51 protein-coding genes are annotated in these 56,207 nt (G+C 64.7%); 19 read left to right on the top strand and 32 right to left on the bottom strand.

The annotated features are described in order from the left end of the window. Positions 1-153: 153 nt before the first annotated feature. The 6 genes from purF to DB032_RS08410 all read right to left on the bottom strand — a co-directional run bounded on the left by purF (position 154) and on the right by DB032_RS08410 (position 5,196). A complete protein-coding gene (gene purF, locus DB032_RS08435) occupies positions 154-1,689 on the bottom strand; it encodes an amidophosphoribosyltransferase (protein ID WP_107799083.1) in 1,536 nt (511 codons plus the stop codon). A 106-nt stretch (positions 1,690-1,795) separates the two neighbouring features. Further along, positions 1,796-2,290, bottom strand: coding sequence for a CvpA family protein (locus DB032_RS08430; RefSeq protein WP_048415279.1), 495 nt, complete (start codon positions 2,288-2,290; stop codon positions 1,796-1,798). A 5-nt stretch (positions 2,291-2,295) separates the two neighbouring features. Beyond that, positions 2,296-3,123: an SPOR domain-containing protein gene (locus DB032_RS08425; RefSeq protein ID WP_107799082.1), complete on the bottom strand. Its 828-nt coding sequence runs from the start codon at positions 3,121-3,123 to the stop codon at positions 2,296-2,298. Positions 3,124-3,130: 7 nt separating this feature from the next. Then, a complete protein-coding gene (gene folC, locus DB032_RS08420) occupies positions 3,131-4,399 on the bottom strand; it encodes a bifunctional tetrahydrofolate synthase/dihydrofolate synthase (protein WP_107799081.1) in 1,269 nt (422 codons plus the stop codon). Beyond that, a complete protein-coding gene (locus DB032_RS08415) occupies positions 4,396-4,839 on the bottom strand; it encodes a hypothetical protein (protein ID WP_107799080.1) in 444 nt (147 codons plus the stop codon). The genes folC and DB032_RS08415 overlap by 4 nt, the downstream gene beginning before the upstream one ends. Before the next feature lie 3 nt (positions 4,840-4,842). Then, positions 4,843-5,196, bottom strand: a complete 354-nt coding sequence (locus DB032_RS08410) for a hypothetical protein (RefSeq protein ID WP_107799079.1) — start codon at positions 5,194-5,196, stop codon at positions 4,843-4,845. 123 nt (positions 5,197-5,319) lie between these two features. On the opposite strand from DB032_RS08410, the gene DB032_RS08405 reads away from it, so the two are divergent. Then, positions 5,320-7,230 carry an ATP-binding cassette domain-containing protein gene (locus DB032_RS08405; protein ID WP_107799078.1) on the top strand — a complete coding sequence of 637 codons (1,911 nt, stop codon included), beginning with the start codon at positions 5,320-5,322 and terminating at the stop codon, positions 7,228-7,230. After that, the gene (locus tag DB032_RS08400; RefSeq protein ID WP_081549764.1) at positions 7,227-7,787 is read left to right on the top strand and encodes a C40 family peptidase; all 561 of its coding nucleotides are present in this window, start codon (positions 7,227-7,229) and stop codon (positions 7,785-7,787) included. Before DB032_RS08405 ends, DB032_RS08400 begins: the two co-directional genes overlap by 4 nt. Positions 7,788-8,043: 256 nt before the next feature. Here the strand turns inward: DB032_RS08400 and DB032_RS08395 are convergent, their stop codons facing one another. The 8 genes from DB032_RS08395 to DB032_RS08360 all read right to left on the bottom strand — a co-directional run bounded on the left by DB032_RS08395 (position 8,044) and on the right by DB032_RS08360 (position 18,333). Then, positions 8,044-9,402, bottom strand: coding sequence for a nucleotide disphospho-sugar-binding domain-containing protein (locus tag DB032_RS08395; protein ID WP_107799077.1), 1,359 nt, complete (start codon positions 9,400-9,402; stop codon positions 8,044-8,046). 261 nt (positions 9,403-9,663) lie between these two features. Further along, complete coding sequence (locus DB032_RS08390) at positions 9,664-11,301, bottom strand: methyl-accepting chemotaxis protein (RefSeq protein ID WP_107799076.1); 1,638 nt, start codon at positions 11,299-11,301, stop codon at positions 9,664-9,666. A 461-nt stretch (positions 11,302-11,762) separates the two neighbouring features. Then, positions 11,763-12,833: a chemotaxis response regulator protein-glutamate methylesterase gene (locus DB032_RS08385; RefSeq protein ID WP_107799075.1), complete on the bottom strand. Its 1,071-nt coding sequence runs from the start codon at positions 12,831-12,833 to the stop codon at positions 11,763-11,765. Next, positions 12,808-13,689, bottom strand: a complete 882-nt coding sequence (locus DB032_RS08380) for a protein-glutamate O-methyltransferase CheR (RefSeq protein WP_107799074.1) — start codon at positions 13,687-13,689, stop codon at positions 12,808-12,810. The genes DB032_RS08385 and DB032_RS08380 overlap by 26 nt, the downstream gene beginning before the upstream one ends. Then, positions 13,690-14,232 carry a chemotaxis protein CheW gene (locus tag DB032_RS08375; protein WP_107799073.1) on the bottom strand — a complete coding sequence of 181 codons (543 nt, stop codon included), beginning with the start codon at positions 14,230-14,232 and terminating at the stop codon, positions 13,690-13,692. Positions 14,233-14,249: 17 nt separating this feature from the next. Beyond that, positions 14,250-15,914, bottom strand: a complete 1,665-nt coding sequence (locus DB032_RS08370) for a methyl-accepting chemotaxis protein (protein ID WP_107799072.1) — start codon at positions 15,912-15,914, stop codon at positions 14,250-14,252. Positions 15,915-15,941: 27 nt separating this feature from the next. After that, the gene (locus DB032_RS08365) at positions 15,942-18,041 is read right to left on the bottom strand and encodes a chemotaxis protein CheA (protein WP_107799071.1); all 2,100 of its coding nucleotides are present in this window, start codon (positions 18,039-18,041) and stop codon (positions 15,942-15,944) included. Next, entirely contained in the window at positions 18,028-18,333 is a 306-nt protein-coding gene (locus tag DB032_RS08360) for an STAS domain-containing protein (protein ID WP_107799070.1), read from the bottom strand. Before DB032_RS08360 ends, DB032_RS08365 begins: the two co-directional genes overlap by 14 nt. 158 nt (positions 18,334-18,491) lie before the next feature. On the opposite strand from DB032_RS08360, the gene DB032_RS08355 reads away from it, so the two are divergent. After that, the gene (locus DB032_RS08355; protein ID WP_107799069.1) at positions 18,492-20,183 is read left to right on the top strand and encodes a methyl-accepting chemotaxis protein; all 1,692 of its coding nucleotides are present in this window, start codon (positions 18,492-18,494) and stop codon (positions 20,181-20,183) included. A 46-nt stretch (positions 20,184-20,229) separates the two neighbouring features. Next, the gene (locus tag DB032_RS24105) at positions 20,230-21,975 is read left to right on the top strand and encodes a methyl-accepting chemotaxis protein (protein WP_158274266.1); all 1,746 of its coding nucleotides are present in this window, start codon (positions 20,230-20,232) and stop codon (positions 21,973-21,975) included. Between the two features lie 88 nt (positions 21,976-22,063). Here DB032_RS24105 and DB032_RS08345 read toward each other — a convergent pair whose 3' ends face one another. Beyond that, positions 22,064-22,813, bottom strand: a complete 750-nt coding sequence (locus tag DB032_RS08345; RefSeq protein WP_107799067.1) for an endonuclease/exonuclease/phosphatase family protein — start codon at positions 22,811-22,813, stop codon at positions 22,064-22,066. Positions 22,814-23,135: 322 nt separating this feature from the next. Here DB032_RS08345 and DB032_RS08340 point away from each other — a divergent pair, with 322 nt between their 5' ends. From DB032_RS08340 to DB032_RS08330, 3 genes are all read left to right on the top strand, one after another. Continuing rightward, positions 23,136-24,782 (top strand): methyl-accepting chemotaxis protein, encoded by a 1,647-nt coding sequence (locus DB032_RS08340; protein ID WP_107799066.1) that lies wholly within the window; start codon positions 23,136-23,138, stop codon positions 24,780-24,782. A gap of 477 nt (positions 24,783-25,259) precedes the next feature. Continuing rightward, positions 25,260-25,631: a hypothetical protein gene (locus DB032_RS08335; protein ID WP_107799065.1), complete on the top strand. Its 372-nt coding sequence runs from the start codon at positions 25,260-25,262 to the stop codon at positions 25,629-25,631. A gap of 340 nt (positions 25,632-25,971) precedes the next feature. After that, positions 25,972-26,163 (top strand): hypothetical protein, encoded by a 192-nt coding sequence (locus DB032_RS08330; RefSeq protein ID WP_107799064.1) that lies wholly within the window; start codon positions 25,972-25,974, stop codon positions 26,161-26,163. A gap of 74 nt (positions 26,164-26,237) precedes the next feature. On the opposite strand, the gene DB032_RS08325 is transcribed toward DB032_RS08330, so the two are convergent. Beyond that, positions 26,238-27,857 carry a methyl-accepting chemotaxis protein gene (locus DB032_RS08325; protein ID WP_158274265.1) on the bottom strand — a complete coding sequence of 540 codons (1,620 nt, stop codon included), beginning with the start codon at positions 27,855-27,857 and terminating at the stop codon, positions 26,238-26,240. A gap of 122 nt (positions 27,858-27,979) precedes the next feature. Beyond that, a complete protein-coding gene (locus DB032_RS08320; protein ID WP_107799062.1) occupies positions 27,980-29,599 on the bottom strand; it encodes a methyl-accepting chemotaxis protein in 1,620 nt (539 codons plus the stop codon). A gap of 171 nt (positions 29,600-29,770) precedes the next feature. Here DB032_RS08320 and ggt point away from each other — a divergent pair, with 171 nt between their 5' ends. The 6 genes from ggt (at position 29,771) to aac(6') (ending at position 34,260) form a co-directional block, all read left to right on the top strand. Beyond that, positions 29,771-31,528 carry a gamma-glutamyltransferase gene (ggt, locus tag DB032_RS08315; RefSeq protein ID WP_107799061.1) on the top strand — a complete coding sequence of 586 codons (1,758 nt, stop codon included), beginning with the start codon at positions 29,771-29,773 and terminating at the stop codon, positions 31,526-31,528. A gap of 189 nt (positions 31,529-31,717) precedes the next feature. Then, on the top strand, positions 31,718-32,479 hold the full coding sequence (locus DB032_RS08310; RefSeq protein ID WP_107799060.1) for an ABC transporter substrate-binding protein: 762 nt from the start codon (positions 31,718-31,720) through the stop codon (positions 32,477-32,479). A 274-nt stretch (positions 32,480-32,753) separates the two neighbouring features. Then, positions 32,754-33,128 (top strand): multidrug efflux SMR transporter, encoded by a 375-nt coding sequence (locus tag DB032_RS08305; RefSeq protein ID WP_107799059.1) that lies wholly within the window; start codon positions 32,754-32,756, stop codon positions 33,126-33,128. Further along, positions 33,125-33,445 (top strand): SMR family transporter, encoded by a 321-nt coding sequence (locus DB032_RS08300; RefSeq protein WP_107799058.1) that lies wholly within the window; start codon positions 33,125-33,127, stop codon positions 33,443-33,445. The genes DB032_RS08305 and DB032_RS08300 overlap by 4 nt, the downstream gene beginning before the upstream one ends. A 130-nt stretch (positions 33,446-33,575) precedes the next feature. Further along, entirely contained in the window at positions 33,576-33,734 is a 159-nt protein-coding gene (locus tag DB032_RS24100) for a hypothetical protein (RefSeq protein ID WP_158274264.1), read from the top strand. Positions 33,735-33,816: 82 nt separating this feature from the next. Then, complete coding sequence (gene aac(6'), locus DB032_RS08295; protein ID WP_107799057.1) at positions 33,817-34,260, top strand: aminoglycoside 6'-N-acetyltransferase; 444 nt, start codon at positions 33,817-33,819, stop codon at positions 34,258-34,260. Between the two features lie 118 nt (positions 34,261-34,378). On the opposite strand, the gene DB032_RS08290 is transcribed toward aac(6'), so the two are convergent. From DB032_RS08290 to acnB, 3 genes are all read right to left on the bottom strand, one after another. After that, positions 34,379-34,573: a hypothetical protein gene (locus DB032_RS08290; protein ID WP_146176615.1), complete on the bottom strand. Its 195-nt coding sequence runs from the start codon at positions 34,571-34,573 to the stop codon at positions 34,379-34,381. 14 nt (positions 34,574-34,587) lie between these two features. Next, positions 34,588-34,773 carry a hypothetical protein gene (locus DB032_RS08285; RefSeq protein WP_107799055.1) on the bottom strand — a complete coding sequence of 62 codons (186 nt, stop codon included), beginning with the start codon at positions 34,771-34,773 and terminating at the stop codon, positions 34,588-34,590. 224 nt (positions 34,774-34,997) lie between these two features. Beyond that, a complete protein-coding gene (gene acnB / locus DB032_RS08280) occupies positions 34,998-37,583 on the bottom strand; it encodes a bifunctional aconitate hydratase 2/2-methylisocitrate dehydratase (protein ID WP_107799054.1) in 2,586 nt (861 codons plus the stop codon). Positions 37,584-37,798: 215 nt separating this feature from the next. On the opposite strand from acnB, the gene gcvA reads away from it, so the two are divergent. Beyond that, positions 37,799-38,695, top strand: a complete 897-nt coding sequence (gene gcvA / locus DB032_RS08275) for a transcriptional regulator GcvA (RefSeq protein WP_107799053.1) — start codon at positions 37,799-37,801, stop codon at positions 38,693-38,695. Between the two features lies 1 nt (position 38,696). On the opposite strand, the gene DB032_RS08270 is transcribed toward gcvA, so the two are convergent. Beyond that, positions 38,697-39,470: an ABC transporter substrate-binding protein gene (locus tag DB032_RS08270; protein ID WP_107799052.1), complete on the bottom strand. Its 774-nt coding sequence runs from the start codon at positions 39,468-39,470 to the stop codon at positions 38,697-38,699. A 200-nt stretch (positions 39,471-39,670) separates the two neighbouring features. Between DB032_RS08270 and DB032_RS08265 the strand changes: the two genes are divergently transcribed. Continuing rightward, complete coding sequence (locus DB032_RS08265) at positions 39,671-40,678, top strand: class 1 fructose-bisphosphatase (protein WP_107799051.1); 1,008 nt, start codon at positions 39,671-39,673, stop codon at positions 40,676-40,678. A gap of 65 nt (positions 40,679-40,743) precedes the next feature. Here DB032_RS08265 and DB032_RS08260 read toward each other — a convergent pair whose 3' ends face one another. Beyond that, on the bottom strand, positions 40,744-41,292 hold the full coding sequence (locus DB032_RS08260; RefSeq protein WP_107799050.1) for an NADAR family protein: 549 nt from the start codon (positions 41,290-41,292) through the stop codon (positions 40,744-40,746). 430 nt (positions 41,293-41,722) lie between these two features. Between DB032_RS08260 and DB032_RS08255 the strand changes: the two genes are divergently transcribed. After that, positions 41,723-41,959: a helix-turn-helix transcriptional regulator gene (locus tag DB032_RS08255; protein ID WP_107799049.1), complete on the top strand. Its 237-nt coding sequence runs from the start codon at positions 41,723-41,725 to the stop codon at positions 41,957-41,959. 18 nt (positions 41,960-41,977) lie between these two features. On the opposite strand, the gene DB032_RS08250 is transcribed toward DB032_RS08255, so the two are convergent. The 4 genes from DB032_RS08250 to DB032_RS08235 are packed head-to-tail and all read right to left on the bottom strand — an operon-like array spanning position 41,978 to position 45,484. After that, complete coding sequence (locus tag DB032_RS08250; protein WP_107799048.1) at positions 41,978-43,126, bottom strand: betaine/proline/choline family ABC transporter ATP-binding protein; 1,149 nt, start codon at positions 43,124-43,126, stop codon at positions 41,978-41,980. Beyond that, on the bottom strand, positions 43,126-43,785 hold the full coding sequence (locus DB032_RS08245; protein ID WP_107799047.1) for an ABC transporter permease: 660 nt from the start codon (positions 43,783-43,785) through the stop codon (positions 43,126-43,128). The genes DB032_RS08250 and DB032_RS08245 overlap by 1 nt, the downstream gene beginning before the upstream one ends. Positions 43,786-43,795: 10 nt before the next feature. Then, entirely contained in the window at positions 43,796-44,716 is a 921-nt protein-coding gene (locus tag DB032_RS08240; RefSeq protein WP_107799046.1) for a glycine betaine ABC transporter substrate-binding protein, read from the bottom strand. Positions 44,717-44,767: 51 nt separating this feature from the next. Then, entirely contained in the window at positions 44,768-45,484 is a 717-nt protein-coding gene (locus tag DB032_RS08235; protein WP_107799045.1) for an ABC transporter permease, read from the bottom strand. 445 nt (positions 45,485-45,929) lie between these two features. Between DB032_RS08235 and DB032_RS08230 the strand changes: the two genes are divergently transcribed. Together DB032_RS08230 and fabG are read left to right on the top strand one after the other, a co-directional pair. Continuing rightward, entirely contained in the window at positions 45,930-46,829 is a 900-nt protein-coding gene (locus DB032_RS08230) for a LysR family transcriptional regulator (protein WP_107799044.1), read from the top strand. 38 nt (positions 46,830-46,867) lie between these two features. After that, positions 46,868-47,641, top strand: coding sequence for a 3-oxoacyl-ACP reductase FabG (gene fabG / locus DB032_RS08225; protein ID WP_107799043.1), 774 nt, complete (start codon positions 46,868-46,870; stop codon positions 47,639-47,641). Here fabG and DB032_RS08220 read toward each other — a convergent pair. The 6 genes from DB032_RS08220 to DB032_RS08195 are packed head-to-tail and all read right to left on the bottom strand — an operon-like array spanning position 47,638 to position 53,774. Then, positions 47,638-48,069, bottom strand: coding sequence for a GNAT family N-acetyltransferase (locus DB032_RS08220; RefSeq protein ID WP_107799042.1), 432 nt, complete (start codon positions 48,067-48,069; stop codon positions 47,638-47,640). The two genes, fabG and DB032_RS08220, sit on opposite strands and share 4 nt — an antisense overlap. Continuing rightward, positions 48,066-48,983 (bottom strand): EamA family transporter, encoded by a 918-nt coding sequence (locus DB032_RS08215; RefSeq protein ID WP_107799041.1) that lies wholly within the window; start codon positions 48,981-48,983, stop codon positions 48,066-48,068. Before DB032_RS08215 ends, DB032_RS08220 begins: the two co-directional genes overlap by 4 nt. Continuing rightward, positions 48,980-50,257: an aspartate aminotransferase family protein gene (locus tag DB032_RS08210; RefSeq protein WP_107799040.1), complete on the bottom strand. Its 1,278-nt coding sequence runs from the start codon at positions 50,255-50,257 to the stop codon at positions 48,980-48,982. Before DB032_RS08210 ends, DB032_RS08215 begins: the two co-directional genes overlap by 4 nt. Beyond that, positions 50,241-51,731 (bottom strand): hypothetical protein, encoded by a 1,491-nt coding sequence (locus tag DB032_RS08205; RefSeq protein ID WP_107799039.1) that lies wholly within the window; start codon positions 51,729-51,731, stop codon positions 50,241-50,243. Before DB032_RS08205 ends, DB032_RS08210 begins: the two co-directional genes overlap by 17 nt. Positions 51,732-51,773: 42 nt before the next feature. Beyond that, on the bottom strand, positions 51,774-52,775 hold the full coding sequence (locus tag DB032_RS08200; RefSeq protein WP_107799038.1) for a hypothetical protein: 1,002 nt from the start codon (positions 52,773-52,775) through the stop codon (positions 51,774-51,776). Between the two features lie 9 nt (positions 52,776-52,784). Continuing rightward, positions 52,785-53,774, bottom strand: a complete 990-nt coding sequence (locus DB032_RS08195; protein ID WP_199225850.1) for an iron-containing redox enzyme family protein — start codon at positions 53,772-53,774, stop codon at positions 52,785-52,787. A gap of 595 nt (positions 53,775-54,369) precedes the next feature. Here DB032_RS08195 and DB032_RS08190 point away from each other — a divergent pair. Further along, a complete protein-coding gene (locus tag DB032_RS08190) occupies positions 54,370-55,965 on the top strand; it encodes an ABC transporter substrate-binding protein (RefSeq protein WP_107799037.1) in 1,596 nt (531 codons plus the stop codon). Positions 55,966-56,207 lie beyond the last annotated feature (242 nt).

Here is a 56,207-nt window from a genome sequence, read left to right as displayed (position 1 = left end):
TGGCATTAAATATTCAATATGGGAAATGGGTTTGGCAAGCGAAATACCGCAGGATCCGGCTATCGCCGGCGCGGTTGTCGCCAAATTGCGTCGGGAAACGGATAAAAAAAGACGGCGGGCATTGCCCGCCGCCGTTTGGAAGCTAAATCACTATTACATTAGATTCTGTTCCGCCACGTTCAGGTTCAGATCTATCATATGTTCGCTGCCGCCCTGCTCCGCTCCGGCCTTGCCGTCCAGACGCTCGGCCTCGATCGCGTCCAGATAGGCCGGCGTGATGTCGCCGGTGATGTATTCGCCGTTGAAGCAGGAGGTTTCGTAGCAGCTCAGCTTGGGGTTGACGCTGCTGACCGCCTCTTCCAGCGCGGACAGGTCCTGATAGATCACCGCGTCGGCGCCGATCTCGCGCGCGATCTCGGCCTCGTCGCGGCCGGTGGCCAGCAGTTCCGCCCGCGTCGGCATGTCGATGCCGTAGACGTTGGGGAAGCGCACCGCCGGAGCGGCCGAGGCGAAATACACTTTCTTGGCGCCGGCGTCGCGCGCCATCTGCACGATTTCCTTGGACGTGGTGCCGCGCACGATGGAATCGTCCACCAGCAGCACATTGCGGCCCTTGAATTCGCAGGCCACCGGGTTCAGCTTCTGGCGCACCGATTTCTTGCGCACCGCCTGGCCCGGCATGATGAAGGTGCGGCCGATGTAGCGGTTCTTGATGAAGCCCTCGCGGTACGGCAGGCCCAGGTGGTTGGCCAGCTGCAGCGCGCTGGGGCGACTGGTGTCCGGGATGGGCATCACCACGTCGATGTCCAGCTCCGGCAAGGCGCGGCGGATTTTCTCGGCCAGCTTTTCGCCCATCACGATGCGCGCCTGGTAAACCGAAGCGCCGTCTATCACCGAATCCGGGCGCGCGAAGTACACGTATTCGAACAGGCAAGGCGCGTGGCGGGTGTCGCTGGCGCAGCTGCGGGCGTGGAATTCGCCGTCGAAGCTGACGAAGACGCCCTCGCCCGGCTGCACGTCGCGCAGCAGGCTGAAACCGGAACAGTCCAGCGCCACGGATTCCGACGCGAACATGTATTCGGTCTTGCCGCTGTTGACGCAAGTGCCTATCACCAGCGGGCGGATGCCGTTGGGGTCGCGGAAGGCCACCAGGCCGTAGCCGGCGATCATCGCCACCACCGCGTAAGCGCCGCGCACGCGGCGGTGCACCGCCTCGATGGCGCCGAACACCGCGTCCACGCTCAATTCGTTGGCGCTGAGGCGCTGGGTCAGCTCATGGGCGAACACGTTCAACAACACCTCGGAATCGGAATTGGTGTTGATGTGGCGCAGATCGTGGCGGAACATGTCCGCCTTGAGCTCTTCGGTATTGGTCAGGTTGCCGTTGTGCGCCAGCACGATGCCGAACGGCGAGTTGACGTAGAACGGCTGCGCCTCGGCCAGGCAGGAGGCGGAGCCGGCGGTGGGATAGCGCACATGGGCGATGCCGGCCGCGCCCAATAGGGAACGCATATTGCGCGTGCGGAACACGTCGCGCACCATGCCGCTGCCCTTGTGCATGTGAAAGGTCTTGCCATTGGCGGTCACGATGCCGGCGGCGTCCTGACCTCGATGTTGCAGCACCTGCAAACCGTCATACAGCAACTGGTTGACCGGAGCCTGACCGACCACGCCTAGAATTCCACACATCTTTTGCTCTCTTCCCTACTACTAAAGAAACGGACAAAAAAACAAGACAAAGAAAAAGGCGGAATCTTGAAGTGAAGATATCAAGATATTCCGCCTTGTTCACCAGCTACCCGGTGTAGTGGAGGTTATCGGCCAGCATCGCCGGTAACCAGGGCCTTAATGATAAGGCCACCGATTCAAATGGCGCCGAGAGCACGGCATTCCTCCACATGGGTTGTCGCGGCAGATCGCTCAAGCCGCCCACCAAAACCAGGGCCGTCACCAGCACCAGCCCGCGAGCCAGGCCGAACACCGCCCCGAACAATCGATTGACTCCGCCCAGCCCCACGCTGTCCAGCATGCCGGTCAGCGTGACCCGCAGCAAGGCCGTGGCCAGCCAGGCCAGGAAAAACACCGCCACGAAACCGGCCACCAGCCGCAAGCCTTCCGAACTCAATTCGCCGGGCAGGAACGCCGACACCACCGGCGAAAACTGCTTGGCGCACCAGAAGGCGATCAGCCAGGAGCCCAGCGACAGCACTTCGGCCACCAGGCCGCGCATCATCGCCACCAGGATGGAACCGGCGATGATGGCGATGGCAATATAGTCGAAGATGGTCATGACGGCTACTTGGTCACGATAATGCCGTTAACGCCGGCCTTGGCCAGCTTCTGCAAGGTGGCTTGCGCCTCGGCGCGGCTGTTGAACGGGCCCACCCGCACCCGGGTCACCTCGCCCTTGCTGGTCTGCACCTTGCTGAAATGAGCGGACACGCCTATCGACGACAGCTTGGACTTCAAGGCGTCGGCCTTGTCCGGGTCCGACAGCGCCGCCAGCTGGATCACCGATTTGCTCTCGCCCTTGGCCGCCGGCTCCTCTTTCTTCGCCGCCGGCTTGTCCAGCGAATCGAAGCGTCCTTCCAGGATAGCCGCCGGGTCCGGCTTGCGGGCCGGCTTTTCGTCCAGCTTGATTTCGGGCTTTTTATGCTCGGGCTTGGCCGGTTTCGGCTCCGGCTTGTGTTCGGGTTTGGGCTTGGCCTCCGGCTTGGGCTCCGGTTTGACTTCCGGCTTGGGCTCGGGTTTCGCCGCGGGGGCCGGCTGCGCGGCCGGCATCGCCGGCGTCATCGTGGATAGATTGGCCGCCAGTTCGGTGGCGCCGGGCTTGGCCGCGGGCGAGACTTCGGCCAGCGCGGCGGAGGCCGCGGACGGCGCCGAGGCCGGCTGGGCCGGCGGCGGCAAGGCGCCCGCCGGCGCTTCGGCGTGATTGGCGGCCGGCGCGGAAGCGCCCGCGCCCAGCACTTCTATGGACTCCGGCTTCATCTGCTGCTCGGGCAGGCGTCCCACCACGTTCCACAAAACGACGGTGGCGACGGTAACCAAGACGACAGCGCCCACCAGACGGCGTCTGGCGCGCTTGCGCAACAGGATCAACTCCTCGTGGGTGGATAAAGCCATGCTTTCCTCAAGCCGGGTGTTGCCGGGCTTCCATCACCTCGGCAACGGTGTGGAAGGAACCAAAAACGACAATTCTATCACTCTCCTCCGCCTGCGATAAGGCCGCCGACCAGGCTTGCGCCACGGTGGCGAAGGATTGCACCCTCTCAACGCCCATTTCCGCCAGCCTGGCGGCGATGCGTTCGCCGCTCTGGCCGCGGGGCATGTCGAGGCCGCCGACGAACCAGGCGTCGAACTCCTCACGCGCCAAGGCCGCCACCTGTTCCAGGTCCTTGTCTTCCAGCATGGAGAACACCGCCAGCCGGTTGCGGGCGAACGGCAGCTGTTTCAGGCTGGCCGTCATCGCCTTGACCGCGTGCGGATTGTGGCCCACGTCCAGCACCACCGCCGGACGGCCCGGCAGCACCTGGAAACGGCCCGGCCACTCCACTTCCAGCAGGCCGCGCTTGACCGCGCCCAAGTTCACCGGCAGCCGCGGCTTCAAGCACTCCAGCACGGCCAGCGCCGCCGAGGCGTTGACCATCTGATAGCCGCCGCGCAGCGCCGGCAAGGGCAAGGCGTGGCGATGGGCGTCGCCCATGTGGAAGGACCATTGATTGTCCATGCGCTGATAGCCGAAGTCCGGCCCGTACAGCTTCAGGTCCGCGCCGATGGCGCGCGCGTGCTCGATCAGCCTGGCCGGCGGATTCGGGTCCGCGCACAAGGCCGGCTTGCCGGCGCGGTAGACGCCGGCTTTCTCAAAGCCGATGTCCTCGCGGTTGTCGCCCAGGATGGCCTGGTGGTCTATGTCCACGCTGACCACCACCGACACGTCCGGCTCGAAGATGTTGACCGCGTCCAGGCGTCCGCCCAAGCCCACCTCCAGCACGATCACGTCCACTTTTTCGGCGACAAAGCTGTGCACCGCCGCCAGGGTGCCGAATTCGAAATACGTCAGCGAGGTGTCGCCGCGCGCGGCGTCTATCGCCTCGAAGCTGGCGACGATGCGCTCATCGCTGGCGGGCGCCAGATCGATGGCGATGCGCTCGTTGTAACGCAGGATGTGGGGAGAGGTGTAAGTGCCCACCTTGAAGCCGGCGCAATGCAGCATGGCGGACAGCATCGCGCAGACCGAGCCCTTGCCGTTGGTGCCGGCCACCATCACCACCGGGCAGGACGGTTGCAGTTTCATCGCGGCGCGCACCCGCTCCACGCGGGCCAGGCCCATATCGATGGCGGTGGCGTGCAGGCTTTCCTGCCAGCTCAGCCACTCGGCCAGAGTCTTGTGTCCAGTCATTTCGTCTCAGTGTCGTCCGCGGCGTGAAACCACAGCAAATAAGTCCGCAAGCGGCGGCGGCCGTCCGCCGGCGCCGAATCCGGCCACACCATCAAGGCGCGCCGGCGGCCGCCGATGCGCACATTCAATACCGTCAGCCAAGGGGTGACGAAGCAATCGTCCAAGGCCTGCGCCGGCAGCGCGGCTTCGCGCCACACGCTCAGCCGCCCCAGGCCGTCCACTTCCAGCCGCCGGAAACGGCCGGCGTCGCCCCAGCCGTCGGCGCGCAGCGCCCGCATAAGCAAGAAGGCCTCGGCCGGCAACAAGGCCAGCCAGATGGGCGGCAGATGGCGGATCACCGCCCAGGCCAGCAGCGCGGCGGCGGAAACCGCCAGCGCCAGCCAAAGACGCGAAGGCCTCAGCTCGAAGCCGAAGGGCTCCAGCCGGGGCCGCCGGTTCATGGTTTAGAGATCCAGCGCCGGGGTGTTGCTGATGTCGGCGTCCACGCTGTCTATCACCGTGGAGTGGATCTCCACGTCGAACCATTCCCAGAAGGCTTTCAAGGACAGATCCTTGGGCCATGTGTCTTCGTCCTCGTACCAGGACGCCAGTTCCATCTTGAACAATTGTTCGTAGATTTCGTCGATGTAGGCGACGCCCTCTTCCGGCTCGTCGAACTCCGGCAGCAGGATCACGGTGCAGTCGGTGCGCAGGCTGTCCAGCGCCAGATCCATGTCGTTGTCCGGGGCCTGGTTCAGCCAGTCCAGGAACGGTTGTTTCGGTTTGATCACGGCCACCGAGCGGTCAACGAAGTACATAGCATGCCTTTCATTCAAGTTTGGCCGGCATTGTAACAGCACAAACCGCGCGGCGCTAAGCGTGGAAAGGTGAAGCCCATGTTACAATCCGCCCAACTTTCCATACAGAAAACAACACGCACCATGGCTCTGATTACCGTCGAAAAAGCCTGCCTGGCTTTTGGTCACCACGCATTGCTGGATAACGTCGATTTCGCGCTGGAACCGGGCGAAGTGGTCGGCCTGATCGGCCGCAACGGCGCCGGCAAGTCCTCGCTGCTCAAGAGCGTGGCCGGCGCGGTGGCGCTGGACGACGGCCGCGTCAACATCAAGGGCGACGTCAAAGTGGCCTATGTGCCGCAAGAGCCTGAGCTGGCGCCGGAACACACGGTGTTCGAAGCCGTGGCCGAAGGCCTGGGCGAACTGAAAAGCCTGCTGACCGAATACCACCAAGTCACCCATCAGCTGACCCAGGCCGACGCCGACCACGAGCAGGCGCTGGCGCGGATGGAGCACATCCAGCACGAGCTGGAGGCCCGCGGCGGCTGGCAGTTCGACGCGCTGATCTCCTCCACCCTGTCCCATCTGGGCCTGAACCCGGACGCGCGGATCGAGGAGCTGTCCGGCGGCTGGAAAAAACGCGTGGCGCTGGCGCGCGCGCTGGCCGCCAGACCCGACGTGCTGCTGCTGGACGAACCCACCAACCACCTGGACGTGTCCGCCATCGAATGGCTGGAAACCCTGATCAAGAACTACGGCGGCAGCGTGCTCTTGATCACCCACGACCGCCGCTTCCTGGACAATGTGGCCACCCGCATCGTGGAACTGGACCGCGGCCTGCTGCGCAGCTACCCGGGCAGCTTCTCCAGCTACCATGTGCGCAAGGCGGAAGAACTGGCCGTCGAGGAAGAGCAAAACCGCATCTTCGACAAATTCCACGCCCAGGAAGAGGTGTGGATCCGCAAGGGCATCGAGGCGCGCCGCACCCGCAACGAGGGCCGGGTGCGCCGGCTGGAGGCCATCCGCCGCGAGCGCTCGGCGCGGCGCGAGCGCGTGGGCCAGGTCAACTTCCAACTGGACGCCGGCGAACGCTCCGGCAAGCTGGTGGCGGAGCTGGAGCACGTCGGCAAGGGCTTCGAGGGCAAGACCCTGATCCGCGACTTCACCACCCGCATCCTGCGCGGCGACAAGATCGGCCTGATCGGCCCCAACGGCGCCGGCAAGACCACGCTGCTCAAGCTGATTCTGGGCCAGCTGGACGCGGACAGCGGCAGCGTCAAGCAGGGCAGCAAGCTGGAGATCGCCTACTTCGACCAGTTCCGCGAACAGCTGGACGAGGAAACCAGCGTCGCCGACATCATCAGCCAGGGCAACGACTTCGTTGAAATCGGCGGCGTGAAGAAACACGTGATGAGCTATCTGGAAGACTTCCTGTTCTCGCCGCAGCGCGCGCGCAGCCCGGTGCGCTCGCTGTCCGGCGGCGAACGCAACCGCCTGCTGCTGGCCCGGCTGTTCACCCGGCCGGCCAATGTGCTGGTGCTGGACGAGCCCACCAACGATCTGGACATCGACACGCTGGAACTTCTGGAAGACGTGATCGCTCAATACTCGGGAACCGTGTTCCTGGTCAGCCACGACCGCGCCTTCCTGGACAACGTGGTCACCCAGGTGATCGCCTTCGAAGGCGACGGCCGGCTGGAAGAATATCCGGGCGGCTACCAGGACTGGATCGACACCAAGGCGCGCATGGCGGCGATGAAGCCGGCGGAGAAGCCGCGGGACGCTTCGGCCCCGCAGGAAAAACCCAAGGACAAGCCCAAGTCCGCGCGCAATAAACTGTCCTACAATGAGACGCGAGAGCTCGCCGCGCTGCCGGACGAGATCGCCGCGCTGGAAACCGAGCAAGCCAGCCTGAATCAGCAATTGCTGGACCCCAACTGCTACCGCGACACGCCCAAGGAGGCCATCGCCTGGCAGCGCCGGGTGGAGGAAATCGACGAATTGCTGATGGACAAGCTGGCGCGCTGGGAAGAACTGGAGTCAAAGCAACAATGAGCAAAACCCTGCCGCCTTCGCCCTCTTCGCCGTTGGACCGCCGCGCGCTGCTGCGCGGCGCCGCGCTGCTGTCGCTGGCCGGCCTGCTGGCCGCCTGCGGCACCACGCCCTCCAAGGTGGCCGGCGGCCGCAAGCCCCGCCCTTCCGGCGACCTCAGCCTGTCCGGACTGAAGGCCGACGGCGCCAGCCGGGAAATCCTGATCTATACGCTGGGCCTGCTGGGCCTGGACTACAAGTTCGGCGGCACCAACCCCGAGGCCGGCCTGGATTGCAGCGGCATGGTCGGCTACATCTACCAGAACGCCGTCGGCGTCACGCTGCCGCGCACCGCGGCCGAGATCGCCGGCGTGGCGCGGCCCATCCCGGACAGCCGGATGCGGGTCGGCGACCTGGTGTTCTTCAACACCATGAACCGCCCGTTCTCGCATATGGGCATCTTCATCGGCGACGGCAAGTTCGTGCACGCGCCGCGCACCAACAGCTCCATCCGCGTGGCGCGGCTGGACAATAGCTATTTCGCCGCCCGTTATGAGGGCGCGCGCACGCTGTTCAGCTAAGAAGCTGTTCAAAGTCTGCTGCGCTTCGGCGATACGGCGTTGAAAACCAGCTCAAAATGCTCATGTACCACTTGTACATTCCGCTTTTTCGCTAGTTTTCGCCTTGTCTCGCTCTAGCTCGCTAGACTTTGAAAACCACAAAAGTCTGCCGCGCTTCGGCGGGATTTTAGACAAAGGCGCTCAAACCCGCTTCGAAACGCTCATGCACCGCATGTGCATTCCGCTTCCTCGGCGGGTTTCGCCTTGTAGAGCCTCGTCACCCCTCCGCCAAGGCCGGCCTGGCGCCGGATTTTTCCGCCGCGCGTCCGGGTTTCCCCAACAAGGCCTCCTCCACGCCGTCCAACAGCGCCCGCGTCGCTTCCGCGCCGGCCGCCATGCGCAAGGCCAGCTCGCGGCAGGCCGGGCCCGGGCCCGGCTCGGCCAATAAGCGCGCCAACAAACGCTCCATTCTCCCCGCGGACACGCTCTGCGCGTGCAAGACCTCGGCCACGCCCAGGCGCTTGGCGCGCTGGCCGTTGTCGAACTGATCGTAGGCGTAAGGCACGATCAATTGCGGGATCCCGGCGCGCATCGCGTCCGCCATGGTGCTGACGCCGCCGTGATGCGTCAGCGCCGCCGCCCGCGGCAACAGCGCGGCGAAAGGCGCGTGCGCCTGCCACAGCACATCGGCCGGCAAAGCCGGCGGCAACTGCGCCGCATGCGGCGTGACGAAAATCCCGCGCCGGCCCAGCCGCCGCAAGGCCCGCAGCGCGGCGTCGAAGAAGGCCGCCGCGTGCCGATGGCCGGTGCCCGGCGTGAACACGACGGGCGCATCGCCGGCGGCCAGAAAGGCCTCCAGCTCGGCGGACAGCCCCGCGCCCCGCTGCGCGGCGGGCAGCAGGAAATCCCCTTCGAAGAACGGCCGCGGCCAATCCGGCTGCAAGGCGGCGAACCAGCGGGGAAACAGGCCTATCGAGGCGTTGGGGGCTCTCAGCATATGCTCGAAAAAATGCGGCTCCGCCGGCAGGCCGCGCTGTGCGCGCGCCGCGTTCAGACTGGGCAAGGTCTGGGCGTTGAACCAGTGATGCAGCGCCCACCACAGCAGGCCGGCTCCGGCCGGCGGCAGCCAGCCGGGAATCCGCAAGGAGCCCAGGGTGAGCAGGTCGTGGCGGCTGCACAGATTGGACGGCGCGAGATAGGCCGTCACAATGCGCAAATCCGGCCGCGCCGCTCGCGCCAGCGCCGCCATCGGCACCAGGACGGGGTGACACAAGACCACGCAGTCCTCATCCGCCGGCAGATCCCTCACCCGCTCCCGCAAGGCGTCCAGATCCGGCGCCAGGCTATCCCAGAGCACGCCCCAGCTCTTGCGCTCATGCCATAGATCGGGGTTGTCCAACGCCGCCTGTTCCCGCTCGACGCTGCCGAACAGCCAGTACGGCAGGCCGGCCGCCCGCGCCGCTTCCTCCTGCAAGGCCGGCGCCAGCATCCGCACCCGGTGGCCGCGCTCGCTCAAGCCGCGCGCCAGCGCGACAAAGGGCTGCATGTCCCCGCCGGTGCCGCTGGACGCCACGATGATCAAAGGACCGCGCGCCGGGTCCGCGCCGGCATGCGACAACGACAGCTCCCGCTCCATGACCCGCCTCCTTCCTTTAGGACGACAAGCCACTTTACGCCAATGTCATTTATCTGGCAAAAAGAAAACCGCCCGAGGGCGGTTGCGTGCGCATGGCGACCCTGCGCCGCGCCATGGCTTAGAGCCTGTTCAAAGTCTCGCGAGCAAGAGCGAGACAAGGCGAAAACAGCAGAGAAAGCGGAATGTACATACGGTACATGAGCATTTCGAAGTTGTTTTCAACGCCGTATCGCCGAAGCGCAGCAGACATTGAACAGGTTCTTAGAGCGTGAACTGCTGTACCACGCCGCGCAAAGACACCCCGCGCTCCAACAGATTGACCACGCCCTGCTGAGCCTCTTCCGCCGCCAGCCGGTTTTCCTCGGCCGAGCTGCTGACCGACTCCACGCTGCCGGCCAGATGCTGCGAAGCGTTGGCCTGCTCGCGCACCGCCGCCGAGATATCGCCCATGCCGCGCGACACGCCCTGGATCTGCACCGAGAAGCCCTGCAAGGTGTCCTGCGCCTCACCGGCGTGATTGACGCTGGCGTCCACGCGGTCCACCGCCGCGCGCATGCCGGAGATGGCGGAGGCGGAATCCTGCTGCACCGAAGCGATCATCGAGCCGATCTCCACCGTGGCGTTGGCGGTGCGTTCGGACAGCTTGCGCACCTCGTCCGCCACCACCGCGAAACCGCGGCCCTGCTCGCCGGCACGCGCCGCCTCGATCGCCGCGTTCAAGGCCAGCAGATTGGTCTGATCGGCGATGTCCTTGATCACCGCCACAATCATATTGATCTCATTGGTGCGCGAATCCAGCTGATCCAGCTTGCCGGCCAGCTGGGTCACTTCCTGCTGCACCGTCCGCATGCCTTCCACCGCGTTCTGGATGTATTGCACCGTGGTCTGGGTCTGGCCTTCGAACGAAGACATCAGCGTGGCCGCGTCCTCGGCGATTTCCGAGACATGGGCGATGCTCACCGCCAGCTCCTCCACCGCCGCCGCGCTGCCGCGCACGTCCTCGGCCTGCTGGCCGGAACGCGCGGCCACGCCGCCCACCAACTGATCGATGTGCTGGGATTCGCTCTGCACCGCGTCGGATTCGCCGCGGATCTCCAGCAAGCGCTGACGCAGGGCCGCCATGAAGGTGTTGAAGGATGACGCGATGCGGCCCACTTCGTCGCGGCTGCGCACCGGCATGCTGCGCACCAGGTTCCAGTCGCCGCCTGCCAGTTGCTGCAGGGCCACGTTCAACTCGTTCACCGGCTGCACCATGCGGTTGGCCAGCAACAGGGCCGCCAGCTGGGACATCAGCAGCAGGCCCAGGCCCACCGCGCCGCTTTGCCACAGCACCTGGGTGCGCAAGGCCTCCACTTTTTGCAAGGACGTGTCCACCCCCACCACATAGCGCATGCCGCTGGCCGAGGTGAAGGGCACGAACACCGAGCGGAACAGGCCGAACTCGCCCTGGTATTCCTCAAACTGGGTGGAGCCGCTGCGCAAGGCCGCGGCCAGGCCGGCCGGCACATCCTTGTATTCCGCCAGGAACCACTGCTGGTACTGGCCGGACTTCACCTCGTCGGGGCTGGCGGAAGAACTGGTGTACAACACGCGGCCGCCGCGCTGAATGGTGGAATAGGCGTAGGCCAGACCGCTGTCGCGCGCAAAATCGGTCAGCTGCTTGGTGGTGGCCTGGCTATTGGGGTTGCTGTCCGGCAATTGATCGTGGAAGTTCTCGCCCACCATCTGGCGCGCCGCGTAGGCGGCGGTCAGCAGGGTCTGATCCACGCCCTTCATTTCGGAGTCGACCGTGCTGCGATAAGCGTAGATCGAATAAACCGCCACGATCAGCAGGCTCACCAGAGTAAAAGCGGCGGATAGTTTGGCCCGCAAGCCCCAGTCCTTGTTCAAGACACTCATACGGATGCATTCCTTCGACATTCATTCCAAAAACGGCTCCCCGCCGCCGGCGGCGCATCCGGAGCGCGCCGGACCGGCGCCGCAGGTCCAGGCAGTGGATCAGGCAGTAATCGACAAGAGACGATGACGGCACCGCGAAGTGGTGCGGAGCGGGCGGGGAAAGATAGACAGGCGGCGGCGCGCCGGGACAAGCGGCCCAGTGCGGCGGCGAGCGCTGAATATGGAAAGTGATGATAACGCCAATTAAACGCGAATCAATGCGACTGGCTTTGGTAGTTTGCACATAGCAAGTGCATAATCGCTTTTTCTCGAGGTGAAGCGACCCGCGCCGGCTTTGTTTTTAAAAGGTTTTTTACAAATAGGCACCGGCAAGCATCGGTATTTACGTAAAAACACCTATCGCATCTGTATCTATCTTGAGGGCCACGTCCGCCGCCACGCGGCGGACCATGGACAGGTTCTCAGGCGCGCAGACCCTGCAACAGCCGCGCCAGGCGCTCCAGAGACATCACCTCGTCCACCCCGCCGCGGGCGATGGCCGCCTGCGGCATGCCGAACACCACGCAGGACGCCTCGTCCTGAGCCAGCGTGCGTGCGCCGGCGTCGTGCATCTCGCGCATGCCGCGCGCGCCGTCGTCCCCCATGCCGGTGAGAATCACGCCCACCGCGTTGGCCCCGGCGCTCACTGCCACCGAGCGGAACAACACGTCCACCGACGGCCGGTGCCGCGACACCGGCGGCCCGCCCTTGACCTCCGCGACGAACTGCTTCTGCCGGCGGTGCAAGAGCAGATGCTGGCCTCCCGGCGCAATCAGCACCGTGCCGGCGCTGAGCACGTCGCCGTTCTTCGCCTCCCTCACCTCCACCTGGGCCAGCTGGTTGAGCCGGCCGGCGAAAATGGTCGTAAAGCCCTCAGGCATATGCTGCACCACCACCATGCCCGGGCAGTGCGGCGGCAGGCTTTGCAGCAAAAACTCCAGCGCCTGGGTGCCGCCTGTGGACGCGCCCAGCGCGATCACGCGCTCCGCGCCCTGCGCCGGCCGCCGGCGCTCCGACGGCGCGTCCAAAATGGCGTCGGCGGTCAGCTTGGGCGCCGGATAGCCGGGCGGCGCCGCCTGCTTCAAGGCCTCCGCCCTCACCCCCGCCGCCGCGCGCACCTCCTCCACCAGCCGCTTGGCGTTCACGGCGAAATTCGTCCTCGCGTTGGCCAACGGCTTGAGCAGCACCGACACCGCGCCGGCGCTCATCGCCTCCAGAGACACCAGCGCACCCTCGGTGGTCAAGGCCGAGCAAATGATCACCGGCGTGGGTCGCTCCGCCATCACCTGACGCAGAAAGGTCAGGCCGTCCATCCGCGGCATGGCCAGATCCAGGATGATCACGTCCGGCCAGCGGATCTTCATCCGGCTCATCGCGTAAATGGGGTCCGGCGACGCGCCCAGCAGCTTGATGTCCGGCGCGGTGGCCAGCATCTGGCCCAGCATCTCCCGCGCCACCGCGGAGTCGTCAACAATCAGAACACTGATGCTCATCGATTCTTCCGCCCGCCAAGTGGGCATCCAGCCGGTAGCGCGACGGCGCCTCCTGCGCCAAGGGCAGCGCCAGGTGCCGGATGGATTCCGAATGCCCGATGATCAAATGCCCGCCCTGCCGCAGCTTGTCGCACAGCGACAGCAAGACCCGCAGCTTGGTGGCCTCGTCGAAATAAATCAGCACATTGCGCAGGAAAATCACATCGAAATGACTATGGTTGAAGTCCGTCGCGTGCAGCAGGTTCAAATTGGAAAAGCTCACCTTCTTCGCCAGCTCCGGCGCCACCTTGACCATGCCGGCGTATTCGTCGCGGCCGCGCAGGAAATAACGCCGCCACAGCTCCGGCGGCGTCCTGCGCGCGCGCTCCACCGAGTACACCCCGCGCCGGGCCAGATGCGTGACCCGGGTATTGATGTCGGTGGCGTACACCCGCCACTGGCCCAGCAGGCCTAGCGCCTCCGCCAGAATCATCGCCACCGTGTACGGCTCCTCGCCGGTGGAGCAGGCCGCCGACCACACCCGAAACTCGCCCTTGCCCTGCAGCCGCGCCGCCTCTTGCCGCAGCCAGGCGAAGTGTTCCGGCTCGCGGAAAAAATAGGTTTCATTGGTGGACAGCAGATTGATCGCGTACTGCCGCTCCGCCACATTGGCCGGGTCCGAGATCAGACGCCAGTAAGCCGCGTAGCTGTTCAGCCGCAAATGGCGGATGCGCTTGGCCAGGCGCGACTGGATCAGCGAACGCTTGCTCATCGGCATGGCGATGCCGGCGGTCTGGTAGATGAAGCGGCGCAGCTGGAAAAACTCCCCATCCGTCAACAAGGGCGCGGCGGCCAGCGTCTCTTCCAGGGCGAACATCTACAGCGCCTCGATGTCGTCGCTCAGAAACTGCTGGGTCACCGCCTCCGCCATCGCGCTGAGCTCGGACACCGACAGCGCCTGGCGCACATTCAGCAGGATGGCGAAGCGCTGATTGATGGTGGCGATGCCCTGGATGAAGTCGCTGCGGATATTGGAGCCGAAGCTGGGCGAGGGATCGATCTCGCTTTGCGGGATCTCCAGCACCTCGCACACCGAATCCAGCAGAATGCCGATGTCGGCGTAGCCGCCCTCCAGGCCCGGCAAGGACAGGATGGCCACGCAGGTGGACGACTTCAAGGCCGTCTGGCCGCGGCCGAAGCGCACCGACAAATCGATCACCGGCACCACCGCGCCGCGCAGATTGATGATGCCGCGCACGAAGTTGGGCATCATCGGCACCTCGGTGATGCCGTCGAACTCGATGATCTCCCGGATGAAGTTGATCTGAATGCCGAACAAATCCTCGCCCAGGATGAATGTGACGCAATGGAATTTCTGGTCGCCGCCGTCCTGGCCGGCCGGCTGGTCGCTGTTTCTCATCGCCGTCTTCCTCCCTCTCAATACTTGGAGAACTTGTCCTCGTCCACGGTCAGATCCATATCGTCATCGTCGTCCATCGGCGGCGGCGGCGCGGCCTTGCCGCCGTGCAAGTGGCCGATGTGCACCAGCCGGGACTTGCGGCCGCCGCGGGTGTTGCGCAGCTTGAACTGCTGCATCAAATCCTGCAGCTGCATCGCCGCGGAACTCAGTTCCTCGGAGGTGGAGCTCAGTTCCTCGGCCGACGTGGCCGAAGACTGCATGCCGCTGCTGATCTGCGTCACCGCACTGTTGATCTGATCAATGCCGGTGCGCTGCTCGCGCGAGGCCGCGGAAATCTCCTGCACCAGGCTGGCGGTCTGGTCTATGCCGGGCAACATCTCCTGCAGCAAGGTGCCGGCCTTCTCCGCCACGCTCACCGAGCGGCTGGCCAGATCGCCTATCTCCTTGGCCGCCACCTGGGAGCGCTCCGCCAGCTTCCTCACCTCCACCGCCACCGTGGCGAAGCCCTTGCCGTGCTCGCCTGCGCGCGCCGCCTCAATCGCCGCGTTGATGGCCAGCAGATCCGTCTTGTTGGCGATATCGTTGATCACCGTGATCCGCGACGCGATCTCCTTCATCGCGTGCACCATATCGCTGACCGCGCTGCCGCCCTGGGTGGCGCTGGACGCGGATTTGGACGCGATGCCCTCGGTCACCCGCGCATTGTCGGCGTTCTGCGTCACCGTGGCCGCCATCTCCTCCACCGAGGCGCTGGTCTGCTCGATGCTGGACGACAGCTCGGACGAAGTCTGCGCCAGGGAGTTGGCGGTGGACGACACCTCCTCGGACGCCGAACCTATCGCCTCCGACATCGCGCTGACCTCGGACAGCGTCTCGGACAGCCGGTGCGCCATGGATTTGATCGAATACAGCAGGCTGGAGGTGTCGTCCGGATGCAGCTTCACCGGCACCGACAAATCCCCGGCCGCCACCCGGCTCACCACTTGCACGGTGTAGGACGGGTCGCCGCCCAATTGCTTGAGCAGGCTGCGCGTCACCATCACCCCCAGCGCGATGCTCAGCAGCACCGCCAGCACCGCTATCGCCACCAGCACCCGCAAGGCGTCCGTGCTGATCACCTTGGTTTCCACCAGGGAGTTGTCGGCCAGCTTGGCGTTCAGATTGATCAGCTCGGTCAGCACCCCGTCCACCGCCTGGAAAGCCGGCCAGCCCTTGTCCGCCATCAGCTTCAGCGCCAGCTTGTTGTTCTCCCCGTCGCCGCGGTCGGTATAGGACAAGCGCTTCACCTCGGTGGCGTAGGGCTGGTAAATGGCCCAGGCGGCGTCGAAGCGGCGCAGCGCGTCCACCTCGGGCGGCGTCAGATCCGTCTTGCGGTAGGCGTCTATGCTGGCGTTCATGCTCTTCTCGAAGCCGACCATTTCCAGATCCACCGTATCCATGGCCTTGGTGTCGGTCTCGGCGATATAGCGGTACAGGGAGCGGTTGCTGGCCATCGCGTTGCGCGCCGCGCTGCCGATATCCTTGATCGGCGTCAGCTGGTTGTCGAACAGATTCACCATCACGCCGGTGATGCGCTCGGTGGCGGAGTAGCTGACAAAGCCCAGCGCCAGCAGGAAAGCCAGCACCACGCCAAACGACAGGCCCAGCTTGGTCTTGACCTGCGCATTGTGAAACCACTGCATGACTACCTCCCGGCGCGTATCGGCGCGCTAAATGACGTCGCTCGCCTGCGTCTCGCTGGACTGGCGAATCCGCCGCCGCTCACGGCGGCAGGCGTGGTGGATCAATTGCGGAATGTCCAGCACCAGTGCAGGCTTGCCGTTGCCCAGAATGGTGGAGCCGCTGATGCCGCGCAGCGATCGGAATATCTCGCCCAAGGGCTTGATCACCGCCTGCACCTCGCCCATCAGCCGGTCCACCACCACGCCGGCGCGGTTTTCCCCGTAATGCACAATCACCACGTACTCCGGCTGCGCGGCCGGCGGCAGATTGAACAGCTCCCGCAAGGACACGAAAGGCAGCCAATCGCCGCGCACATTGATCTGGCGCGCGTTCTGCCGCATCGTCTCCTCCGGCATGTCCACGCACTCGATCATCATGTCCAGCGGCATCACCAGCGAGGAATCGTTCACCTCCACCCGGAAGCCGTCGATGATGGCCAGCGTCAGCGGCAGCCGCAGCCGGAAGGTGGTCCCCTGGCCCGGCTGGGAAAAGATTTCGATCTCGCCGCGCAAGAGTTCGATATTGCGTTTCACCACGTCCAGGCCCATGCCGCGGCCGGACAGATCGCTGAGCGCGTGCGCGGTGGAAAAGCCGGGCAGGAAAATCAGCTGCAGGGTTTCCTGCTCGCTCAACTGCCGGCCCTCGCTCAGCAAACCGCGCTCCAGCGCCTTGGCCAACACCTTGTCGCGGTCTATGCCGCGGCCGTCGTCCTTGATTTCCACCACCACCGAGCCGGCGTCGTGAAAGGCGTTGAGCACCACCTTGCCGGTTTCCGGCTTGCCCGCCTCCCGCCGCTCCGCCGCCGTTTCCAGGCCGTGGTCCACCGCATTGCGCACCAGGTGCATCAGCGGGTCGGTCAAGCGCTCCACCATGGATTTGTCGATCTCGGTGTCCGCGCCCTGAATCGTCAGCTGTATGGATTTGCCCAGCTGCCGCGACACCTCGCGCACCATGCGCGGAAACCGGCAGAACACCTCGTCCACCGGCACCATGCGCAAGGTCAGCGCGTCGTCGCGTATGCTTTCCACCAGCGTGTTGATGATGGCCACCGACTCCAGCAGCTCCGCGTCGCAGCGGCTCTGCGCAATCAGCTTGGTGCCGGCGGACGCGATCACCAGCTCGCCCACCCGGTTGATCAGCCGGTCCAGCTTGCCGGCCTCCACCCGGATATAGTGACTGTCGCCGCGGGCCGGCCGGCCCGCCGCCGTTCCGGCCTCCCCGCTCCGCCCGTTCTCCGGCCGCGCCAACCAGCGCGCCTCCCGCACCCGCTCCGCCTCCGCCGCCGTCAAGGCACCGCGCGCCAGCCAGCGCGACAGCTGCGGCTCTATCGATTCGCCCAGCCGCTCCGCCAGCGAGCGGAAGGCCGCCAGCGGCGCGCGCGGCGGCAGAATGCCCAGCATGCTGTCTTCGGCGACGAACTCGAACACGTCGCGCACCTGCTCCAGGCTGGCCGCGGATTCCAGGCTCAGCTCCAGGCCAATGAAACAATCCGTCGGTTCCAAGTCGGCGAAGGCCGGCAGCGGCGGCCAGACCAGCTCCACCTCGCGCAGCGCGCCCAATTGGCTGAGGAAGCGCAGGCAGGACAGCGGATCGAAGCCGTCGCGGAACAAATCGGGATAAAAGCGCAGCGACAACTGCCACAGCGGCGTGGCGGCGACGTCCAGCGCTTCCTCGCCGGCCACCGCGCAGGGTGCCCCATCCAGCAGGAACAACTGCAAACGCTGCAACAGCGGCGCGCCGTCCGGCCAGGCCGGTTCCGCGTCCAGCGCGGAGGCCTCCACCGTCTCCAGCATCCGCCGCAGATGATCGTTGCAGGCCAGCAGCAGGCTGACCAGATCGTCGCCCAGCGCGATCTTGCCGCCGCGCAGCCGTTCCAGCACGCTCTCCATCGCATGGGCGAAGGCCACCAGCGCGTCGAAGCCGAAGGTGCCGGCGGAGCCCTTGATGGTGTGCGCGGTGCGCAGCAGCAAGTTGAACGTCTCGGCGTCGGCGGGAAAAGCCGCGGGGTCCAGCAGCGCGCCTTCCAGCGCGTCGCACAGCTCGCGGGACTCCTCCAGGAAAATCGCCCTGGCCTTACTCCAGTCCATCCTCGCCTCCCGACGCCGGCGCCGTCAGCGTCACGCCCAGCAACTGGAAGGCCTCGCTGACCAAGGGGTTGTCCGCCAGCAGCTCCAGCCGCCGCAGCTGCCGGCCAAAGGCCAGCAGCAACTGCAAGGCGCAGCCGTCCACCTCCGTCACCTCGGCGAAGCTCAACGACACCGACTCCTGCCCCAACAAGGGCAGGAGCTCGCTTTTCAGCCGCTCCACCGTGTAAACGCTCAACTCGCCGCTCAGGCTGGCCCTGGCCCAACCCTCGCCGGTTTCGACATGCAATGCCATTACGCCCCCAAACCAAACGCCAAGCGGGTGTTAACTCACTGTTTTTACTTAAGTGTCCACACTAAAAGTAGTCAAGAAACAGATTGTTTTATAAAAAACAGTAAGCAAGCCAACGTGCGACGGCGCGGACACGGCAACAGCAGCATGGCGGGAGGCCTATGAAACTGAGCATCAAATCCCTGCTGACGGCCGGCGCCGGCGTCTTCGCCCTACTCTTGCTGCTGCTCCTGCTGTGCACCCTGCGCCTGCGGCACGAGCTGGATCTGCAAGCCCAGGCCGAATCCCAGCGCAATCAAAGCTATCTGCTGGCCAACGAGCTGAGGCAAAGCTCGGACGACCTCACCCGCCTGGTCCGCACCTACGCGGAAACCGCGGACCCGCGCTACGAGCGGCAATACTGGGCGGTGCTGGCGATACGCAACGGCCAGCAGCCGCGCCCGCAGCACTACAACCGCATCTACTGGGACTTCATGGCGGCTAGCGACAACAAGCCGCAGCCGGACGGCCCCGCCGTGCCGCTGCAACAGCTGATGCGGCAGGCCGGCTTCACTCAACAGGAATTCGACCAGCTCGGGCTGGCCCAGGCCAACTCGGACCGGCTGGTCAATACCGAAACCGTGGCGATGAACGCAATGAAGGGACGCTTCGCCGACGGCCAGGGCGGCTTCAGCCGCCAAGGCCCGCCGGACCCGGAACTGGCCCGGCGCATTCTGCACGACCGCCAATACCACCTGGACAAGGCCGCCATCATGCAGCCGGTGGACGCGTTTTATCAGTTGATGGAAGAACGCACCAACCAGGCCGTCGTCCAGTCCCGCGCCCAGGCCGAGCTATGGCTAGCCATCGTCATCGGTCTGATGCTGGGCTGCTGCGCGCTGGGCTTGCTGATGTTCTGGACCATTTACCGGCGCCTGTTCGCCATGCTGGGCGACGAGCCCTTGCGCGTCACCCGGCTGATGCGGGCGGTGGCGGCCGGCGATCTGGCCGCCGCGGCCCCGCCCGGCGGCTACCCCAGGGACAGCCTGGCGGAAGCCATGCTCCAGACCGTGACCACGCTCAGCCGCGCGATAGCGGACTCCCAGCGCGGCGCCGGCCATCTGTCCATGATGTCGGCCCAGATCAACCACAGCTCCCAGCAGCTGTCCCTCAACACCAACGGCCAGGCGGCCAGCCTGTCCGAGGCCGCCTGCTCGCTGGAGCAGATCTCCTCCGCCATCAACCAGAGCAGCGACAACGCCAAGCTCACCGAAACCATGGCCGTCCAGGCGGCGGACGACGCGCGCCAGGGCGGCGAAATCGTCGAACACACCGTGCGCAGCATGCGGCGCATCGCGGAACACATCTCGGTGATAGACGACATCGCCTATCAGACCAATCTGCTGGCGCTCAACGCCGCCATCGAAGCCGCCCGCGCCGGCGCCCAGGGCAACGGTTTCTCCATCGTGGCCCAGGAAGTGCGCAAACTGGCGGAACGCAGCCAGCTGGCCGCCAGGGAGATCAGCGGCATGGCCGCCAGCGGCGTTCAACTCGCCGGCCAGGCCGGCGCGCAACTGGCCGCCATCGTCTCCTCCAGCGGCAAGACCGCCAGCCTGATTCAGCAAATCGCCGTGGCCGCCAACGAACAGGCGCAAGGCGTGGGACAAATCAACGCCACCATTCAGCAACTGAGCGCCGCCACCCGGCAAAACGCCAGCCTGGTGGAAGAACTCGCCGCCATCTCGGCGGACAGCCGCGGCCATGCGGACCAAGTGCAAGCCCAGATGCAGCGCTTCCACGCCGCCGCCCCCGCTCCTCCAGGAGAAACCAGCGCCGCCGGCCGCGTCACCGCGGGCCATGGACCCCGATATTGACCGGCCACCACAACATCGTTCAGCCGCACTGCGAGGACCTCTCCACATGAAAAATTTTCGCGCCAACCAGGCCATCACCGGCCTGCTGATTCTCATCGCGCTCACCTTTATCGGCGTGATCTACACCTTCATTTCCATGCGCCAGGCGGTGGACGTAATGAGCGCCGCCAGCGAAAGCCGTTATCACTCCTACCTGCTGGCCTCGGAGCTGCGGCAAAGCTCGGACGATCTGACCCGGCTGGGCCGCACCTACGTCGTCACCGGCGACCCCGGTTATGAGCAGCAATACAACCGCGTGCTGGACATCCGCAACGGCAAGGCGCCACGTCCGCAGGAATACAACCGCATCTATTGGGACTTCGTCGCCGCCGGCCAGGAAAAACCCCGGCCGGACAGCGAAACCGTGCCGCTGCAAACCCTGATGCAGCAAGCCGGCTTCACCGATGGCGAGTTCGCCAAGCTCAAGGAGGCGCAAGCCAACTCCGACGGCCTGGTCAAGCTGGAAGTGCGGGCGATGAACGCGGTCAAGGGCAAGTTCGCCGACGCCCAGGGGCAGTACAGCGTCAGCGGCCAGCCGGACATGGAACTGGCGCGCAAGCTGGTGCACAGCAAGGAATACCACCAGTTCAAAGCCCAGATCATGAAGCCCATCGACGACTTCTTCGTGCTGCTGGACCAGCGCACCAACGCCGCGCTGGCCCAGGCCAAGGACAGGCTGTCCAGCGCCCAGCTGCAATTCCTCACCGCCATCGTGCTGCTGGTGGGCGAAATCCTGCTGCTGATCCTGCTGGGCCGCCGCCAGATCCATACCCAGCTGGGCGGATCGGTCACCGACATCGAAGGCGTGTTGCAGGAAATCGCCTCCGGCAACCTGGCCGTGGACGTGCCCAAGGCGCCGGAAGCCAGCGCGCTGGGCCAGATCGGCGTGATGAATCAGCGGCTGCGCCGCTTGATAGGCGAAGTCAACAACAACGCCGGCCAGCTGGTCAGCGCCGTCGGCTCGCTGCACCAGACCACCAACCGCATCAGCGAGGACGCGGACCAGGTCAACCAGGCCATCAGCTCCAGCGCCGCCACCATTGAGCAGATCACCGTCAGCGTCACCCATGTGGCCGACACCACCGCCGACGCCAACGCCATCATCTCCCAGGCCAACAGCAGCGCGGAGCGCGGCCGCCACGCCATGCATCAGGTTTCGGCCGAGGTGGGCAAACTGTCCCAGGCCATGTCCACCCTCAGCGACACGCTGAACTCGCTGGGCACCCGCTCCGAGGAAATCAGCTCCATCGTCAACGTGATCAAGGACATCGCCGACCAGACCAACCTCTTGGCGCTCAACGCCGCCATCGAAGCCGCGCGCGCCGGCGAAATGGGCCGCGGCTTCGCCGTGGTGGCGGACGAAGTGCGCAAACTGGCCGAGCGCACCGCCCAGGCCACCACCGAAATCACCCAGATGACCCAGGGCATGCGCCAGCAAACCGCCGGCACCGTGGCCAGCATGCAGCAGGCCCGCTCCACCGTGGATCAAAGCGTGGGCCTGGCTCAGGGCGCGGCCAGCGAGATTGAAAACATCGGCGGCCTGATGCGGCAAGTGGTGGACACCTTCACCCAGATCACCCACGCCACCCGCGAGCAATCCACCGCCGTCGGCAACATCGCCCACAACACCGAGCACATCAACGGCATGACCCGCAGCACCTCCGAGGTGGCGCAAGGCGCCAGCGCCACCCTGAGCGAGCTGAACGGCCACGCCAGCAAGCTGAAGAACGTGGTGGAGCGCTTCCACCTCTAAACCGGTCCGCGACAAAGCGACAGGGCTCCGCAATGCGGAGCCCTGTTTTCCTTCATTGGACTCTCAGAACCGGTTCAAAGTCTACCCCTCAAATCGGCGCCAAACTGGCGGACAGCGGCAAATGATCGGACAAGCGCGACCACGGCGCGCCCTTCAGCACCTCCGCCCCCAAGGGCTTCAGCCCGCGCACATAGATCCGGTCCAGCGGCAGCATGGGCATGCGCGCCGGAAAGCTGCGCGCATGGCGGCCGAACAACTGATCGAACACCTCCACCATGCCCAGGCTGTCCATCAGGTGATCCGTCGCCTCTTCCCGCCAGTCGTTGAAATCGCCGGCCAGAATCAGCGGCGCGTCCGCCGGCACGTTCTCGCGCACATAGCGCGCCAGGTCCAGATACTGCTTGCGCCGGTCTCGCGCCAACAGATTGAAATGGCCGCACAAGGTCACCACCGGCCGCTTCCAGCCCGCCGGCGTCAGCTGACAGTGCAGCAGGCCGCGGTTCTCGAAGCGGTTGACCGAGATATCGCGGTTGCACCAGGTATTGATGGGAAAGCGCGTCAGCAAGGCGTTGCCGTGATGGCCGTGCTCATAGGCCGCGTTCAGGCCGTAAGCCGCCTTGTGGTCCAGCCGGCGCGCCAGGAAATGGTGCTGCGGCAGCTTGGGCCAGCTGGCGTGTTGCAAGGCGCGCTCTATGTTCTTGCCCTGCACCTCCTGCAAGAACAACACGTCGGCGTCTATGGATTCCAGCGCGGAGGCCATATCGCCCAGCCGCACATGACGGTTCAGCGGCGACATGCCCTTGTGGATGTTGTAAGTGGCTACGGTAATGGCTTTCATGCAATACGCTTCTTTATCGGGCGGACATACCCTCCGCCGCTTCTAACTGCCCCGTGAACAAGCTAAGTCAGACCGCCGGCCGCCGGCCCCGTTCCCCGCGCCCATTGTCCGCCGCCTCAGTTTCAAAGATAAGCGCTGGCCGCGCAATTTCAATCTCCACTCCCAGGCGGACATGAAACTGAAAATCATTCACCTAGAACGAACTGCCCGTCTGCAAAATTTCCTACATCAAGCATTGCAAGATGAATACAGCTGCACTACACACTTATAACAGTAGCTAGAAAACAATGCGTGGTTATCGGCGGAAGTTAGGGAGCGAGCGATGGGAAACTTTCTTGCGCAGTTCAGCATCAAGGTCAAGATCTTTGGGCTGATCGTGCTGGGCGTGCTGGCCAGCGTGGCCATTGGGGTGGTGGGCGTCAGCAGCACCTCGGAGATGAATCAGCTGACCGCAAGCATGCACGCCAATCAGCTGATGCCGGTCAACTGGGTGGCGGTGGCCAATCAATACGCCATCTACGCCAGCCGTTCCGATTACCGCTTCATCGCCGAAACCGAAAAAAAGCAGATGGACCAAGTCACCATCAATCGCGCCAAATACGTGACGGAAATGAACCGGCTGCTGGAGCTCTACCGCAAAACCGAACTCTCCCCGCAGGAAGTGGACGCGCTCAAACGCTTTGACGCCGCCTGGCCGGCGATGGAGGAAGCCTGCAAGAAAGTACGCGACCTCAGCTACAGCGATACCGGCGACGGCGTCAACAATAAGAAAGCGCTGGAACTGATGGCCAAGGACTGCCGGCCCAAGTTCCAGGCCGTGGACGACATCATGAGTCAGATCGTCGATATCAACGTCAAGCTGGCCGACCAAGCGCTGAAAGACGCCACGGCCAAATACGAGCATGCGCGCAACACCGTCGTCGCCGTGCTGGTGGCGGCCGTGATCGTGCTGCTGGCGCTGGGCGTGATGATACAGAACGGCATCGTCGGCAGCCTGAAAAAAGGCATGGAAGCGCTGTTCCTGCTGGGCAACGGCGACCTCACCGGCACCATAGAAGTTCAGGGCCGGGACGAAGTGGCCCAGATGATGCAATCGCTGTCCGACACCCAGAAAAAACTGCGCGTCACCGTGGGCGACATCATCAACTCCGCGTCCAGCGTGGCCGCCACCGCCGAGGAGCTGGCCGCCTCCACCGAGCAAGTCAGCGCCAGCATCGGCCAGCAGGTCAATGCCACCTCCAGCGCCGCCGCCTCGATCGAAGAGCTGACCGTCAGCATCGACCAATGCTCCAACAACGCCTCGCTGGCGGACTCCCAGGCCAGCGAAGCCGGCAGTCAGGCCAAGATAGGCAATAAGGAAGTGCAGGACTCCACCCAGCAAGTGCGCAAGGTCAACGACAGCGTGGCCGCCTCCGCCAACAACCTGGAATCGCTGTCCGAACAGGCGCAGATGATCAGCAGCATCGCCACCGTGATCAAGGAAGTGGCGGATCAGACCAACCTCTTGGCGCTCAACGCCGCCATCGAGGCCGCGCGCGCCGGCGAACAGGGCCGCGGCTTCGCCGTGGTGGCCGACGAAGTGCGCAAGCTGGCCGAGCGCACCACCGGCTCCGCCACCGAAATCACCCAGATGATCGCCAAGATCCAGGCCGGGGCGAAGGAGGCGGTGGACAGCATGCGCAGCAGCCGCCACATCGTCAGCCAGGTGGTGGAATCGTCGGAACATGTGTCCACCACCATCAGTTCAGTGGAAGAAAGCGCGGAAGGCGTGGTGGGCGCCATCAGCGACATCGCGCTGGCGATGCAGGAGCAGCGTCAGGCCAGCACCGATCTGGCCGGCCGCGTGGAGGCCATCGCCCAGATGTCCAAGGAAAACGGCGTGGCCGTGGACGTGTTCTCGCAAGCCACCCGCGAACTGGCGGTGGTGGCGGAGAGGTTGCAGCAGACCACGCTGGCCTTCAAACTTTAAGAACCGGTTTACGATCCGCTGCGCGTCGGCGATACGGCAACAGCTTCTACAATCAAACGGCTTCATATCCCCGCCCCGCCGGCCTGATCCGCGGGGCGGTTTTTTCGCGGATGCCGTCCCTTCATTGACAGCAAAGCCCCGCCTCGCCAACAATAGCCCCGCGCCGCTGCAATTGCGGCGCTCGGGCTTGGACTCCCGATATACGGTATCCCGGCAGACCGCGGCCTCCCCGCGCTCTGTCTCGCTATTGCTTTGCCCATTCGGGCGGGCCGTGGCGAGGGCACCTCGCGGTGCGCCGGTTTTGGGAAATCGTCCGGTAGTCCAACCTTGTCATGCGCCCGCCTAGCCGTGCCCCGCGGCCAGGCCGGCATCCGCTTGAGGAGGTAGCAATGTCGAAATCCATTAGGCGCTTACCCCGCCCCGCGTCCCCGTTTTCCCCCGCATCCGCGCTTGCCTGCTTCAACCAGGAGGCCCGCCATGAGTAAAACCAAGGAAGAACTGCGCGCCTTCTACCGCTTGTTGGAAGCCCGCGAAGCCAAGCTGCCCTTTGTCGGCCCCTCGCCCGCGCGCAGCCGGCCGCATTACTGGCGTGTGCCTCTGTGCCGGGATTTCCCGGAGGCCTACGCGCTGGGAGAGCGTCACGGCCGCGCGCTGGTTGAACTGCTTCGTCAGCACCCGGAGCACGCCGGCCACGGCCTGCTCAGCCGCATTGCCCATGATATGAATTTGTTCGACTTCAGCCCGCAGCGCGGCGCCTGGGCCGGTTTCTTCGACCATCTGGAAGTATGGATCGCGGTCAGCACCTGCATGCATGAGTCGGACGCTGAGGCGCAAGCCGCGCTTCCCTGAGCCGCAAAACGCGCCCGGACGGCCCTCGTCCGGGCGGCAATGGGGAATGTGACAATGGCTGGCGCCGGCAATCTATGGTAAAAAGCCTGCAATCCTTGCTGGAAAACGCTGGCAAGGCGGCTGCGCGAGTCACCTGTTTGATCCATTCACCCTCCCTCTTGGTGCCGGATAAAAACCACAGGCGGGTGACTCGCCCAGCCGAAATGCTTGTCATTCCCGCCCCCTCCCCCAGCGGCTTTCACGCCCAAGCCCATCCGTCAATGGCCTAAAGACCCGGTGCTTATTCCCCCCAACGCCTTACCATGGGGCTTCGATTCATCAATCCGTAAAGGAGAGTCAGATGGCCAAGAACAAGCGCGCCGCCAAGAAACTGGCGGCGCTGGCGGACAAGGTGCGCGGACAGAAGAAGGCCACCAAATCGGCCAGGAAGCTGGCCGCCAAGGTGCTGAAGCACCCGATGACCGACAAACCGGCCAAGAAGAAGGAGCTTAAACGCGCCAAGCGGGACAAGGCCGACAAGCAGGCTGAATAAGCCGGCTCCCGCACGCCAAAAGGCGGCGAACGGCAAGCATGCCGCGCCGCCTTTTGGCATTCCTGAGCCGGGCTTCACACCTGATAGGCCGACACCGTCTGCAAGATCACCCGCGCCTGCTTGCTCAACTGACCCGCCGCGTCCGCCGATCCGCTGGACGCCGACGAATTTTCCTCGGCCATCTGCGCAATCTGCTCCACGCGCTGGGCGATGGTGTTGCTGGCCACGCTCTGCTCGGAAATGCTGTTGGAGATGTCGCGCACCAATTCCATCGCCTTGCCGCTGCTGTCCCGTATACCGTCTATGGCGTCGTTGGCGGCGCGGGTGTTGGCGGTTTCCTGGTGCACCTGATCCACCACTTTCTCCATGCTCTGCACCGCTTCCAGCGTGCTGCTTTGCATCTTGTTGATGATGTTGGCGATCTCGGTGGTGGAGCTGGCGGTGCGCTCGGCCAGCTTGCGCACCTCGTCCGCCACCACGGCGAAGCCGCGGCCCATCTCCCCGGCCCGCGCGGCCTCGATGGCGGCGTTGAGCGCCAAGAGATTGGTCTGATCCGCAATGTCCTTGATGACCCCCATCACCGAGGCGATGGTGGCGCTGTCTTCCTTCAACTGCCCAATGCGTTGCGCGGCGTCGGTAATCGCGCCGGCCACCTCGGTGATGCCGCGCACGGTGGCGGAAATCACCTGACCGCCCTCGGTCGCCCTCTCGCCGGCCTGCTGCGCCTGCCCGCGCGCTTCCACCGCGCTGGAGGCGACATGGTTGATGCTCACCGTCATCTGCTCCACCGCCGCCGCCATCGCCGCCGCGGATTCGCTTTGCATTTCCGAACTGCGGGCAATCTCATGGGTGTTATTGGCCAGGCCGGACATCGCGCCGTCTATGGCGCCGATGCTGTCGCGGATGTCCCGGAAGCTGCGCTGCAGATTCTCCAGCAGCTGATTGAAGGCGGACGCGGTTTCGCCCACTTCGTCCATGCGTCCCACCGGCGCGCGCAAGGTGAAGTCTTTGTGCTGATTCACCTTGAACAGCGTGGAGCGGATCTGGTGCAAGCTGGTCCGGATATGACTGAACAAGAGCCAGCCCAGGCCGCCGCTCAGCAGCAGACAGGCGGCGATTACCGCCACCGAGCTGCCGAAGGCCATGCTGTAAGCGGCGGCGTTGTCCTTGGACAGGCTGTCCGCCATGGAGTAATTGAAGTCGATGTGGTCGTTGAGGTCTTTGGCCAGGGCCTTGGCGGAGTCCGGTATCGGCCCGGCCACCAGCATGGCCTGCGTCGCCGGCCCCGGATGCTCGCGCGAAGCCTTCAAAAAGCTTTCGCGATTATTGCGGTAGGCTTGCAGATCCGCCCGGTCCTGTTGCAGCAGCTTGCGGTCCGCGTCGTTGGACAGCAGGTCTTTCTCGTAAGCGGCCAACACCTGATCCAGGGTCTTGTCGCCTTCGGCGATCTGCGCCTCGGCGTCCGCCTTGCTCTTGGCGTCCGCGGCGATGCCATGGCGGTAAGCCGCCACCCGCATCTTGGTCAAGGCCAGCAGGCCCTGGTCCAGCGCTTGTATGCTGGGAAAGGTGTTGTTCTTCAAGTAGTTGAAACGTTCATTGCCGCTGTGCAACTGCCACAGGCCGTAACTGCCGACGCCGATCAAGGCCAGCATGGCCACCATCAAGGTCAGCATGAGTCGCTGTGAGATATTCATCCTTATTCTCCGTGTCTTCGCCCGATACCACATGTAGCTTTGTTATAGGCGCAGTCAGAAAACAGGAGAAAGTACTAAGTGAGAATATCTATTAAGAACAAATATTTAGCGTCGGCTCGGCCCTACACTTGATATTGGGTCACGGTGTTCAGGATATTCTTGGCCTGCTGCTGCAATTGCTCCGCCGCGTCCGCCGAGGCGCTGGAGGCGGACGCGTTTTCTTCCGCCATCTGCGCAATCTGCTCCACTTTCTGGGCAATGGTGTTGCTGGCGGTGCTTTGCTCGTTGATGCTGCCGGAAATGTCCTTGACCAGTTCCATCGCCTGGCCGCTGCTGTCTTGAATCTTCTCTATCACGCTGCTGGCTTCGCGGGCGTTGTCGGTTTCCTGATGCACCTGTTCCACCACTTTTTCCATGCTTTGCACCGCTTCCAGCGTGCTGCTTTGCATCTTGTTGATGATGGAGCCGATTTCCGTGGTGGAGCTGGCGGTGCGCTCGGCCAGCTTGCGCACCTCGTCCGCCACCACGGCGAAGCCGCGGCCGGTTTCGCCGGCCCGCGCCGCCTCGATGGCCGCGTTCAGCGCCAAGAGGTTGGTCTGGTCCGCAATGTCCTTGATCACGCCCATCACCGAGGCGATGGTGGCGCTGTCTTCCTTCAATTGCCCAATGCGATGCGAGGCGTCGCTGATCGCGCCCGCCACCTCGGAAATACCCAGCACGGTGGCGGAGATCACCTGGCCGCCCTCGGTGGCCATGCTGCCCGCCTGCTGCGCCTGGGTGCGCGCCTCCACCGCGTTGTCCGCCACATGGTTGATGCTCACCGTCATCTGCTCCACCGCCGCCGCCATCGCCCCGGCGGATTCGCTCTGCACTTCCGAGCTGCGCGCAATCTGATTGGTGTTGGCCGCCAGGCCGGAGGTGGCTTTGTCGATTTCCGAAATATTGTCGCGTATGCCGCGGAAGCTATGCTGCAGATCGTCCAGCAAATGGTTGAAGGCGGCGGCGGTGCGGCCGATCTCGTCCTTGCGCAAGACCTTGGCGCGCAGGCGGAAATCCTTGCTGGCGCTGACCTGATCCAGGGTTTCGCCAATCTGGTTCAGGCTGCTGCGTATGCTGCGGAACAGCGCAAAGCCCAGCGCCCCGCTCAGAATCAGGGCGCCCACAATCACCACCAGGGAGGACACGAAAGCCTCCTGATACGCCGTGGCGTTCTCGCCCGCCAGCTTCTTGGCCAGGCCGTAGTTGAATTCAATATGCTCCTTGATGTCCTTGACCACGGTCTTGGCCGTGGCCAACAGCGGACCGCCCACCAGCTCCCGCCGCGTGGTTTCCGGCGGCTGCTCGCGGGAGATCTTGAACACGGTGTCGCGCTGCTGGCGGTAGATCCGGATGTCCGCGCGGTCTTTTTCTATCATCCGCCTGTCCTCGTCGTCGGACACCAGGTCTTTCTGGTAATGGTCCAGCGCCGTGTCCATCTGCTTGTCCAGCTGCGCGATATTGGCTTCGATATCGGCCTTGACCTTGGGATCTTCGCTGATGCCGTGGCGGTAGGTCAGCACCCGCATATCGGTTTGCGCCTGCAAAGCCTGATCCAGGGTGTGGATGCTGGGAAAGGTGTTGGCCTGCAGATAGTCGAAGCGCTCATTGGCCCGGTGCAGCTGGAGCAGCCCGAAGCTGCCCACAATGAACAAGCCGAGCAAGGCGACCGCCAGGGTCAGCAGCAAACGTTGGGATATGCTCATGGTAGCCCCCTAGGTGATGACTTATGAAACTCGATTCTTTATAGGCGTGTCTGCTTGGGATTTTCAAATCATTTGGCATGGAAAATCAGGCTTTTGCGACAGACGGCGGCACCGTAGAATGTTCTCGCAATCACAACATTCATAAAACGCCAACAACAAAGGAGAATCACCATGACGCCATTCCGTCCCCGCCCCAGACTGCTGCTGAGCGCGCTGGCCCTGAGCCTGAGCCTGGGCTTCAACGCCCCGGCCCTGGCGCTGAGCCCGCCGGCGCCGCCTCAGGTCAAATACGATTACGACTACGATGTCTTCCACCCGGTCTACGCCCGCAACGGCATGGTGGCCACCGAACAGGGCCTGGCCACCCAGGTGGGCCTGGACATTCTGCGCCAGGGCGGCAACGCGGTGGACGCCGCGGTGGCGGTGGGCTTTGCGCTGGCGGTGACGCTGCCCAACGCCGGCAACCTGGGCGGCGGCGGCTTCATGGTGCTGCACGACGCCAAGAGCGGCCGCAATATCGCGCTGGATTTCCGCGAGATCGCACCGGCCAAGGCCAGCCGCGACATGTATCTGGACGCGCAGGGCAAGGTCGTGGACGGCCGCTCGCTGTACACCCATCTGGCGGTGGGCGTGCCCGGCACCGTGGCCGGCCTGGCCCACGCTCAGCAGCGCTGGGGCAGCCTGCCGCTGGCCAAGGTGATTGCGCCGGCGGTGAAGCTGGCGGAGCAAGGTTTCCCGGTGTCTCAGACGCTGGCGGAAATGCTGGAAGTGGAAAAAGACAATCTGGGCCGCTGGGACAGCAGCCGGGCGGTGTTCTTCCGCGACGGCCGCCCGCTGCGCGCCGGCGAGAAGCTGGTGCAGCGCGATCTGGGCAAATCGCTGCGCCTGATCGCGCGACAAGGACCCAAAGCCTTCTACCAGGGCGACATCGCCGACAAGATCGTGGCGGAAATGGCGCGCCACGGCGGCCTGATCAACAAGGCCGATCTGGCCGGCTACAAGGTGGAGGAGCGCGCGCCGGTCAGCGGCACGTATCGCGGCTACCAAGTGGTATCCATGCCGCCGCCCAGCTCCGGCGGCATCCACATCGTCCAGATCCTGAACCTGCTGGAACGCTATCCGCTGGCCGACTACGGCCCCAACAGCGCGCAGACCATCCACTATCTGGCCGAGGCGATGAAGCTGGCCTACGCCGACCGCTCGGAATACCTGGGCGACCCGGCCTTCGTCAAAGTGCCGCAGGCCGGCCTGACCTCCAAGCGCTACGCCGACCAGCTGGCCACGACGATAGACCCGGTCAAGGCCCGCCCTGCCGCCGAGATCAAGCCCGGCAAGCCGCAGCCCTATGAGAGCGACCAGACCACCCATTACTCCATTGTGGACAAGCAAGGCAACGCGGTGGCGGTGACTTACACGCTGAACCTGAATTTCGGCAGCGGCATCGTCGCCGGCGGCACCGGCATTCTGCTCAATAACGAGATGGACGACTTTTCCGTCAAGCCCGGCGTGCCCAACGCCTTCGGCCTGATCGGCGGCGACGCCAACGCGGTGGCGGCCGGCAAGCGGCCGCTGTCCTCGATGTCGCCGACGCTGGTGCTGAAAAACGGCAAGCCCTGGCTGGTCACCGGCAGCCCGGGCGGCGCGCGCATCATCACCACCACTTTGCAGACCATCGTCAACGCCGTCGATTTCGGCATGAACCCGGCGGAAGCCGCGTCCACGCCGCGGGTGCACCATCAATGGCTGCCGGACGAATTGCGGGTGGAAAAAGGCCTGAGCCCGGATACGCTGCGCCTGCTGCGCGAACAAGGCTACAAGATCGCGCTCAAGCCCAGCATGGGCCGGACCCAGACCATACAGCTGCGCGACGGCGGTTTGTACGGCTATTCCGACCCGCGCAACCCTGACGGCGCCACGATGGGCTATTAAGACGCGCCGGCCGGGCGCCGTTCAAGGACGCGCCCGGCCGGCCGATAAAGCGAGAAACCGGCGTCAAAACTCAACCATAATGTAATAAGGAACTGTTCAAAGTCTGCCGCGCTGCGGCGATACGGCGTTAAAACCGGCTTTCGCCTGAGCGCCGCCGGCCCCGCGCCGTCACTGGGGAGAAGCCCGCACATGCTGAAATTGTCGAGCAGCGCCGCGCTGGTCTTGTCGCTGTCGCTCCCCGTCAACGCGGCCACCCTGCACTTCGTCACCCAGGATTTTCCGCCCTTCATCGAGGTGACCGACAAACCCCAGCCCCAAGGCCTGATGGTGGATACGCTGGTGGCCGTCTGCCAGCGGCTGAACTGGAACTGCGAAATCCAGGCCATGGTCTGGCGCCGCGCCCTGCTGCTGGCCGATGAAGGCAAGGTGGACGGCATCTTCCCGGTGCAGGACACGCCCGAGCGCAGGATGTCGCTGGCCTTGAGCGCCCCGGTGTACAACAGCAGTTACGGCCTGTTCGCCACCGCCAGCTCCACCTTCCGCTACCAGCGCCCCCAGGACCTGCTCAACCACCGCATCGCGGTCTACGGCCCGTCCATCTCTCAAAACGCCCTGGACAAGCTGATCGCCGGCTTGCCCAATATGAACATCTCCGTGGAAAACAATCAGGAAACGGTGTTAAAGAAATTGGCCGCCATGCGTTACGGCGCGGACGCGGTGGTTTTCGCCAACGAAGACGTCACTCGCTACATCATCCGGCGCGAAGCGCTGAGCGGCCTGCGCCCGCTGGCCACCATACAGCCGCTGACCTATCTATACGGATTCCCTTTGAAATCAGTGAAACCCGGCATGGTGGCGGACTTCAACCAAGCCTTGAACGCGCTGTGCCACGACGGCACGCTGCCGCGCCTGGCGCGCCGCTACAATGTCCGGATGGCCGCGTGCAAATAGTATTTGAAAGTTTTTGCTATCAATTAAATTGAACAACCATTAGCGTTGTGTTATATTTGTTCAAAATATCAAACAGCCACCATAAGCGCCTCGCCTTTGACAGGCGCTTATCTTGCGCTTCAATGCGATAAACAACCCTTCTGCCCCAGACGGTTTCACGGGGCAGCCTAAGCGACCGACTGTCTTTGCTGACGGCGTCATCCGCGCTTTTAGCGGAGCGTTGTTGCGCCTCTAGCGCATGTGGCTTCCGGATTTCCAATCACAGGAGCGTAGCATGCAAACTCAATCGTCTTCCCCAGCCTGGCTGGGCTGGGCCTTTCTACTGGTGGCCATCGCCACCGAAATCCTGGGCACGTCCTTCATGGCCTACGCCGCCCGCACCGAGAGCTACTGGGGCTACGGCGTGATGGCGGCGGCGCTGGCGCTGTCCTATTACTTCCTGTCCCTCGCCATCCGCACTATTTCCGTGGGCGTCGCCTACGCCGCCTGGGAAGCCCTGGGTCTGGCCGGCCTGGCGCTGATCGGCGTCCATCTGTTCGGCGAAACGCTGCTGACGCAGGAAATCATCGGACTGGCCTTGTCCGTGGTGGGCATCGCCTGCGTGGTGGCCGGCGAAGCCGATGAACACACCCAGGAGCAAAGCGCATGAAAACCGTATTTTATGTATTCGTGGTGTCCTCGGCCCTGATCGAGGTGGCCGCCAACCTGATGCTGGAAAAATCCAACGGCTTCCGCAACAAGGCCTGGGGCTTCGGCGCCATCGCCATGGTCTGGGTGGCTTTCGCCCTGCTGGGCCAGGCGGTGCGCGGCATCGATCTGGCCGTGGCCTACGCGCTGTGGGGCGCGCTGGGCATCATCGGCACCGCCATCGGCGCGCGCATCTTCTTTGGCCAGCGGCTCAAGCCGCTGGGCTGGGTGGGCATGGCGGTGGTGATTTCCTCGGTGGTGGTGCTGACCACCGCCTGATAAACCTCGGCGGCGTTCAGTGACGCTTTTATGACGCGCCGCCCAGCCCGACCTGTCCTATCTGAGTATGGCGACCCGCGCCATAACGGTTTAGGGTACGGGCTCCATCCAAGCAATGAAAGGCTGAGACATGCAACAGTATCAAGTCTTGAGCGGCATGAGCCAAGAGTCCTTGGAAAACACCCAAGCCTTGCTCACCCTCTGCGAGCACTGCGCCAGCGATGTCGGCATCCTGGCCATCCACGGCGAAACGGATCAACCTTGCGAGCTGTGCGGCGAGGTAGACTAAGCCGCGCCTCCCCCTCCATACCGGGCCGGCCTTGCCGGCCCTTTGTTTTTTCCGACGTCGCCGCGTCGGCACAGGAAGCCTTATGCAGATTCAAAAACTGGACCACGCCACCCTGCCAGACTGGGCGGCGCTGCGCCAACAACTCTGGCCGCACCACTCGCCCGCCGCCCACTACCGCGACGGTGAGGCCATCCTAGCGTCGGGCCACCTTGCCGCCTTCCTGGCGCGGGATGCCGCCGGCCTGGCGGTGGGCTTCGCCGACGCCGCCATCCGGCACGACTATGTCAATGGTTGCGCCGACAGCCCGGTCGCCTTCCTGGAAGGCATTTTCGTCCTGCCTTCCCACCGACAACGCGGCATTGCCCGGCAACTAGTTGCGGCGGTGCAGGCCTGGGGCCTGGAGCACGATTGCGCGGAACTGGCATCCGACGCGCCGCTGAGCAATGTCGATTCGCAGCGCATGCACGCCTGCCTGGGTTTCGAGGAAACGGAAAGAGTGGTGTTTTTCAGGAAGGCGCTGATTTGAGCCACGGTTGGTGGAACGCCACAAGACCGGTCCCGCCAACAGACGGCAAGCTCCAACGCCTGGTGAAAGGCTTGGCGTTCACGCCACCATCACCTGTGCACAAACCAGCTACCCACCTCTATTGAGTTTCCTGCTGTTCGCTCACTTCAATCGGCCATTTGGCAAAGGCCAGATACCAAAGCGCAAGGATATTGAACACGGGAACAAAGATGATCAAGCTGCCCCACTTTGAATACCCCATTCTTGAAATCACCATCCCAAACAAGATGATGACAATGCAAGTCACGACTGCCGCTGCCACCAATAAAAGCATGTCGATATCTCCCCTCATTTATTATTTTTAAATGCCGGCCATGCCGAATTTGCCAGCATCAGCATCACTAACAGCATACCCACCGCAGGGATAAAAACAGCCAAGGCATAATATGGCGGCAACCCCACACGCCTGAATATCCGCCACAGTGGATAAATCGCCATCAGGCCAATCACAACAACATTTACAAAAAACTGCATTAGACATTCTCTTTCTTATCTGTTCATCACATCTGCTCAATGCCGCATCACCACTTGCACTGGCGACTCCCATCGGAAAAGGCGCCGCATTTTAGCATGGCCGCCAAACTTGCATTTCATCGGCCGCCACTGGCAGCCAAGCAAAAAATACCCCGCTTACGCGGGGTATTTGGGGGAGCGTCTCAAGGCGCTCATCAGAACGCCTCGCAAGAGGCTGACCTTCCTCACACCTTCACGGTGTCGGCCAGTTCCTGGTAGTCGGCGATCTCGTTGAAGTTCATGTAGCGGTACACTTCGCCGGCCTTCTGATTGAGCACGCCGATGTCGGCCATGTATTCCTCCTTGGTCGGGATGCGGCCCAGACGGGAGCAGATCGCGGCCAGTTCAGCGGAACCCAGGTAGACGTTGGAGTTCTTGCCCAGACGGTTGGGGAAGTTGCGGGTGGAGGTGGACATCACGGTGGCGCCCTCCTTCACCTGCGCCTGGTTGCCCATGCACAGCGAGCAGCCCGGCATTTCCATCCGCGCGCCGGCGGTGCCGAAGGTGCCGTAATGACCTTCCGCGGTCAGCTGTTCGGCGTCCATCTTGGTCGGCGGCGCCACCCACAGTTTCACCGGGATGTCGCGCTTGCCTTCCAGCAGCTTGGAAGCGGCGCGGAAGTGGCCGATATTGGTCATGCAAGAACCGATGAACACTTCATCGATCTTGGCGCCGGCCACGTCGGACAGGGTTTTCACATCGTCCGGGTCGTTCGGGCAGGCCACGATGGGCTCGTGGATGTCGGCCAGATCGATCTCGATCACCGCCGCGTATTCCGCGTCGGCGTCGCCCTTCAGCAGCTGCGGATTGGCGATCCAGGCCTCCATCGCCTTGATGCGGCGCTCCAGCGTGCGCGCGTCCTGATAGCCGTTGGCGATCATGGTCTTCATCAGGGTGATGTTGGAGGTCATGTATTCGATGATCGGCGCTTTGTCCAGATGCACGGTGCAACCGGCGGCGGAACGCTCGGCGGAGGCGTCGGACAGCTCAAACGCTTGCTCCACCTTCAGATCCGGCAAGCCTTCGATTTCCAGGATGCGGCCGGAGAAGGCGTTTTTCTTGCCGGCCTTGGCCACGGTCAGCAGGCCTTGCTTGATCGCGTACAGCGGAATGGCGTTGACCAGATCGCGCAGGGTCACGCCCGGCTGCATCTTGCCCTTGAAGCGCACCAGTACCGATTCAGGCATGTCCAGCGGCATCACGCCGGTGGCGGCGGCGAAGGCCACCAGGCCGGAGCCGGCCGGGAAGGAGATGCCGATCGGGAAACGGGTGTGGCTGTCGCCGCCGGTGCCCACGGTGTCCGGCAGCAGCAGGCGGTTCAGCCAGCTGTGGATCACGCCGTCGCCCGGGCGCAGCGACACGCCGCCGCGGGTGGAGATGAAGGCCGGCAGTTCCTTGTGCATCTTCACGTCCACCGGCTTGGGATAAGCAGCGGTGTGGCAGAAGGACTGCATCACCAGATCGGCGGAGAAGCCCAGGCAAGCCAGGTCTTTCAGTTCGTCGCGGGTCATCGGGCCGGTGGTGTCCTGGGAGCCGACGGTGGTCATCTTCGGTTCGCAGTAGGTGCCCGGGCGCACGCCCTGGCCTTCCGGCAGGCCACAGGCGCGGCCGACCATTTTTTGCGCCAGGCTGAAGCCCTTGCCGGAATCGACCGGGGACTTGGGCAGGCGGAATTCCGTGGACGCCGGCAGGCCCAGCGCTTCGCGCGCCTTGCCGGTCAAACCGCGGCCGATGATCAGGTTGATGCGGCCGCCGGCGCGCACTTCGTCCAGGATCACCTCGGACTTGAGCGCGAAGTCGGCGATCTTCTGGCCGGCCTTCTCGATCTTGCCTTCATACGGATAGATGTCGATCACATCGCCCATGTCCATCTTGGACACGTCCACTTCGATCGGCAGCGCGCCGGAGTCTTCCTGAGTGTTGAAGAAGATGGGGGCGATCTTGCCGCCCAGGCACACGCCGCCGAAGCGCTTGTTGGGCACGTAAGGAATGTCTTCGCCGGTGCCCCAGATCACGCTGTTGGTGGCGGATTTGCGGCTGGAGCCGGTGCCGACCACATCGCCGACGTAGGCGACCAGATGGCCTTTTTGCTTCAGGTCTTCGATGAACTGCATCGGGCCGCGCTTGCCGTCTTCTTCCGGGGTGATGCCGGGACGGGCGTTTTTCAGCATGGCGAGGTAATGCAGCGGGATGTCCGGGCGGCTCCAGGCGTCCGGCGCCGGGGACAGGTCGTCGGTATTGGTTTCGCCGGTGACCTTGAACACGGTGACGGTGATTTTATCGGCCACCGCCGGACGGCTGGTGAACCATTCCGCGTTGGCCCAGGATTCCACCACCTGCTTGGCGTGGGCGTTGCCCTTGTCCATTTTCTCCTTCACGTCGTGGAAGGCGTCGAACATCAGCAGGGTTTTCTTCAGGCCGTCGGCGGCGATCTGCGCCACGGCGGCGTCGTCCAGCAGGTCGATCAGCGGCTTGATGTTGTAGCCGCCCAGCATGGTGCCCAGCAGCTGAGTGGCCAGCTCGCGGGAGATCAGCGGGGATTGGGCGTCGCCCTCGGCCACGGCCGCCAGGAAGGAAGCCTTGACCTTGGCGGCGTCGTCCACGCCCGGCGGCACGCGATGGGTGATCAGTTCGACCAGGGTGCTTTCCTCGCCCTTGGGCGGGTTTTTCAGCAGTTCCACCAGCGCTTCCACCTGCTTGGCGGACAGCGGCAGCGGCGGGATGCCCAGCGCGGCGCGCTCGGCCACGTGTTGACGGTAAGCTTCCAGCATGACTTTTGACCTTTATGGCTTGGGTTGTTGGCAGCGTCCCCGGCAAGGCCGGGACTCCGACGCTGCGGGACAATGAGGTAAGGCTATGGCTGCGGCCATCAAGACCGCGCCGCAACGCCGGGCGGCGGCCTTGATTTCATGCCTGAAGATTACGCTGTTAGCCGTCCGCTTTCAAACGAGTTATCGCAACATAGATTGTGAGTTAAAATCACAGCATGAGCACTTACCCCCCTCTCAACACCCTGCGTATTTTTGAGGCAGCGGCCCGGCTGGAGAGCTTTTCCGCCGCCGCCGGCGAACTCTTCGTCACCCACGGGGCTGTGAGCAAGCAGATCAAGCAGCTGGAGGATTGGCTGGGCGTGCCGCTGTTCGAGCGCAGCGGCGGCAGAGTCAAGCTGACCGATCCCGGCTGGCGCTATCTGGTGCAGGTGCAGGACGGCCTGGATCTGATCGCCAACGCCACCTCCCAGCTGCTGCAGGCGGACCGCCGCCGCCGGATCAGCATCAATTCCACGCCCACCTTCGCCATGCACTGGCTGCTGCCGCGGCTGAGCCGTTTTCGCGAGCAGTTTCCGGAGCTGGAGCTGCATCTGGCCACCTCGGACCGCGACATCAGCCGGCTGGACAGTCCGTTCGACATCGCCATCCGCCGCGGCCCCGGCGATTGGCCCGGCCACATCGCCAAGCCCTTTCTGAAGGAATGGGAGCTGCCGCTGTGCGGTCCGGCGCTGCTGGCCGCCGCGCCCATCGCCAGCCCGGCGGATCTGGCGCGGCATACCCTGCTCTACGCGGACACCCGCCCCACCGCCTGGCAGCGCTGGCTGACCCTGGCCGGGGTGCCGGAGCTGAAGCCGGCCAGCGCCATGCATTTCGACAGTTTCTCGCTGGCCTTGCAGGCGGCGATGGACGGCCTGGGCGTGGTGCTGGGGCCGATGCCGATGGCGCAGGCGCAGATAGACGCCGGCGTGCTGTTGTCGCCGTTGCCGGCGCCGGTGGCCACGGTGCGCGACTACTGCTGGGTGGCGCCGCGCGCGGCGGCGGAGGACGCCGCCGTCGCGGCCTTCTGCCGCTGGCTGGAGGGCGAGGCCGTCCGCCCGGACGCGGCCGCCTGAGTCAATGCGCGGAACCGAGGGGCAGGCCAATCAGCTTGAGCTCCATCGGCGCCGCGTCGCGCGGCAGCCATTTGTTGTAGATGCGCTTGAAGCTGCCGTCTTTCTTGACGGCAGCGAAGGCGGTCTGCCAGCGTTTCACTTCCGCCGCCGAGGTGCCGCGCGAAAACGCCAGGTAGAGTTCCAGCGTTTCCAGCACCCGCACCACTTCCACCGCCTCCGGCGGCTGGTGGATGTCTTTCAGCACCGAGGCCACGACGAAGCCGCCTTCCGACCACATATCGTAGCGGCCGACCAGCAGCTTCTGCGCGGTGATCTGCGGGGTGGGCGCCAGATCCACCTCGATGAAGCCGGCCGCGATCGCCGCGTCGGCGAAGATGCTGCCGCGGTAAGCGCCCACCGGCCGGTGATAAATGCCGTTGCCCAGCGCCAGCAGGCCGGCCGCCTCGCCCTTGCGCGCCAGCAGCACGGTCTGCGAGATGGCGATGGGGCCCAGCAGCGTCATCTGTTTTTCCCGGGTGTCGTTGCGCCCCACGGTGAACAGCATCACTCCGGGCGTGGTCAGCAGCTCTTTATAGCCTCGCGCCCAGGGCACCACGTCGATGGCGCTGTTGTCGTGCATGCGCGTCTGGATTTCGCGCACCACTTCCACCGCCATGCCGTCCGGCACGCCGTTGTGCTGGAATGTGATGGGCGGCCAGTCTTCGGTGTAGATGGTGATGGCCCGCGCCTGCCAGGCCGCCAGCAGCAATAGCAACGTCAATAAACCCTTAGCCATGGTCTTTCCCCGTACCGCGTGAACCCGATTTTATTCATAGCCGTTCCACGCGCCGCCTGCCTGCGATTTCCGCCCGCCCCCGCGCCTCCGGGGGCATGACGACCGCAACTCGCTTATCCGTTATAATGTGGCGGTCAAGCCGGCTCATGCCGGCATATCGAGCATTTGTTTCGCGCACCCACCCAAAGCTAAGGATTGCCATGAGCCGCATCACCCTCTCCCGCTTTTTGATCGAACAGCAACGCAAGGCCGGCACGCTGCCGCCTGAGTTGCGCCTGCTGATCGAAACCGTAGGCCGCGCCTGCAAGGCCATCAGCTATTCGGTGAACAAGGGGGCGCTGGCCGACGTGCTGGGCGAAGCCGGCACCGGCAATATCCAGGGCGAGGCGCAGAAGAAGCTGGACGTGATCGCCAACGATTACCTGCTGGACGCCAATGAATGGGGCGGCAGCCTGGCGGCGATGGCCTCCGAGGAAATGGAGCTGCCTTACCACATCCCCGGCGAATACCCGAAGGGCGAGTACCTGTTGATGTTCGATCCGCTGGACGGCTCATCCAATATCGACGTCAACATCTCGGTGGGCACCATTTTCTCCATCCTGCGCTGCCCGCAGGGCATTGACCACGCCACCGAGGGCGCCTTCTTGCAGCCGGGCACCGAGCAAGTGGCCGCCGGCTACACCGTGTACGGCCCGCAAACCCTGCTGGTGCTGACCTTCGGCAGCGGCGTCCACGGCTTCACGCTGGACCGCGAACAAGGCTCTTTCGTACTGACCCACCCGGACATGAAAGTGCCGGAAAGCACCGGCGAGTTCGCCATCAATATGTCCAATATGCGCCACTGGGACGAGCCGGTGAAACGCTATGTCGACGAACTGCTGGCCGGCAGCACCGGTCCGCGCGGCCGCGATTTCAATATGCGCTGGGTGGCGTCCATGGTGGCCGAGGTGCATCGCATCCTGACCCGCGGCGGCATCTTCATGTATCCGCGCGACGCGCGCACCCCGGACCAGGCCGGCAAGCTGCGGCTGATGTACGAAGGCAATCCGATGGCCTTCGTAGTGGAACAGGCCGGCGGCGCCGCCACCAACGGCCATCAGCGCATCATGGACATCCAGCCGCAGAAGCTGCACGAGCGGGTGGCGGTTTTCCTCGGCTCCAAGGAAGAAGTGGAACGCGTCACCGCCTACCACGCCGAGCAGCAGTAAGCGGCTCCGCCCAACAAAAAACCCTGCCGAAACCGGCAGGGTTTTTTTAATGTCGTCCGCAGGCGCTAACGCAGGCGTTCGCGCACTTCCATCAGGGCGAAGCCCAGCAGATTGCTGCCGTCCCACATGTCCGGCAGACTGGCCTGCGGGTCGTCCTCGGCCCAGCCTATGCCCCAGATGCAGTCCACCGGGCTGGCCTCCACCAGGATGGCGTCGCCGGTGCCGCGCAGGAAATCGCCCAGCGCCGGGTTTTGCTCGAACTTGGCCAGATTGCCCCGCATCACCACCTCGCAACAGCGCTGCTGCCACAAGACGGAATCAAAGCCGCGCACCTGGCGACCCAAGGCCTTGGCGTCCGCCGGCGTGGCCGCGGCCAGTATCCTGCCCCGAGTTTCCGCGTCTTCGAACAAGCGGGCTTTCTCCGCCATCATATAATGCTCGGCGCTGGCGTAGCTCACGCCGTCCAGCTCGAAGCCCACCGGAAACCACTGACTCAGGCAGCTCTTGCAGACGCCGTCCTCGTGTTTGGGCCTGTGTCCCCAGAAAAACAGAAAATCCAGCGTTTCGCCGGCCGCAGCCCGCTTGCGCAACTCGCTTACTGTCCGGATCGCCATGGTCCGCGTCCTCCACTTCCTGCGCGGCCATATGCCGCAAAAAATGCCAAGAGCCCCTCTTTGTCCGCTGTCGCCGCGGCGCTGAACATCTTCATGGCCATCACTATAAGGAGCCGGAACCGGGTTCGACAAGCGCGGCGCGAAGCCGGGCCGCGCGTGCGTCCGCCGATTTCGATGCAAACAGACGAAAACAATGATTAATTACCGCGTCGCGATGATTTCGCCGCCGCCGCCCGCATCGCGAGCGCAGTGGATACGCAACACCGCCCTACCAACATAGGTCCGTCCACCCCGCTTGCCCATAGGTAAAACTACTCAGCGCGGACGCAACCGTCCGCATTGCCACAGGACGGCGTAGCGGAGTATGTTTCCCCACATAAGCCTGTAAGCCGCTGTTGGAAAAGACATTAAAAACCCTGGGGAGACCGGCATGGCTATCGTGATCACGCTGGACGTCATGCTGGCGCAACGCAAGATCAAATCCAAGGATCTGGCGCGGGCCATCGGCATCACGCCGCACAATCTGTCGCTGTTGAAGCTGGGCAAGGTCAAGAGCCTGCGCCTGGACACGCTGGACGCGCTGTGCCGGCAGCTGGGCTGCCAGCCGGGAGATTTGTTGAGCCACTCGCCGGAAGCGGACCCGGCCGACGGAGAGCCATCGGTCTGACTCTCCGCCCTTCCCGCCTCAGCCCGCCGGCTGACGCGCGCCGCGCGTCGAGGTGCGGCCCGAGTTCAGATAGCCGGCGATGTAGTCTTGCGACACTTCGCCGTTGTAGCGGCCGTCGTCGTCCAGTACCGGCATCCAGGTCAGATTGTGCTCGTACAGGCGGGACAGCACCACGCGCAGGTTTTCGCCCGCCGCCGCGGTCACGCTCACCGGCTTGATCTTGTCCGCGCACACACCGTCCGCGCCGCGCGCGTCGCGGCGCCGGACAAAGCCCAAGGGCTGTCCGTCCGCGTCCACCACGGTCAGGTGCATCAGGTCGTTGTCGTCCATCAGGCCGTAAGCGGCCGCCAGCGGCGTGTCCAGCCGCGCGGTCAACGTTTCCTGCTGATCCGCCACCTCGCCGGCCTGCACCAGCAGCAGACGCTTGAGCGTGCGGTCCTGGCCGACGAAGCTGGCGACGAAATCGTCCGCCGGCCGCGCCAGGATCTCGTCGGAGCCGGCGCACTGCACCATGCGGCCCTGACGGAACACGGCGATGCGGTCGCCCAGCTTGATCGCTTCGTCGATATCGTGGCTGACCAGCATCACGGTCTTGCCCAGTTGACGCTGCATTTGCAGGAACTCGTTCTGGATCTGTTCGCGGTTGATCGGGTCCACCGCGCCGAAGGGCTCGTCCATCAGCAAGACCGGCGCGTCGGCCGCCAGCGCGCGGATCACGCCGATGCGCTGCTGCTGGCCGCCGGACATCTCGCGCGGATAACGTTGCAAGAAGCGGTTGGGGTCCAGAGCCACCATGCTCATCAGTTCGCGCGCCCGCTCGCGGCAGCGCTTCTTGTCCCAGCCCAGCATCCGCGGCACCACGGTGATGTTGTCCTCGATGGTCATATTGGGGAACAGGCCGATCTGCTGGATCACGTAGCCGATCTGGCGGCGCAGCGTCACGCTGTCTATGCCGGCGGTGTCCTCGCCGTTGATCAGCACCTTGCCCGAGGTGGGCTCGATCAGGCGGTTGATCATTTTCATGGTGGTGGTCTTGCCGCAGCCGGACGGGCCCAGCAGCACGCAGATTTCGCCTTCCGGCACGTGCAGATTGACCTTGTCCACCGCCTGGAAGACCTGGCCGTTTTTCTGGGTAAATTGCTTGCAGAGATTTTGCAGTTCAATCATCAACGAATTCCTTTCGGGGTCAGCGCGCGCTGAGCGCGCAGCAATAACCAGTCCATCGCGACGGCGAGCACGCTCACCGCCACCGCGCCGGCGATCAGCTTGCGAATGTCGCTCTGGCTGATGCCGTGCAATATCAAAGTGCCCAGGCCGCCGGCGCCGACGATGGCGGCAATCGCCATCACGCCGATATTCAGCACCACCGCGGTGCGGATGCCGCCGAAGATCAGCGGCGTGGCCAGCGGCAGTTCCACCCAGCGCAGGCGCTGCCAGAAGGTCAGGCCCAGGCCGCGGCCGGCTTCTCTCACGCCGGGCTCCAGATGGGTCAGCGCGGTGTGGGTGTTGCGCACGATGGGCAGCAGGGAGTACAGGAAGGCGGCGGTAATGGCCGGCACCGCGCCGATGCCCTGCCCGATCATGGAAAACAGCGGCACCATCAGGCCGAACAAGGCGATGGCCGGAATGGTCAGCACCACGGTGGCCAGGCCCAGCACCAGGCCGGCCAGCGCCTGAAAGCGGACGATCAGCACGCCCAGGGGCACGCCCAGCACCACCGCCAAACCGACGGCGATGCCCACCAGCCTCAGATGTTGTTCCGCCAAGGCGGCGATTTGCGGCAGGTCTTGCCAGATGAACTGGCAGGTTTGCAATAGGGTTTCCATGCGGCCTCCTTTAGATCAGGCCGCGCTGGCGCAGGAATTCGCTGGCGACTTCCTTCACCGGACGGTGTTCGATGTCCACTTTGGCGTTGAGCTCGGACATGGTGTCGTTGTCCAGCAGCGCGGCCAGCTTGTTCAGTTCCTCGGCCAGGCCGGGGTTGCGTTCCAGCGTATCGCGGCGCACCACCGGCGTGGCGGCGTAAGCCGGGAAATAGCCCATGTCGTCCTGCAGCACCACCAGGTCGAAGCCCTTGACGCGGCCGTCGGTGGTGTAGACCAGGCCGGCGTCGACGAAGCCGTCGCGGATGGCGTTGTAAACCAGGCCCGGGTCCATCTGGCGGATCTGCGGCCGGCTCAATTCCATGCCGTACAGCTGCTGCATCGGCTTGAGGCCGTCCGGACGCCCGGCGAACTCCATGTCGAAGCCCAGCTGCCAGCGCTTGGACGAACCGTTGTTTTCATTGACCCGCCGCGCCAGATCGGACAGCGTGCGCACGCCCTCGGCTTCGGCGCGCACGCGCTTCATCGCCAGCGCATACGTGTTGTTGAGCGGAGCCGGGTTCAGCCAGATCAGCCCCAGGGGCTCGTCCAGCTTCTTGACCGTGGCGTAAGCCTCCTCGTTGCTCATTTTCTTCTGGATGCCGTGATGGATGATCAGGCCGGTGCCGGTGTAATCCCACACCAGATCCAGTTGGCGGTTTTCCAGCGCGTTGCGCAGGATCACCGTCGCCAGGTCCGGCTTTTGCGTGACCTGGTAGCCCTTGCTGCCCAGGTACTGCGTGGTGATGTCGGACAGCAGATGCTGTTCGGTGAAGTTCTTGCTGCCCAGCACCAGGCCGGCGGCGAAGGCCGGCGCGGCGGTCAGCAAGGCCGCCAGCGTCAGCGCGCGGCGCGCCAGCCGACACCAGGGCGAAAAGGAAAGTGCTTTTGTCATAGGAGTCCTCCGTGCGAGCGCCCGCCGGAACGGGCGACAAGGGGGTTCGAATCAGGCCAGGCCGCGGGCGGCGGCCAGGCGGCCCAGGCCGGCCAGCGTCAGGTCCAGCGTCAGCGCGATCAGCGCGGTGCCGCCGGCGCCCAGCAGCAGCGCGGTATGGTTGTTCAGGTAGATGCCGGGGAAGATCAGTTCGCCGTAGCTGCTGGCGCCGATCAGGAAGGCCAGCGGCGCGGTGCCCACGTTCAGCGCCAGCGCCACCCGCACGCCGGTCAGAATCACCGGCAAGGCGTTGGGCAGCTCCACCCGCCACAGCCGTTGACGCGGGGTCATGCCCAGCGCGTCGGCGGCCTCCAGCAAGGCTGGCTGCAGGCCGGCCAGGCCGGCGTAGGTATTGCGCACGATGGGCAGCAAGGACGCCAGGAACAGCGCCACGATGGCCGGCGCGTCGCCGATGCCGACCAAGGCCATCGCCAGCGCCAGCACCGCCATGGGCGGCAGGGTGTTGCCGATATTGAAAATCTGCATCCAGTGCTCGGCGCTGCCCCGCAGCCGCTGACGGCTGAGCAGCACGCCGCTGGGCAGGCCCACGGCGAGAGCCAGCGCCATGGAGACGCCCACCAGATAGAGATGCTGCCGGCCCAGGTAGATCAGATCTTCCCGGTACTCGGTCCATACGGCTGGGCTTACACCGTAAATCAATCCCGCCGCCGCTACGGCGACCAGGATCAGCCCGATCATGCTGCGCTTGCTAAACGCTCTTTTGTGCATCTGCGTCCTCCTTGGCGAAAGCAATGGCCGGCAAGGCCACGGCGATCCGCTGTAATGATCGCGACAACTAGAGAGCTGCCAGTAAATAGACGTCCGGCGCGGGCCGGACATGAGGTGCGTTTAAGGCGAGGCTCGACGGCGCGAAACCATCGATTTTGAGTGGCGCGGTGTGCGCCTGATGAAAAACCTAATAAGTTATAACACTGTTTGTATCGAACATGCAAATTTTCTAATGTACTTCGCCGCACTTGACAGACAAGGACAAGGCCTTGAAAACGCTTTATTTCTTTCCGTTCACGTCAAACCAAATGGATAAGCTGGCCGCGCTCCGCCGCTCCGCCCTATAAGGAACGCGCGCGGCGCCGTCCCAACGGCCACTTGCCGCCCTCCCGCCCCCGGCCCACAATGCGCTGTTTCGTCCATTGCAACAATCACGGCAAAAAACATGGATAGATTGCACTTGATGACCGTATTCATCGCGGTGGCGGAAGCGGAAAGCTTTGCCGGCGCGGCGCGCAAGCTGGGCATGTCGCCGCCGGCGGTGACGCGCGCGGTGGCGGCGCTGGAGACGCGGCTGCAAGCCCGTCTGCTCAACCGCAGCACCCGCCATGTTCGCGTCACCGAGGCCGGCCAGCGTTATCTGGAGGACGCGCGCCGGGTGATCGCCTCCGCGGACGAGGCGGACGAAGCCGCCTCCGGCGGCAAGGCGCCGCCGCGCGGTTTGCTGACCGTCACCGCGCCGGCCTTGTTCGGCTTGCGCTACGTGATGCCGGGCATCAACGACTACCTGCGCCGCCATCCCGAGGTGACGGTGGACGCCTTGCTGCTGGACCGGGTGGTCAATCTGCTGGAAGAAGGCGTGGACGTGGCCATCCGCATCGGCGAACTGCCGGACTCCAATCTGCGCGCCCTGCGCGTCGGCCAGGTGCGGCGGGTGGTCTGCGCGTCGCCGGCCTATCTCGCCGAGCGCGGCGTTCCGCTCACGCCGGCGGATTTGCAGCGCCACGCGCTGATCGCCTCGCGCGGCGTGGGCTCCTGCCACGAATGGCGCTTCAGCGACGGCGGCAAGCCGCTGAGCGTCCGCCTCAAACCCCGGCTCACCGTCAGCAACAACGAGGCGGCCATCGCCGCCGCCGCGGCCGGACTCGGCGTCACCCGTCTGCTGTCTTATCAAGTGGTGCCGCAATTGGCCGCCGGCCAATTGCTGCCGCTGCTGGCCGAATACGACGATGCCAGCCAGCCCATCCACATCCTGCATCAGGAAGGCCGGCTGGCCTCGGCCAAGACCCGCGCCTTCATCGAACTGATGGCGGAGCGGCTGCGCGGCCATCCCGAGCTGCGCTAACGCCATCGACATCGCCATCCCCCTCAAGGAGATTCATCATGTTGACCCCGCTTCAAGACAAAAACGTTCTCATCACCGGCGGCACCGCCGGCATCGGCCTGGGCCTGGCCCGGGCCTTCGCCCGCGCCGGCGCGCGCGTCACCATCAGCGGCCGCAGCCGGGACAAGCTGGACGCCGCGCTGGCCCGCCTGCGCGCCGACGGCCTGAACGCCGTCGGTCGCGTCGCCGACGTGGCCCGTCCCGAGGACGTGGCCCGCCTGCTGGCGGACACCGCTGCGTCCAACGGCCTGGACGTGCTGTGCTGCAACGCCGGCATCTTCCCGTCCGCGCCGCTGGAGAGCATGAGCGCGGAGGAATGGGATCAGGTGCAGCACACCAATGTGCGCGGCAACTTCCTTTGCGTGCAGGCGGCGCTGCCCTATCTGCGCCAGGCCGAGTACGGCCGCGTGATCCTGACCTCCTCCATCACCGGCCCGGTCACCGGCTACGCCGGCTGGAGCCATTACGGCGCCAGCAAGGCCGCGCAACTGGGCTTCATGCGCAGCGCGGCGCTGGAGCTGGCGCGCGACGACATCACCATCAACGCGGTGATGCCGGGCAATGTGCTGACCGAGGGGCTGCGCGAGCTGGGCGAGGACTATCTGGACAAGATGGCGGCGGCGGTGCCGCTGCGGCGGCTGGGCAGCGTGGACGACATCGCCAACGCCGCGCTGTTCTTCGCCAGCAAGGAGGCGGGCTTCATCACCGGCCAGACCCTGATCGTGGACGGCGGCCAGGTCTTGCCTGAGTCTCTGGACGCGCTGACCGGCTAGCCCTGGTAGACATCCGGCCGGTGCAGCTCCATATAACGCTCAGGGTGTTCCAGCGCGGCGAAGCCGAAGGGCCGGTAGACCGCGTGGGCGTTGGAGGTCACCAGCACGATGCGACGCAGCCGGGCCAAGGCCGGCTCGGCCGCGACGCCGCGCATCAGCTGCCGCGCATAGCCGCGGCCGCGGTGCTCCGGCGTCACGAACACGTCGCACAGATAGCCGAAGGTGGCCAGATCGGTCACCACGCGGGCGAAGCCCACTTGCCGCCCGTCCAGATAGGCGCCGAAGCACAGCGAGCCGGCGATGGCCTGCTCCACCGTGGCGCGCGAAATGCCCTTGGCCCAGGGCGCGTGATCGTGCAAGAAGGCGTGGATCAGCGCCAGGTCCAGCCGGCGCTTGTCGGTGGAAATCTCCAGTTCAGCCTCCTTCATCGCGGCGCGGTCCTCTTGTTCAGTTGGACGGCCAGCCAGCCGCGCGCGGCGTCCAGTTTGCCGGCGTAAGTGTTCAAGGCCAGCGCGGCGACGATCAAGGCCGACGCGACGATGCTGAGCGCGTCGTAATGTTCATGCAGGATCCAATAGCCGCCCAGCAGGCCGAAAACCGGGCTGAGCAGCGAAAACGGTGCCACCAGCGTGGCCGGATACAGGCTGAGCAACTTGCCCCAGCTGCCCAGCGCAAACAGGGTGCCGACCAGGGCCAGGAACAACAGCGCCAGCGTGGCGGTCCAGCCGAAGCCGGCCACGGCGCTCCAGGCCGCCGCCGGCCCGCCCTCCAGCGCGAAGGACAGCAGCAGCAGGGGCAGCGGCGGCACCAGGCTCATCCACACCGTGAAGGCGAACATGTCCACCTTGCCGGCGCGCTTGAGCTCCACATTGCCCCAGGCGAAGCCGGCCGAGCCGATCAAGGCCAACGCCAGCGGCAGCAAGGGCAAGGCGTCCTGGTAGCGGGCGTAGCCCAGCAGCAAGACGCCCAGCAACGCCAGCGCCATCACCGCCTTTTGCAGCCGGGAGCGCGCTTCGCCCAACAGCAGACTGGCCAGCAGCAAGGTGATGAACACCTGCAACTGGGCCAGCACCGACACGATGCCGGCCGGCATGCCCAGCTTGATGGCGGAAAACAGGCCGGCGAACTGGATCACGCCCAGGCACAGCCCGGCGCGCAGATACCAGCGCCAGGGTAAGGACGGCCGCGTGAACCACCAGGCCCCGACCGCGAACACCACCACGAAGCGCAGCGCCGCCAGCAAAAGCGGCGGACACTCGGTCAGCCCTATCTTCACCACGATGAAGCTCAGGCCCCAGATGGCCGCCACCAGCACCGCCAGCAATACGTGTCGTATCTTCATGATGTCGTCGCCTCTTGTTCCAGCGCGGCGATGGCGCGCCGGCAGGCTTCCAGGAAAAAGTCCAACTCGGCTTCCGCCACGTTCAAGGGCGGCAGCAAGCGCAGCGCGGCGGCGTCATGCGCCGCCGGCACCGTCAGCACGCCTTCTTGCAGCAATTGCAGCCACAGCAGGCCGGCGGCGCCCTCGCCCAGCCGGTCTTGCGCCGCCGGGCCGGCGCGCAGCGCCAGCATCAGGCCCTGGCCCTCCAGCTCGAAGCCCTCCAGCCCGGCCTCCCGCCAACGCCGCCGCAAGGCCCTGCCGCTCTCCCGCGCCCTCGCCGGCGCGTCCAGCTGGCGCAACAGCTCCAGCATGCGCAGGCCGCAGCTCAAGGCCAGCCGGTTGCCGCCGAAGGTGGAGCCGTGGATTTTGGCGCAGCCGGGCCGGGCGAACACCGCCTGGTAAATGTCTTGGCGGAACAGCAGCGCCGACACCGGCAGCACGCCGCCGCTCAGGCCCTTGGCGACAATCAGCAGGTCCGGCGCCGGCGCGCCCAGTGCCTGATAGGCGAACCAGGCGCCGCAGCGGCCCAGGCCGGACAGCGCCTCGTCGTAGATCAGCCGCGCGCCGTGGCGGCGGCACAAGGCGGCCAGCTCGGCCAGATCCTCGCCGCGCCAGGCGCGCGCGCCGGCGCTGCCCTGCACCGGCTCCAGCAGCACCGCGGCCACGTCGCCGCGCGCCAGCTCCGCCGCCGCCGCGGCCAGATCGCCCCAGGGCAAGACCGCGCAGTCCTCGCGCCGCGGCAGGCCCTGCCGCCAGAAATCGCCGCCGGCCAGCTCGGTGGCTTCCAGGGTCAGCCCGTGAAAGCCGCCGTCGAAACTCAAGGCGCGCCGCCGGCCGCCGGCCATCCGCGCCAGCTTCAGCGCGCCCTCCACCGCCTCCGCGCCGGTGCTGGCGAACAGGGCCTTGCCGTCGGCGAAGCCGGCCAGCGTCAGCAGCGCCGCGGCCAGATCGCCGGCCAGGCCGGAAAAGCCCAGCGGATGCAGATTGGGCGCGGGATCGAACAGGTCTTCCGCCAGGCCGGACAGCAGCGCCTGCGGGCGATGTCCCAGCGCCGCCGCGCCGTAGCCGGCGACGAAGTCCAGCCAGCGCCGGCCGTCCTCCAGCCGCAGCCAAGCGCCCTCCGCCTCCAGCGGCCGGGCGTCCAGCCCGCACTGCCTCAGCGTTTCCAGCCAGGCCGGATTGACGCTGGCGGCGTAGGCGGCTTGCGTCGCCGCGCGTTCAGCCGGCGACGGCATAGCCGTCCAGCGAGCAGACGGCCAGCTGCGCCTGCGGACCGTAGAAGTCCGCCACCTGGTCCATCGCCCGCAGATTGAGCTCCAGCAGATACGCCAGATTGGCCTCTGCGCGCTGCTGCGTCCGCGGCGACAAGGCGCTGATTTCGCGGAAGAACAGCCGGGACAAGGCGGCGTGGTTGAGCTCCAGATTCAAATCGTCGTGGCGCTTGGCCACGCGCTGGTAATCGGCGCGGAACTCCACCAGCGACTCCAGCCGCTCGTGCACCGGATTGTCCACGCCCAACATGCCCTCGGTGACCATGATGGAGCTCAGATAGCCGATGGGGTCGTAACGGCCCAGCACGGTGAAGGCGTCGACATAGGCCTGGAACAAGGGCAGCGGCAGCGCCTGGTCCAGCCAGGCCGGCGGCACGCCCAGCGCTTCGCAGGTGGCGCGCTCGTAGACTTCGTGGCCCAGCTCCTCCTGGAAATAACGGTAGACCCGTTGCTTCAGCGGGCTGCGCAGCCGCTTGGACATCAGCGGCGCGATGATTTCCACGAAGCGCTGGGTGACGTGGTATTGCTCGATGAACAGGCCTTGCACCAGGGGGCCGAAGCCGGCGTCGGCGGCGTTCACCCTGCGCACATAGCGCGATTCGCCCAGCTCGGCCAGGCCGTCCAGCGCAAACTGCTCGGCGCGGCGCATGAAGTTGACGCCGCTGTCCACCGCCGAGGCCGGCTCGCGGCAGAGGAGCCGCCGCCGCGCCTCGGGCTTGGGCGCCAGCAGCAGCAGATCCACCAGGCACAGCGCATAGGCCTCCAGATGCGCCGGGCAGTAAAAGCCTTCGCTGGACGGCATCTCCGCCGCGCCGGCCTCGCGGCGGCTGAGCCCGACGAAGCCGGCCCCGTCGGCGAAGCCGTTGAGCACCCGCCGCCACAGCGTCAGCGCCTGCGGCAGATTGTCGGCCAGGTACAGCTTTTGCAGATAGAAGGTTTGCAGCGCGAAATTGTCCCGCCACTCCGGCGCGCCCGCCTCGTCTATGCAAAAGGCGTCAGCCTGCGGCGCCGGCTCGTCCAGCAGGCGCAGCATGTTCAGCACCACCGGCGCGTAAGCGCCGCGCGCCGCGCCGGCGGTGGCCGCCAACAACTTGTCCACGCAGCGGCGGCTCAGCGCCTCCCACTGCCGGCGCTGCCGCTCCAGCGCCGCCGGGTCCGCCGGCGCGTCGCGGATCAGCGACAGCGCGTCCAGCTGTTCCGCCAGCGACAGCTGCCAGGACGGCGCCGATCCGGCGTGGATGTCGAACCAGATTTCCGCGTCCGGATTGGCCATCGCCAGCACGCTGTCCAGCACCCGGCCGCCGTCCACGCCGGAAAACTGGATTTCATACTCCTTGGCGTCCGCTGCCAGCACCACGGTCTGGCCGTCATCGGCCAGATGGGCGCTGAAGGGCACCAGGTGGGGCGCGCGATAATGAGTGACTTGCCAGGCTTCCATCGTTCTCTCCTTGGCTGCCGTCTCGAGGACTACTGCGGGGGATTACAAATAGAGCCGCGGCATCAAGGCGTCCGGCCGGCTGTAGTAATCGACGATTTCCTCGTCCTGCAACGCCATGGTTTCTATGGTCAGCACCAAGTTTTTCTCCACCACCAGCTGCTCCTCGCGGCTGATGGCGCTGATGTCCTGCAGCAGTTCGGAGGTGATGTCGTCGTGCCCCAGCGTATCGTTGAGGTAGGCGTGGCGCAGCAGCGGCTCCCAAAAGCCCTTGTCCAGTCCCGCGCGTTCGCAACAGCGCACCAGCGCGCGGTTGAACTCGTCGCCGGGCATCTCGAACAGAAACAACACGCTCTTGAACGACAGCAGATGCTGACGCGCGAACACGCCCAAGGCCGCGCACAAGGCGAAGGTGGACGGCAGGGGCTGCAGATGGTCCAGGCCCTCCACTTCCATGTCCACGCTGGCCAGGCTCTCGGCCAGCATCTGATCGTGATCCAGCTCCGACACCAGGAAGCGCTGGATGCTGCGCTGGTTCTGCCGGCTGTCCGCGTGCGACAGCGCGGAGGCGATCAGGCCCGGCGCCGCGCGCACCAGGTAGTAATACTCCAGCGCGTAGCCGATCAGCACATTGCGCGGCGCGCTGCCGTCGGACAGCATGCCGTACAGCCGGGAATGGCCGCGCTTGCGCATCGCCCTTTGCGCCAGATTGCGCAGCCGGGTGTTGAACTCGCAACCGGACAGCGCGTCGTCCGGCAATTCGAAGCTGGCCTCGGTCACCAGGCCCAGGCGGTCCAACTCCTCCAGCAGGCCGGGAATCGTCCCCGCCAATTCCGGATGGGCGGCGCGCAGCGCCGACATGCTGGCCGGCGCGCGCTGCAGATCGTCCAGCAGGGCCAGCAATTGCAGCCGCCCTTCGTCAGCCACTTGCAGATCGCAGGACTGCTCGCGGTACAGCAGGGCCACGCCGCCGTCCTGCGGCTGGATTTCCACCCCGGGCCGCAGCGCCGGGTAACGAAACAGATCATGGGTGCCGGGGCCGTGCATAGTGCCTCCTCAATAATGCTCGATGCGGCGCAGCAAGGTGTCGGCGTGCAGATAATGCCGCCAGACCGCGCTGTAGAAAGCGTCGTAGAGCTCGACGAACAAATGGGTTTGCGCCAGCAGGCGCCGCGCCGTTTCCTGATCCACCACCGGGATCTGCGCGAAGATCTTGCGGGTCAGGCTGCCGTGCTCGCCCTTCAGATTGATGTCCGAGTGCGCCTTCACCGGGCGCAGGAAATCCGCGTCCACGCCCAGCCGGTAGGCGGCGTCCAGGAAGGAGTCCTGACGGATGTCCTTGCCTTCCAAAATGCCCAGCGTGGTGAAGAAGAACAGCGGATCGTTGTGCGACCAATAGGCCAGCGCATTGCACAGCGCCATGGTCTGCGGCAGCGGCACGGCGTGCGCCAGGTCCTCGCGGCTGATGCCGATGCGGTTCAAGGCCTGCAGCAGCAGCTCGTCGTGGCCGTACTCCTCGGCGAAGAAGGCGTTCATCGCCAGCCGCGCCTGGGTATTGGGCACATAGGACAGCACCGGCGCGTCGAAATAGCTTTCGCGGAACAAAAAGTGATAGTTCTCTATCACCATGCCGTGGAACACCCGCTCCGGAATATCCCCCGGCTGGCTGGCGTTCTGGCAATGGGTCCAGAACGGATTGCGGTACAGCGTCTGGTAGAGCAGGCGGTTGGACAGGTCCTCCACCTCCAGCAGCACTTCCAGCCCGGTCTTGCCGCGCGCCGGCGCCAGCGGGCGGATCACGCCGTAGTTTTCCAGGCTGACCAGCAAACGACGCACCTCGTCGGCGGACTGGCGCGGCAGGAGGCGCTCCGCGTCCCGCTGGCTGCAGCCGCCGGCCAGGCGCGCCATCAGCGCGCTGACCTCCTCCGTGCTGGCAAGGCCCGCGGAAATCTCCAATTCCTCGTCGCCGGCGGTTTTGACCACCAGCGGCGATTGCGAAATCACATCGCCGTTCAGGCAAAAACGAAGATCGGACGGATGGGACACAAAGGAGTCTCCTCTTAAAGATGAGCGCGGCCGCCGGCAAGCCGGCGGCGCGGAATCCGGATCGGCCCAGGGCTTTGCGCCTGAAACGGCGGCCCCGTTCCTACCCGATTACAAGTGGACCGGCACCAGGACCGGACGCGGATTGCGGGGTTTGACCACAACCACCGCTTCTTGCGTGCTGGCTTGCATTTGGCTCTCCTTGGCTTAAGAGAAAACAAAAACGCCCTTTTGCAGGCCTCCCTATCTTATGCCTGCCGCCGCAATGCAGAAACGCCTGAAAACTGACACAAATAACTGTTTTTAAATATCATTCTTAAAATGCGCCCAGCTCGTCGAAACGAAAATCTCAAATGCGGGCGCGCTTACGCCGCAGCGCACGATTGACGCCGGGGCAACAATCTATATGCTGGCAGGGTCTTCCGTTCCCGCCTTAGTCGCTTGAATCCGGCATCAAACGGGCATCCCAAACGCATGCCGGGCCGCCAAAACGGCGGGAATCGGACAGATGAACAAATAGAAAGCCCCCAAGGGCCTGCCAAGCACTCATGAAGAAGGCGTCCGCGCCCTTCACCGCTCTGCAAATAGGGAAATAGCAATGAGAAAGATCCAACCGCAATTGTTGGCCGCGGCCTGCTGCGCCGCTTTCGCCGTCTCCGTCCAGGCCGCCGGCACCCTGGTCTACTGCTCCGAAGCCAGCCCGGACGGCTTCGACTCCGCCCAGTTCACCTCAGGCACCACCTTCGACGCGGCCGGCCACGCGCTGTTCGACCGTCTGGTGGGTTTCGAGAAAGGCTCGACCAAGGCCATTCCCAGCCTGGCCACCTCCTGGAGCGCCTCGCCGGACGGCAAGGTCTACACCTTCAAGCTGCGCCAGGGCGTGAAGTTCCACACCACCGACTATTTCAAGCCGACGCGCGACTTCAACGCCGACGACGTGGTGTTCACCTTCATGCGCATGTTCGACAAGAACCACCCCTTCCGCAAAGCCTACAACACGGAATTCCCCTACGCGGTGGACACCGGCCTGGCCAGCAACGTCAGCGCCGTGGAAAAAGTGGACGCGCAGACGGTGCGCTTCGTCTTGAAAGCGCCGGACGCGGACCTGGCGATCAAGATCGCCATGCCCTTCGCCTCCATCCTGTCCGCCGAATACGCCGAGCAGCTGCTCAAGGCCGGCCGCGCCGCCGACATCAACCAGAAACCGGTGGGCACCGGCCCCTTCATCTTCAAGCGCTACCAGAAGGACGCCCAGATCCGCTACGCCGGCAACAAGGCTTACTGGGACAAGAGCGCGGTGAAGGTGGACAATCTGGTGTTCGCCATCGCCACCGATCCCTCGGTGCGCTACCAGAAAATGAAGGCCGGCGAGTGCCAGATCATGTCCTATCCGCGCCCCAGCGATCTGGCGGTGATGAAGACCGATCCCAAGCTGAAAATGCTGACCGCGCCCGGTTTCAATATCGGCTACCTCAGCTACAACCTGGACAAGCCGCAGTTCCAGAAGCGCGAGGTGCGCCAGGCGCTGGACATGGCGATCAACCGCCAGGCCATCATAGACGCGGTCTACCAGGGCCAGGGCCAGGCCGCCAGCAACCCCTTCCCGTCCTCGCTGTGGTCCTACAACAAGAGCCTGAAGAACGCGCCCTATAATGTGGCCGCCGCCAAGGCGCTGCTGGCCAAGGCCGGCTACCCCAACGGCTTCGAGCTGAGCTTGTGGGCAATGCCGGTGCAACGGCCGTACAACCCCAACGCCAAACTGATGGCGGAGATGATCCAGTCCGACTGGGCCAAGATCGGCGTCAAGGCCAAGATCGTGTCCTATGAATGGGGTGAATACCTGAAGCGGATGAAGCGCGGCGAGCACGACGCCGGCCTGATGGGCTGGACCGGCGACTACGCCAGCCCGGACAACTTCCTGGGCGTGCTGCTCAGCTGCGAGGCGGTGAACGGCTCCAACTACTCGCGCTACTGCAATAAGGAGTTCGACGCGCTGATCATCAAGGCCCGCACCCTGAACGACCAGGCCGAGCGCGCCAAGCTGTACTCGCAGGCGCAAACCCTCTTCAAGCGCGATCTGCCGTGGACCACCATCGCCCACTCCATCATCAATCAACCGATGCGCAAGGAAGTGAACGGCTTCAAGATCAGCCCCTTCGGCGATTATCAGTTCAGCGGCGTCAGCGTCAAATAAGTCATCAAGTCTCCAGCGGGCGTCGCTTTGCGGCGCCCGCTTTTTTTCCGCTCCCTCGCAGGCCCAGCTTCAAGCCCTCCCCCCCGAACAACCCGCTTTATTTTTCCTCATAAAACAGATAATTAATAAATTTATTTTATAAGCCAAGCAAGCAAAACCGTCTGACTTCATCCAATGAGCCGCATTTGATTGAGCTCAAGCATTTCTCGGCATTTTCAGACTTTTCCTGATTCACACCCACG

This window comes from Chromobacterium sp. Panama (assembly GCF_003052555.1).
GTDB lineage: Bacteria > Pseudomonadota > Gammaproteobacteria > Burkholderiales > Chromobacteriaceae > Chromobacterium.
The sequence above is the reverse complement of the archived record's forward strand: the minus strand, read 5'-3'. Positions and strand labels throughout refer to the sequence as shown.

Excerpts from the sequence above, each read along its gene's own strand:
- DB032_RS08230 (WP_107799044.1), top strand. The coding sequence starts at position 45,930 with ATGGATAGATTGCACTTGATGACCGTATTCATCGCGGTGGCGGAAGCG.
- DB032_RS08270 (WP_107799052.1), bottom strand. The coding sequence starts at position 39,470 with ATGGCTAAGGGTTTATTGACGTTGCTATTGCTGCTGGCGGCCTGGCAG.
- DB032_RS08235 (WP_107799045.1), bottom strand. The coding sequence starts at position 45,484 with ATGCACAAAAGAGCGTTTAGCAAGCGCAGCATGATCGGGCTGATCCTG.
- DB032_RS08405 (WP_107799078.1), top strand. The coding sequence starts at position 5,320 with ATGGCTCTGATTACCGTCGAAAAAGCCTGCCTGGCTTTTGGTCACCAC.
- DB032_RS08290 (WP_146176615.1), bottom strand. The coding sequence starts at position 34,573 with ATGCTTTTATTGGTGGCAGCGGCAGTCGTGACTTGCATTGTCATCATC.
- DB032_RS08365 (WP_107799071.1), bottom strand. The coding sequence starts at position 18,041 with ATGGACTGGAGTAAGGCCAGGGCGATTTTCCTGGAGGAGTCCCGCGAG.
- acnB (WP_107799054.1), bottom strand. The coding sequence starts at position 37,583 with ATGCTGGAAGCTTACCGTCAACACGTGGCCGAGCGCGCCGCGCTGGGC.
- DB032_RS08200 (WP_107799038.1), bottom strand. The coding sequence starts at position 52,775 with ATGCACGGCCCCGGCACCCATGATCTGTTTCGTTACCCGGCGCTGCGG.
- DB032_RS08260 (WP_107799050.1), bottom strand. The coding sequence starts at position 41,292 with ATGGCGATCCGGACAGTAAGCGAGTTGCGCAAGCGGGCTGCGGCCGGC.
- DB032_RS08215 (WP_107799041.1), bottom strand. The coding sequence starts at position 48,983 with ATGAAGATACGACACGTATTGCTGGCGGTGCTGGTGGCGGCCATCTGG.
- DB032_RS08265 (WP_107799051.1), top strand. The coding sequence starts at position 39,671 with ATGAGCCGCATCACCCTCTCCCGCTTTTTGATCGAACAGCAACGCAAG.
- DB032_RS08415 (WP_107799080.1), bottom strand. The coding sequence starts at position 4,839 with ATGAACCGGCGGCCCCGGCTGGAGCCCTTCGGCTTCGAGCTGAGGCCT.
- gcvA (WP_107799053.1), top strand. The coding sequence starts at position 37,799 with ATGAGCACTTACCCCCCTCTCAACACCCTGCGTATTTTTGAGGCAGCG.
- folC (WP_107799081.1), bottom strand. The coding sequence starts at position 4,399 with ATGACTGGACACAAGACTCTGGCCGAGTGGCTGAGCTGGCAGGAAAGC.
- DB032_RS08360 (WP_107799070.1), bottom strand. The coding sequence starts at position 18,333 with ATGGCATTGCATGTCGAAACCGGCGAGGGTTGGGCCAGGGCCAGCCTG.
- DB032_RS08220 (WP_107799042.1), bottom strand. The coding sequence starts at position 48,069 with ATGAAGGAGGCTGAACTGGAGATTTCCACCGACAAGCGCCGGCTGGAC.
- DB032_RS08310 (WP_107799060.1), top strand. The coding sequence starts at position 31,718 with ATGCTGAAATTGTCGAGCAGCGCCGCGCTGGTCTTGTCGCTGTCGCTC.
- DB032_RS08375 (WP_107799073.1), bottom strand. The coding sequence starts at position 14,232 with ATGAGAAACAGCGACCAGCCGGCCGGCCAGGACGGCGGCGACCAGAAA.
- DB032_RS24100 (WP_158274264.1), top strand. The coding sequence starts at position 33,576 with ATGCAACAGTATCAAGTCTTGAGCGGCATGAGCCAAGAGTCCTTGGAA.
- DB032_RS08240 (WP_107799046.1), bottom strand. The coding sequence starts at position 44,716 with ATGACAAAAGCACTTTCCTTTTCGCCCTGGTGTCGGCTGGCGCGCCGC.
- DB032_RS08245 (WP_107799047.1), bottom strand. The coding sequence starts at position 43,785 with ATGGAAACCCTATTGCAAACCTGCCAGTTCATCTGGCAAGACCTGCCG.
- DB032_RS08335 (WP_107799065.1), top strand. The coding sequence starts at position 25,260 with ATGAGTAAAACCAAGGAAGAACTGCGCGCCTTCTACCGCTTGTTGGAA.
- DB032_RS08340 (WP_107799066.1), top strand. The coding sequence starts at position 23,136 with ATGGGAAACTTTCTTGCGCAGTTCAGCATCAAGGTCAAGATCTTTGGG.
- DB032_RS08380 (WP_107799074.1), bottom strand. The coding sequence starts at position 13,689 with ATGTTCGCCCTGGAAGAGACGCTGGCCGCCGCGCCCTTGTTGACGGAT.
- DB032_RS08285 (WP_107799055.1), bottom strand. The coding sequence starts at position 34,773 with ATGCAGTTTTTTGTAAATGTTGTTGTGATTGGCCTGATGGCGATTTAT.
- DB032_RS08355 (WP_107799069.1), top strand. The coding sequence starts at position 18,492 with ATGAAACTGAGCATCAAATCCCTGCTGACGGCCGGCGCCGGCGTCTTC.
- DB032_RS08400 (WP_081549764.1), top strand. The coding sequence starts at position 7,227 with ATGAGCAAAACCCTGCCGCCTTCGCCCTCTTCGCCGTTGGACCGCCGC.
- DB032_RS08255 (WP_107799049.1), top strand. The coding sequence starts at position 41,723 with ATGGCTATCGTGATCACGCTGGACGTCATGCTGGCGCAACGCAAGATC.
- DB032_RS08345 (WP_107799067.1), bottom strand. The coding sequence starts at position 22,813 with ATGAAAGCCATTACCGTAGCCACTTACAACATCCACAAGGGCATGTCG.
- DB032_RS08250 (WP_107799048.1), bottom strand. The coding sequence starts at position 43,126 with ATGATTGAACTGCAAAATCTCTGCAAGCAATTTACCCAGAAAAACGGC.
- fabG (WP_107799043.1), top strand. The coding sequence starts at position 46,868 with ATGTTGACCCCGCTTCAAGACAAAAACGTTCTCATCACCGGCGGCACC.
- DB032_RS08190 (WP_107799037.1), top strand. The coding sequence starts at position 54,370 with ATGAGAAAGATCCAACCGCAATTGTTGGCCGCGGCCTGCTGCGCCGCT.
- DB032_RS08395 (WP_107799077.1), bottom strand. The coding sequence starts at position 9,402 with ATGGAGCGGGAGCTGTCGTTGTCGCATGCCGGCGCGGACCCGGCGCGC.
- DB032_RS08370 (WP_107799072.1), bottom strand. The coding sequence starts at position 15,914 with ATGCAGTGGTTTCACAATGCGCAGGTCAAGACCAAGCTGGGCCTGTCG.
- DB032_RS08390 (WP_107799076.1), bottom strand. The coding sequence starts at position 11,301 with ATGAGTGTCTTGAACAAGGACTGGGGCTTGCGGGCCAAACTATCCGCC.
- DB032_RS08430 (WP_048415279.1), bottom strand. The coding sequence starts at position 2,290 with ATGACCATCTTCGACTATATTGCCATCGCCATCATCGCCGGTTCCATC.
- DB032_RS08305 (WP_107799059.1), top strand. The coding sequence starts at position 32,754 with ATGCAAACTCAATCGTCTTCCCCAGCCTGGCTGGGCTGGGCCTTTCTA.
- DB032_RS08425 (WP_107799082.1), bottom strand. The coding sequence starts at position 3,123 with ATGGCTTTATCCACCCACGAGGAGTTGATCCTGTTGCGCAAGCGCGCC.
- DB032_RS08330 (WP_107799064.1), top strand. The coding sequence starts at position 25,972 with ATGGCCAAGAACAAGCGCGCCGCCAAGAAACTGGCGGCGCTGGCGGAC.
- DB032_RS08385 (WP_107799075.1), bottom strand. The coding sequence starts at position 12,833 with ATGAGCATCAGTGTTCTGATTGTTGACGACTCCGCGGTGGCGCGGGAG.
- DB032_RS08300 (WP_107799058.1), top strand. The coding sequence starts at position 33,125 with ATGAAAACCGTATTTTATGTATTCGTGGTGTCCTCGGCCCTGATCGAG.
- DB032_RS08210 (WP_107799040.1), bottom strand. The coding sequence starts at position 50,257 with ATGCCGTCGCCGGCTGAACGCGCGGCGACGCAAGCCGCCTACGCCGCC.
- ggt (WP_107799061.1), top strand. The coding sequence starts at position 29,771 with ATGACGCCATTCCGTCCCCGCCCCAGACTGCTGCTGAGCGCGCTGGCC.
- DB032_RS24105 (WP_158274266.1), top strand. The coding sequence starts at position 20,230 with ATGAAAAATTTTCGCGCCAACCAGGCCATCACCGGCCTGCTGATTCTC.
- purF (WP_107799083.1), bottom strand. The coding sequence starts at position 1,689 with ATGTGTGGAATTCTAGGCGTGGTCGGTCAGGCTCCGGTCAACCAGTTG.
- DB032_RS08410 (WP_107799079.1), bottom strand. The coding sequence starts at position 5,196 with ATGTACTTCGTTGACCGCTCGGTGGCCGTGATCAAACCGAAACAACCG.
- DB032_RS08325 (WP_158274265.1), bottom strand. The coding sequence starts at position 27,857 with ATGAATATCTCACAGCGACTCATGCTGACCTTGATGGTGGCCATGCTG.
- DB032_RS08320 (WP_107799062.1), bottom strand. The coding sequence starts at position 29,599 with ATGAGCATATCCCAACGTTTGCTGCTGACCCTGGCGGTCGCCTTGCTC.
- DB032_RS08205 (WP_107799039.1), bottom strand. The coding sequence starts at position 51,731 with ATGGAAGCCTGGCAAGTCACTCATTATCGCGCGCCCCACCTGGTGCCC.